The following is a 55,304-nucleotide window of genomic DNA, read 5'->3' on the forward strand; positions in this document are numbered from 1 at the left end:
AGGATCCGGTCGCTGGCGGTCGACATTTCGTTTGACGTTTCGTTTGCAGTGCTCTCTTGGGCATCTGACATGGCAGGTCCTTTCAAATCGAGCTCTTCACTGGACAACGTAACCTTCCCCTGCTAAAAGGCCAACTCCTGCAAATTCCCTTGCAACTCGTTTCTAGAAAGGTGGTGACAACCACATGCAGGTCAGTGTTCGCGACAACAATGTCGACCAGGCGCTCCGCGCGCTCAAGAAGAAACTCCAGCGCGAAGGCGTGTTCCGCGAAATGAAGCTCAAGCAGCATTTCGAGAAACCGTCGGAAAAACGCGCCCGGGAAAAAGCCGAAGCGATCCGCCGTGCACGCAAGCTCGCGCGCAAGAAGGCACAACGCGAAGGTCTTCTCTGAGACCCCGAGCCGCGCATGCGCCGCACCGTGGCGCCTGGCAGGCTTGGCGATCCGTCGACAGTTGAACGACGATATCTGAAAACGACAGGAAACTCCCGCAGCACCGCTCGGGGGTTTTCGCTTTTTTGGGGGCTGCGCTTTCCGTCCTGGGCGGTGTTTCAGTCGCGCGCGGGCCGGAGGGTCGCCAGCGCCTCGGCCACGCCCATCCCGATCAGAGGATAGATCGCCCAGAACCCGCCGCTCCACGTGAACAGGTTGATCGCCACCACGCCTGCGGAGATCGCCGCATAACGCATCCGCCGCGCCCAGGTCGGATCGGGCGCATAGACCCCGGCCCCGGTGATGCCCAGCGTCATCAGCGCCGCGACAATCACCCAGTGCACGAACAGGCCGCCGCCCGTCACCACGTCCATCAACGCGAGTGCGACAAGGCCGATCCCGGTCAGCTGGGCACACCGGATGAACTTTGCCCGCCCCTCCGGCCCCGGCCCGAACGTGCGGCCGCCCTCCGGATCAGGCCGCAGCGCTTCGGGGCCTGCCACACCGACCGTCGGCCGCGCATCGGGGCGCGGCGCGTCTGCGGCCCCGGTCGCGATGCGGAACACCTCCACATCCTCGACAAAGTTCTTGGGCCGGTGACCGCCCAAAGACTCGAACGACACCGACAGTTTCGACCGCACCTGGTCGTACACCTGGCGCGAGATCAGGATCCCGCCCGGCTCGGCCATCTCCTGCAATCGCGCGGCAAGGTTGACGCCGTCGCCCAGCAGATCGTCGCCGTCGACCATCACGTCGCCCAGGTGAACGCCGATCCGGAAATCCAGCCGCTCGCCCGCGGACGGGGCCATTTCCCCCAGCTCGCGCTGCACATCCATGGCGCAGGACACAGACTCGACCACCGACGGGAACTCCGCGATCAGACCGTCGCCCGCCGTGTTGGCAATCCGCCCGCCGTGATGGTTGATCATCCTCTGGAACACCCCCCGCGCCTTGTGCAGCGCCGCGTAGGTGCCCGTCTCGTCTCGTCGCATGTGTGCCGAATACTGCGCGGCATCGGCGGCAAGGATCGTGGTCAGCTTGCGGCGGATAGGATCGGACGGTTCGGTCTGGGACATGGGTCGACTCCGAAGGGACGTGCAAGGGGAACACCCCGGTTCCGACCGTTTAACAGACCTTCGCCGGCCTCGCGACGGCCATCAATGCACCACGCCAATTGCCGCAACACGACCACGATCTTACCGGGATTTTAAGCGATGGCTGCGAACACTCCCCCGTCTGCAACGGAAGGAGCCATCGCGATGCGGAACCCGTCCTCCCCCTCCGGCGAACGCAACGAGGCGCATTTCCGGATCGAGGAGCTGTTTTTTTCCCGCACGGACGACCGCGGTGTCATCCGGTCCGGCAACAGCGTGTTCCAGCGAGTGTCGCATTATTCCTGGGACGACCTGATCGGCGCGCCCCACAAGCTGATCCGCCATCCCGACATGCCCAAAGCGGTGTTCTACCTGCTGTGGGAGACGATCAAGTCCGGCCGCCCCATCGGTGCCTACGTGAAGAACCGCGCCAAAACCGGGCAGTATTACTGGGTCTTCGCCATCGTCACGCCGATCGACGGCGGCTTCCTGTCGGTGCGCCTGAAACCGTCCTCCACGCTCTTTCCCGCGGTCGAAGGCGAATACCGCAAGCTGCGGCAGGCGGAACTGGCCGACGATCTGGCCGCCGACATCTCGGGCCCCGCCCTTCTGGCGCGGCTGGGGGACCTCGGCTGGCGCAACTACGCGGCCTTCCAGGCCCGCGCGGCAGTGGCCGAGACCTGCGCGCGTGACAAGGCGCTCCACGGCTCGGTCGGTGACGCCGGCTGCGCGATGGGCCGGATCCTGGAAATGTCGGCGGCAAACCTCGATGAGGCGAAATCGGTCCTGCGGCTCTGCGAAAAGCTGAAATACACAGCCATCAACCTGTCGATCCATTCCTCGAAGGACGCGGCGCACCGGCAGCTTTTCAACGTGATCTCGTCGAACTTCGCGCGGGTCTGCGACATGCTGAAAGCCCAGGTGGTCGATTTCATCGCCAGCGCCGAAGACGTGTCCGACCGGATCCACGAAGGTCTGTTCCTGCTGATCGTCGCCCGTATCCAGACGGAAATCGTCTCGCTCTTCCGCGACGAACATGTCGAGGACGGAACCGAACTCGACCAGACCCGCGAGGCCGAGTTGCTCACGGCCCAGAGCCACGACTATTCCGACCGCGCGCGCGACAGCCTGCACGACATGCAGGCCCGCGTCCGCGCCTTCCAGTGGCGCTGCGACGAGATGAAGGAACATGTCGGCGCCCTAGGCGTGACGGGCGATGTGGGCCTGATCGAAACCGCCCGGCTCGACCGCAGCGGGTCGGTCTCCTTCCAGCTGCTGGAAGAAACCGCCCGCGTGCAGGAGGCGATGGATGTCGCCCTGAAAGGCATCGTCGAACGCAACACCGCACTGGAACGTGCCATCGACGTGGCCAGCACCTACGACCGCCCCCGCCCTGTGCGCGCCGCGCCGCCGGGTCCGATCAAGCTGAAGAAAGCCGGCTAGGCGCCCGCCCCTGCCATCTCAGGCACGTCACGCCCAAACAATCGAAAAGGAAAAAGCGCGCGTCCCCTGTTCTTCTTTTTCCAAATACTCCGGGGGAGTCCGCGCCGCAGGCCCGGACGGGGACAGCGCCCCCTACCCCGTCGAAACCACGACAAACGCCGGGAGTCTGCCCAGTTGTCACCGGACCGGGAGCGGGATCAGTAGATCTTCGGCACGTACAGTTCGTCCGGCAGAACCTGGCGTTCGTAATTGGGCGAAAATTCGCGCTCGGGCAGGACCACTTTCTGGTGCGGCACTTCCTCGTAGGGGATCTTCGTCAGCAGGTGCTCGATGCAGTTCAGCCGCTCGCGCTTCTTGTCGTTTCCCTCGACGATGAACCACGGCGCCTCGGGGATGTTGGTGCGTTCGAACATCGCCTCCTTGGCCTTGGTGTACTGCTCCCACCTTATGCGGGATTGCAGGTCCATCGGCGACAGCTTCCACTGCTTCATCGGATCGTGGATTCGCATCAGGAAGCGCAGCTGCTGTTCCTCGTCGGTGATCGAGAACCAGTATTTCAGCAGGATGATTCCCGACCGCACCAGCATCCGTTCGAATTCCGGAACGTCCTGGAAGAACTGTTCGACCTGCTCGGGCGTGGCAAAGCCCATCACGCGTTCAACGCCGGCCCGGTTGTACCAGGACCGGTCGAAGAACACGATCTCGCCGCCTGCCGGCAGGTGCGGGACATAACGCTGGAAGTACCACTGGCTCTGCTCGCGCGGGGTGGGGGCCGACAGGGCCACCACACGCGCGACACGCGGGTTCAGGCGCTGGGTGATCCGCTTGATCACGCCGCCCTTGCCCGCCGAATCGCGGCCCTCGAACAGGATGCAGACCTTGGCACCCGAGTGCTGGACCCAGTCCTGCACCTTGATCAGTTCCGATTGCAGCCGCAGCAGGTTGCGGAAATAGGTCCGGCGATCCAGCTGCTCGGGATGCTGCTCGTTGTAGATCTTGCGGATCTCCTGGGAGAGCATCGGTTCCGCGAACTCGATCTCCAGGTCCTCGTCGAACGTGTCCTGCAGTTCGGCCTCAAGCCAGTCCATCGGCCCGTCGTCATCTGCATCCGACATCGTCACATCCTTTCAGAAACCAGTGGGCTTGCGGTAGCGAGCGCTTGTAACACTATGGTGTCAGACCACTTATACTGTCTCAACCTGCGTCAGCCAGTATCATGTCTGCCGCCTTTTCCGCCATCATGATCGTCGGCGCATTGGTGTTGCCGCTGGTGATCCTGGGCATGGCGCTGGCATCGACGACACGCAGACCGTCCACACCGCGCAACCGCATCTGCGGATCCAGCGGCGCGTCCGCGCCTCCCATCGCGACGGTTGCGACGGGGTGGAAGATCGTCGTCCCGATATCGCCCGCCGCGCGCGCCAGATCCTCGGGCCCGTCGCTGTCGATCCCCGGCTTCATTTCCTGCGGGGCATAGCGCGCCATCGGCCCCTGCCCCATGATCGCGCGCGCCTGCCGGATCGCCGCGATCGCGACCTGTCGGTCGCCTTCGGTGTCCAGGTAATTGGGCGCGATCACCGGCGCGTCATGGGGATCGGCCGACCCGATCCGCACCGTCCCGCGGCTTTCGGGCCTCAGGTTGCAGACGCTGGCCGTGATCGCCGGATAGGCGTGCAATGGTTGGCCGAACGCCTCCAGCGACAGGGGCTGGACGTGATATTCAAGATCCGGCGTCTCCAGATCCGGGCGCGAGCGCGAGAACGCCCCCAGCTGGCTGGGCGCCATCGACATCGGGCCCGTCCGGAACAGTGCGTACTCCATCCCGATCCGTGCCTTGCCCATCAGCGAACCGGCCAGCGTGTTCAGCGTTTTCGCTCCGGTCAGCCGCCACGCGCAGCGCAGTTGCAGATGGTCCTGCAGGTTGGCGCCGATCCCCGGCACCTCGTGCCGGACATCGATGCCCCGCCCTGCCAGCACATCCCCCGGCCCGATCCCCGAAAGCTGCAGGATCTGCGGCGAGCCTATAGCCCCGGCCGAAAGGATCACCTCGGCCTTCGCCCGCGCCTCGCGACGCTCTCCGCCGCGGCCGCCCTTATCGTAAGCCACGCCCACGACACGGCCGCCATCGAAGATCAGCCCGGTGGTATGCGCCTCCGTCTCGACCTTCAGTCGCGCGGCCCTGGACGTCCGCAGGAAGGCCTTGGCCGTGTTGACCCGCCAGCCGCTGCGCTGGTTCACGCGGAAATAGCCCACGCCTTCATTGTTGCCGCGGTTGAAATCCTCGACCCTCGGCAGGCCCCAGGCTTCGGCCGCGGCGGCCCAGTCGTCCAGCACATCCCAGTGGAGCCGCTGCTTTTCCACCCGCCATTCCCCGCCCTGCGCGTGATGGTCCGACGGGCCTTCGGCGTAATCCTCGGACTTCAGGAAATAGGGCAGCACGTCATCCCAACCCCAGCCCGGCAGACCCATCTGCCGCCAGCCATCGTAGTCTGCCGCCTGTCCCCGCAGGTAGAGCATCCCGTTGATCGACGAACACCCACCCAGCCCCTTGCCGCGCGGATAGATGAGCGACCGTCCGTTCAGGCCCGGTTCCTCCGCCGTGCGGAACATCCAGTCGGTGCGCGGATTGCCGATGCAATAGAGATACCCCATCGGGATATGCACCCAGTGGTAGGTGTCGCGCCCGCCCGCTTCCAGCAGCAGCACGGCATGGTCCGCCTCGGCCAGCCGCTTGGCCAGCACGCAGCCGGCGCTGCCGGCGCCCACGATGATATAGTCCCAGTCCCCTGTCATGGCCCGATCATAGGGGCAGCGCGGTTGTTTCCAAGACCGTCTTCAGCGCGAAGCTCGACTGCATCTGCGCCACCCCCGGGAGGCGGGCCAGACGTTCGCGGTGGATGCGGGCGAAATCCTCGGTATCGGCGGCCACGACCTTCAGGATGTAATCCGCCGTGCCCGCCATCAGGTGGCATTCCAGCACGTCCGGGATCAGCACCACCGCCTTTTCGAACGCCTCCATCACTGCCTCGGCCTGAGCCTGCAGCGTGATCTCGACATAGACCGTGGTTGTCAGCCCCAGCCGCCGCGGCTCCAGCCGGGCGACGTAGTTGCGGATGACGCCAGCCGCCTCCAGCCGCTGCACCCGCCGGTGACAAGCCGAGGCCGACAGGTGCACTCGTTCGGCCAGGTCCGCGTTCGACACACGACCGTCCCGCTGAAGATGGTCCAGGATACGCATGTCCGTTGCATCACAGTCCATTGATCGAAGATTCTCCCGAAATTGACCCACCTCGCGCAAGACTATCCCGAAATACCGGATCGGGGCGAGCCCGATTTGATCGGAAATTGCACGGCAAATGCGCTAGGTTCCCGGAAAATCAAAGGAGGATCCCGCCATGAAGATCGGTTGCCCGAAGGAAATCAAACCGCAGGAATTCCGAGTCGGCCTGACACCCAACGCCGCGCGCGAGGCCATCGCCCACGGGCACGAGGTGCTGGTCGAAACCGGCGCCGGCGCGGGCTCGGGCTTTGACGACGCGGCCTATGTCGATGCCGGGGTCACTATCCTTGCCACGGCGGACGAAGTTTTCGCCCAGGCCGACCTGATCGTGAAGGTCAAGGAACCGCAGGCGGCCGAGCGCAAGAAACTGCGCGACGGCCAGGTGCTGTTCACCTATCTCCACCTCGCCCCCGATCCGGACCAGACAAAGGACCTGATGGACAGCGGCTGCACCGCCATCGCCTATGAAACCGTGACCGACGCGACCGGCGGCCTGCCCTTGCTGGCCCCGATGTCCGAGGTCGCGGGCCGTCTGGCCCCGCAAGTGGGCGCCTGGACACTGCAGAAGGCCAATGGCGGCCGCGGCGTGCTGATGGGCGGCGTGCCCGGTGTTGGCCCGGCGCGGGTCGTCGTGATCGGCGGCGGTGTCGTGGGCACCCATGCGGCGCGCATCGCGGCCGGAATGGGCGCGGACGTGACGGTGCTGGACCGCTCCCTGTCCCGGCTGAAATACCTCGACGATGTCTTCGGGCGCACGTTCAAGAACCAGTTCTCCACCCCCGGCGCCACGGCCGAGTTGGTGGAGCAGGCCGACCTCGTCATCGGCGCGGTCCTGATCCCGGGCGCCGCAGCGCCCAAGCTGATCTCGCGCGCGCAGCTCTCCAAGATGAAGCCCGGCGCGGCGCTTGTCGACGTGGCCATCGACCAGGGCGGCTGTTTCGAGACGTCCCACGCCACCACCCATGCCGATCCGATCTACGAGGTCGACGGCATCATGCACTATTGCGTCGCCAACATGCCGGGCGCTGTCGCGCGCACCTCGACCATCGCGCTGACGAACGCGACGCTGCCCTTCCTGCTGTCGCTCGCCGACAAGGGCTGGCGCGAGGCGCTGACGGAAGATCCGCACCTGCTGAACGGTCTCAACGTGCATGCCGGCCGGCTGACGAACTACGCCGTCGGCAAGGCGCTGGGGATCGACGTGTTGTCTCCCACGCTGGCCCTGAAGGCCTGACGCCACCGGAAGAGGCCCCCCACTTCTTTGGTCTTCAAATACCTCGGGGGGACGGGGGCAGAGCCCCCAAACGCTCCGCTCCAAACGCAAACCGCCGGCGATGCAAGGCATCACCGGCGGCCGCGAAGGAGTACGAAGGTTCGTTCCCTTGTCCAGGGTGTGCCGGACCAGGTGTGACCCCTACACCGGTCCGGCACGTCTTCGGAGGATCGTTCAGGAGAAAGAACCCTCCCAAGTCTGGACACCCTCATCATGCCAAACAATTGGTTACGAAGAGGTTAACCAAACCGGGAAAATTGTCCCGATCAGCCCTGGGCGTCGATGACCGCGCATATATGACGGACGGCGGCAACGTAGCCTTGCGTGCCGAAGCCCATCACGATCCCGTCCGCGCGGCTCGACACATAGGAATGATGCCGGAACGGTTCGCGCTTGTGGACCTGCGAGATATGGACCTCGATCACCGGGCCGTCGAAGGCCATCAGCGCATCGAGTATCGCGACCGAGGTATGCGAATAGGCGGCCGGGTTGATCACGATCCCAGCCGCTTTCTCGCGCGCCTCGTGGATCAGATCCACCAATGCTCCCTCGTGGTTCGATTGCTCGAACCGCACCTCGAAACCCTCGCCGCAGGCCGCCTCGCAAAGCGTGCGGACATCGTCCAGCGTCTCGGCGCCGTAGATCAGCGGCTGGCGCTGGCCCAGCAGGTTCAGGTTCGGGCCGTTCAGAACGTAGATCGTCTTGGTCATGGCCCTACCCTCTCAACGTCCCGCCCGACGCCTTCGTCACCTTGTCGACGATCTTCTGCGACACGGCGTCGATCTCGGCCTCGGTCAACGTCTTCTCGGTCGGCTGCATCCGCACGGCGAGCGCGAGCGACTTCCGCCCCTCGCCCAGCGAGCCACCAACGAACTCATCGAAGACCCGCACCGTTTCGATCAGCGCCTTGTCGGCACCCTGGGCTGCATTGACCAGCACCTGCGCCTCGACATCCGTATCGACGACGAAGGCGAAATCGCGCTCCACCGCCTGCAGGTCATGCAGGTGCAGCGCCGTCCGGGTCGCGCCCGATTTCCGCGGCATCGGCACTTCGTCGGGCCAGATGGTGAAGGCCATCGCCGGGCCCTTCACGTCCATCGCGTCCAGCACCTTGGGATGGAGTTCGCCGAAGACGCCCAGCATCTTCTTCGGGCCAAGGCAGATCCGACCGTGCCGTCCGGGATGCCACCAGCTTTGCGCACCGCGCAGGATCTGCACCTTCTCAGGCGCGCCGAGCGCCGCGAGGACCGCCTCGACATCCGCTTTCACGTCGAACACGTCGACAGGCCGTGATCCTCCATGGACGTCGCGCGGGCTGCTCCGACCGACCAGAAGGCCCGAGATCAGCATGTGTTCCTCGGTCGGTTCCCCGCCATGGAAGGCGGGCCCCAGTTCGAACAGCGCCAGATCCATGAAGCCACGCGCCTGGTTGCGCGCGGCGGCCTGCAAGAGGCCCGGCAGCAGCGCGGGGCGCATGTGCGACATCTCGGACGAGATCGGGTTTTCCAGCATCGTCGCGTCATCGCCGCCGCCGAACAGCTGAGCCGACGCCTTGTCGATGAAGGAATAGGTGACGCATTCATTGTACCCCAGCGCCGCCGTCATCCGCCGCGCCGCGCCATAGCGCTTCTGCGCCGGGGTCAGCACCGGGGCCGGCACGCCGGGCACGCGCTCCAGCGGTTTGCCTTCCAGCTTGGTCAGCGATGCGACGCGCGCCACTTCCTCGACCAGGTCGGCCTCGCCCTGCACGTCGGGGCGCCAGCTGGGCACATGGGCCATGTCGCCTTCCAGCCGGAAGCCAAGGGCCTCCAGCGTGGCGCGTTGCTGGGCCTCGGGGATCTCCATGCCCACAAGGCTCTGCACCCGCGCCGGGTCCAGCTTGTATGCCCGGGCTTGATCGGGCACGTCGCCGGCCACGACCATCTCCGATGGCTCACCGCCGCACAGGTCCAGGATCATCTTCGTCGCCGCGTCGACACCCGGTATGCACGAGGCCGGATCGACCCCGCGTTCGAACCGGTAGCGCGCATCGGAATGGATCTTCAGCGCCCGGCCAGTGAGCGCGATCTGTACCGGATCCCACCAGGCGCTTTCGACGAAGACGGTGGTGGTCTCTTCGCTCACGCCCGACGGCTCGCCGCCCATGATCCCGCCGATGCTCTCGACCGTGTTGTCGTCGGAAATGACCATCTGGCCGGGCTGGAACGTGTAGGTCCGCTCGTCCAGCGCTTCCAGCGTCTCGCCGCCCTTGGCGCGGTGAACGCGCAGATCTCCCGACATCTTGTCCACGTCGAAGACGTGCAGCGGGCGGTTCAGGTCGTAGGTGAAGAAGTTCGTGATATCGACCAGCGCCGAGATCGGACGCAGGCCAATCGCCTTCAGCCGCGCCTGCAGCCAGGCCGGGCTGGGCGCGTTCTTCACGCCGCGGATCACGCGACCGGCGAAGATCGGACAGCCGTCGCGGGTGTCCTCGTCGATGGAGACGTCGACGGGCGACGGGAATGTGCCGTCAACAGGCGCAATCAGCGGCGTCTTCAGCGTCCCCAGCCCGCGCGACGCCAGATCGCGCGCGATCCCGGCCACGCCGAGCGCATCGGGCCGGTTGGGCGTGATCGCGATCTCGATCACCGGATCCACCTTGGCCGGATCGTTCTGCGCCAGCCAGTCGGTGAAGCTCTGCCCCACCTCGCCCGACGGCAGCTCGATGATGCCGTCATGTTCCTCCGAAAGCTCCATCTCGCGTTCGGAACACATCATGCCGTAACTCTCGACGCCGCGGATCTTGCCCACGCTGATGGTGATATCGAGCCCCGGGATGTAAGTCCCCGGCTTGGCGACGACGACGGTGATGCCTTCCCGCGCATTGGGCGCGCCGCAGATGATCTGCAGGTCGCCCTCGTCCGTGGCCACCTGGCAGACACGCAGGCGGTCGGCATCCGGGTGCGTTTCGGCCTTCACGACCTTGCCGATGGTAAAGGCCGACAGACGGTCGGCCGGGTTCGAGATCTCCTCGACCTCCAGCCCCAGATCGGTCAGCACCTCGGCGATCTCGTCCACCGACGCGTCGGTGTCGAGATGTTCCTTCAGCCAGGACAGGGTGAATTTCATCGCATCGCGCCCTTCTTTGCCTCGCGCAGACGGGCGCGAGCGTTTGGGCCGTGCAATGGCAAAGAACGCCCATGGATGCAAGCGCAGGCGGTGCGCGGCGTGGCAGGCGGCGACAATGGGGGCGCTGCCCCCGCCCTCCCGTGCCGGGAGGACTCCCCCGGAGTATTTCCGGAAAGAAGAGAAGAAGGAGAGGCTTTTTTTCTCTTTTCCCAAGTACTCCCGCCAGAGGCGGCTCTAGCCCCGCGGCGCGTGACGCGGTCCACTACTTCTCGCTCACCGTATTGGGCACGCCTTCGACACCGGCAAAGACGGCCAGGATCCGGACAGGCACGGCGCCCGTGTTGGTGCCGTTGTGACGGGTCTTGAAGGCCTCGACGATACTGTCACCGGTTTTGTAGACGCGCGGGCCATCCGGGCCATAGTCGACGGTGATCTCGCCCTGCAGGATATGTGCGAACAGAGGCGCGTCGTGGACATGCCAGCCGGTGCTCTCCCCCGGGGCCATGGTCACGATGGCGGCCGTGATCTGAGCCGTGCCGGACGGGTATTCGAAGGGCTGTCCGATCACTGTCTTGTCGGTCTGGAGCAGCATCTCCAGCGGCGGGTACTCGCTGTCCGCGACCGCCGCGTCAGCCGCGGCAAGGCACAGGGCCACGATGGCGGCGCGTTTCAAATGGACCATCCGATTCCTCCTCCACGGCGCGGCATCGCGCAGTATCGACAATTGCCGCCCCTGATTGCCCTTACGGCACCCTCTTGGCAACGAAGTTTCGCGACAAGGTTCCAGAACAGTCGGCGCGATACACGGGGGCCACCGACCCGGCGCCCGGCTTCTTTGGTCCACAAATACCTTGGGGGAGACCGGCCCGGCAGGGCCGGTCGGGGGGAAAGCCCCCCGTCAAACCTACCGCGACAGACCGGCGCGCAAGGTCGGCACATCCAGCGCCGAGAAGCCGTAGTGCCGCAGCCAGCGCAGGTCGCTGTCGAAGAACGCGCGCAGGTCGGGGATGCCGTATTTCAGCATCGCGATCCGGTCGATCCCCATGCCGAAGGCAAAGCCCTGGTACTTCTCGGGATCCACGCCGCCCGCCTTCAGCACCTTGGGGTGCACCATGCCCGAGCCCAGCACTTCCATCCAGTCGTCGCCCTCGCCGATGCGCAGCTGACCGTCGACCCACGAACACTGGATGTCGACCTCGGCCGAGGGTTCGGTGAACGGGAAATGCGAGGCGCGGAAGCGGGTCTTGATGCCGTCGATCTCGAAGAAGGCTGAAAAGAACTCCTCCAGCACCCATTTCAGGTTCGCCATCGAGATATCCGTGTCGATGGCCAGCCCTTCGATCTGGTGGAACATCGGCGTGTGGGTCTGGTCGTAATCCGCACGATAGACGCCGCCCGGGCAAATGATGCGCAGCGGCGCGCCCTTGGCCTCCATCGTCCGGATCTGCACGGGCGAGGTATGGGTTCGCAGCACGTGGGGCGGGCGATTGTCGCCTTCGGCGCGGTGCATGTAGAACGTGTCCATCTCGGCCCGGGCCGGATGGTGTGCCGGGATGTTCAGCGCGTCGAAATTGTACCAGTCGGTGTCGATGCGCGGCCCTTCGGCCACGGCAAAGCCCATCTCGGCAAAGATCGCGGTCACTTCTTCCGTGACCTGAGCGATCGGATGCAGCGTGCCCTGCCGCCCCGGCCGCGACGGCAGCGAGACATCGAGCCATTCGGTGCGCAGACGCTCTTCCAGCGCGGCATCGCCCAGCGCGGCCTTGCGCGCGGCCAGCGCCGAGTTGATTTCGTCCTTCAGAGCGTTCAGCTTCGGGCCGGCGGTCTGGCGTTCCTCGGGCGTCATCTTGCCCAGTTCGCGCATCTTAAGGGACACTTCGCCCTTCTTGCCCACCGCGGCCAGGCGGATCGCTTCCAGCGCGCTTTCGTCCGCGGCCTCGGCGATCTCGGCCAGGTACTTGTTTTTCAGATCGTCCATGATGCGTCGTCCATTCCCGGCCAGAGCGGCTTTCTTCGCGCCTCGGTTAGCCGCCCCGCCCCGCGATTGCAAGGCAGGCGGGCGGCCAAGCGACGCGGCGAACCGGTGGACAGCGCGGAAATCCCGCGCCTAGGTTCGCCGGGAGGGAGAGACCACGATGACGACCATACCAGCTTGCATGCAAGCCCCGGCCGCCCGATGACGGCCGCCCCCCTGCACGACGCCGGGATAGAGCCACCCGCGCCCGCGCTTGGCCGCCAGTGGCTGATCCTGGCGGGGCTCACGTTCGGGCTGTGCGTGACCAACGGGTTCGCGCGGTTTGCCTACGGTCTGCTGCTGCCCGCGATGAAGGCAGAGTTCGGCTGGACCTATGCCCAAGCGGGCTGGCTGAACACCGCGAACGCGTTGGGCTACGTGACCGGCGCCATAGCCTCCTACATCCTGATCCGACGCGTCAGCCCGGCATTGTTGTTCAATATCGGCGTCCTTACGACCATGATCACGCTGATGGCCACGGGCTTTGCCGAATCGCTGGTCGGACAATCCGTCTGGCGCTACCTGACCGGCCTTTTCGGCGCGCTGTCCTTTTCCACCGGCGGCGCGCTGGCCGCGGCGCTGTTTCCCGGAGACGCCCGCCGCAATGCGCTCGCCATCGCGATCTATTTCGGCGTGGGCGGGGGGCTTGGCATCTGGCTGGCCGGTGCAACCCTCCCTTGGGTGCTGGAGATCTACGGCACCGCCGGCTGGCCCTACGGATGGATCGCCATCGGGATCATGAGCGTCCTGCTCACGCCCCTCAGCCTCTGGTCCGGTACCGCGCTGCGCCCGCCGGCCAACGCCCCCCGCCCCACCGCCGCCCGCCTGCCGGTCCGTGCGATGCTGGGCCAGATCGGCGGCTATGCCGGCTTCGGGCTGGGCTATATCGTCTACCTGACCTTCATTGCCGCGTGGATGACCGAACGGGATGCGGGCGCCGCGCAGATCTCGCTTGCCTGGGTGCTGATGGGCACCGGGATCGTGCTGTCACCCTTCCTGTGGCGCGGTCTGTTCGCCCGCTTTGCCGGCGGGCTGCCGCTGGCCCTGATCCTCGCGTCCGTCGCCATCGGAACGCTGCTGCCGCTTGCGATGCCGACGACGGCCGGGCTTCTCCTCTCCGCCGCTGTCGTCGGGCTGGCCGTCTTCCAGTCGCCCGCCGCGGTCACCAATTTCTCGCGCCAGAACCTGCCGCCGGCGGTCTGGGGACAGGCGATCAGTCTCTTTACGCTTGTCTTCGCCGTGGCGCAGACGATCGGCCCCATCGGTGCCGGGCTTGTGGGTGACCTGACGGGCGATATCGGCAATGCGCTGATCGCCGCCGCTTGCATCTTGCTCGCCGGCGCGCTCTCGGCCATTCTCCAACGTCCACTGAAGACCGGCTGACCGCAGGAGCCCGCGCCATGACCGGAGATCCCAATTCCAATGGCCTCTGGGCCGTGTCCGCGGCCGAAACCTTCTCGGCCCCTGCCCTGACGGACGACATTTCGGTCGATCTGGCCATCATCGGTGGCGGCTTCACCGGCACCGCCGCGGCACTGGCGGCCGCGAAAGCCGGCGCCAGGGTCTGCCTGCTGGAAGCCAACCGAATCGGCCATGGCGGATCGGGACGCAATGTCGGACTGGTGAACGCCGGCCTCTGGCTGCCGCCGGACACTATAACAGCCCAGTTGGGCCCCGAGACCGGGGAGCGCCTGTCCACCCTCCTTGCCACCGCGCCGGACCTGGTCTTCGACCTGATCGCCGAACACGCAATCGCGTGCGAGCCCGTCCGCAGCGGCACGCTTCATTGTGCCCACGCGCCCTCCGGCCTGCGCGATCTGCAGAACCGCCACGCCCAGCTTACCGCCCGCGGCGCGCCGGTTTCGCTGCTGGGCGACACCGAAACCGCCAGCCGGACAGGCACCGATGCATTCGGCGGCGCACTCTTCGATCCTCGCGCGGGCACCATCCAGCCGTTGGCCTACAACCGTGGCCTTGCCCGCGCAGCGCAGACCGCCGGCGCCCTGATCCACGAAGCCACCCCGGTGCAGCGAATCGCACCCGATGGCGAGGGCTGGACGCTTTCCGCACCGGGCTGGACGATCCGGGCGGGCGCGATGATCATGGCCACAAACGCCTATCACCAGCCCTTCCGCGGCGCCGAAACACCGCCACATCTGCTTGTGCACTTCTTTCAGGCCGCGACGGCCCCGGGCCTTGCGGAACAGGTCGTTCCCGGTGGCGAGGGCCTGTGGGACACCGCGCCTGTCATGACGTCGCTGCGCACCGACGCTGCGGGGCGCGTGATCCTTGGCGCGATGGGCGCGCTCGACCATCCGGGCGGCGGCCTTCATCGCGGCTGGGCCGAACGCAAGCTGGCACGCCTGTTCCCGCATCTGAAAGGCACACCGTTCCAGCAGGTCTGGTTCGGACGAATCGCCATGACACCGGCCCACCTGCCGGAGATCCAGCGCCTCGGCCCGAATGGCCTGGCCGTGCACGGCTATTCCGGCCGCGGTATCGGCCCTGGGACCCTCTTCGGCACGCGGTTGGCCGAGGTATCTCTGGGCGCCGATCCGTCCCGTCTGCCGGTCGCCCCGATCGCACCCTACAGGCTGAAAGCGCCCGGTTTGCGCAGCACGATCTTCGAAACCGGGGCCACGGCGCTGCATGCGGTATCGGCCCGGTTCTAGGGTCTTTCGCAATTCCTTCGAATTACAATGGCCTCAATCCGGAACACGGAACGGTCTATTAAGTTTTTGCGCATAACGTCTGCCGGACATCGCGACATCGGGCGAACGGGCGCAAATACATGACAGCAGACATGCCACAGGCAAATGATTCGGACGACACCCCAACGTCGGACGACTCCCTTCCCGCGGCTGGGAAAGCGAAAGGCGCATCGGACGCCGCTGCCGCCGGGACAACCGGCGATCACGGCTGCATCCGACTGCCGGAACTGGTCGACTTCACCGTGTGCGAGGATCTCGCCGCACGGATCGGGGCCGCACGTCATTCAGCGCTCGAAGTCGACGCTGAAAAGGTGACGTTCCTCGGAACGCTCGGCCTGCAATTGCTGCTGTCGGCCCACGCCCAGTGGCAGCGTGACAAGGCAGAATTCACCGTAAGCAACCCATCGTCCGGTTTTCTGGACGGCCTGAAGGAACTCGGCGTTTCCGATTCCGTATTCGACAGCTGACTGACGAGGACTGACAGAAAATGGCGAAGAGAATTCTCGCGGTCGACGATTCCCGCACGATGCGGGCCATGCTGTCCCAGGCGCTTGTCGAGGCCGGGTACGAGGTCGACCTGGCCGAAGACGGCGCGCAGGGGCTGGAACGCATCACCGAACAGGTGCCCAACCTCCTGATCACCGACATCAACATGCCGAAGCTCGACGGCTTCGGCCTGATAGAGGCGGTGCGCGGGCAGAAGAACCTGCGCGCCCTGCCGATCCTGGTGCTGACCACGGAAAGCGCCGCCGAACTGAAGATGAAAGCCCGCAAGGCCGGTGCCTCGGGCTGGATCGTCAAGCCGTTCGAAGAAGAAAAACTACTGAACGCCATCCGGATGGTCGTGGCGTGACCCGCTCCCGCGTTCCGGTTCCCGGAGGAGACTGCTCATGACAGATCTACGCACAGCCTTCTTCGAAGAATGCGAAGAACTTCTCGAAACGCTTTCCGACGGGCTTGCAAGCTTGGAAGAAGGCGCCGACGACAGTGAAACGGTCAACTCGATTTTCCGCGCGGTGCACTCCATCAAGGGCAGCGCCGGAGCCTTCCATCTCAATGCCCTGGCCGAGTTCTCGCATATCTTCGAAAACGTCCTCGACCTGCTTCGCGAAGGCAAGCTGTCGGCCGATGAAGACCTCATGCCGTTGCTCTACGCCGCGGGCGATCACCTAAGCTACCTGGTCGAGGCGGCGAATGGCGGTGTCGAGGTCGAACCCGACCGGGCCGCAGCCCTGGTTGCCGATCTGCGCCGTACGGCCAATGTCGAGGGTTCCGCAACCGAGGAGGAAGACCCCGATACCAGCGCCGAAGACGTGGCCGCCATCGGTGCCTTCCAGCCGATCAACCTGGATCTCGGCCTGCCCGACCTCGGCAGCATCGACACCGGTGAAGCGCCGGCACCGACCGGGCCGCCCAGGTACACGATTCGCTTCGCACCGAAGGACGAATTGTTCGAAACCGGTCACGATCCGGTTCTGATCTTCCGCGCCTTGCGGGCGCTCGGCCCGGTCGAAGCAACCGCGGACCTCACCGAGGTCCCCGCCTTTTCCGAGATCGAGTGGGATCGTCCCTACATCTCTTGGACGCTGACACTGCAAACCGAAGCCGGACGCGACGGAATCGAAGGGGTCTTCGATTTCGTATCCGATCTCTGCGATCTCGAGATCGTCCCGGATCTTCCGCCCAGCACGGCCCAGGCGGCCGAACCGCCGGCAGGCGGCGGCGAAACGCCGGATGAAGACGGCCCTGGCAACGTGGATACCGGCGATGCCGGGACCGCCGCCGCCGCACCGACGACCGCTGCTGCCGCACCCAGCGCACCTTCGGCGGCCAAACCCGCGGCGAAGAAGCCCGAAGGGAAGGCCGCCCGCGACACGATCCGCGTCGAACTGGAACGTGTCGACAGGCTGGTCAACATCGTGGGCGAGCTGGTGATCAGCGAAGCCATGTTGCGCCAGGCCATGTCCGACAGTGCAATGTCCGCACATGGGCCTGCCGCCAATGCAATGGGCCAGTTGCGCCAGCTTTCGGGCGAGCTCCAGGAAAGCGTCATGGCTATCCGCGCCCAGCCGGTACGTGGTCTCTTCCAGCGCATGTCGCGGATCGTTCGCGAAGTCACCCGCGAGACGGGAAAGAACGCGCGCATCGTGACTGAAGGTGAAGCCACCGAAGTCGACAAGACCGTCATCGAACGGCTCGTCGATCCGCTGACGCACATGATCCGCAACGCGATCGACCACGGGCTGGAAAAGCCCGAACAACGTGAAGCCGCAGGCAAGAAGGCCCTGGGAACGGTGACCCTGTCCGCCGCGCATCGCTCCGGCCGCGTCATTATCGAACTGCGCGACGACGGCGCCGGAATCAACCGCCCCAAGGTGCGTGAACTTGCCATTTCCAAGGGTCTGATTGCCGCCGGGGACGACCTGTCGGACGCGGAAATCGACAACCTGCTCTTTGCGCCCGGGTTCTCCACCAGCGAAAAGGTTTCGAATCTGTCGGGCCGCGGCGTCGGAATGGACGTGGTGCGCAGCGAAATCCAGGCCCTCGGGGGGCGCGTCTCGATCGCCTCGGAATGGGGCAAGGGAACAGTGTTCTCGATCAGCCTGCCGCTGACGCTGGCGGTACTCGAAGGCATGATCGTGGAGGTTGCGGGCGAAAAGATCGTCGTACCGACCACGACCTTGCGGGAAACCGTCCGCGCCAGCGAGGCGGCCATGCACTGCCTGGGCGATTCCGAGCGTGTCCTGTCGATGCGCGACGGGCTGGTGCCAATCGTGGATCTTGGGGAATCTCTTGGGTTCCGCGGCCGGGTCAGCGATTTTTCGGACCAGTCCTTGCTGCTGATCGAAACCGATACAGGGCAACGCACCGCTCTTGCGGTGGACCGCGTGTATGACCAGCGCGAAGTGGTCATCAAGGGGCTGGAGCAGAACTACCGCCAGGTCCCCGGCATCGCCGCCGCCACTATTCTGGGGGACGGTCGAATCGCATTGATCGCCGATACCGATCAATTCACCTCGACCGGTCCCGGAACCGCCGCCGCCAGCGTCAGCGCCAGCGGTGATATCTTCGACGACTTTTCGGATTTCGGAGTGTGACCTATGTCCGACGTGATGGAACAAACCTCGACCGGCCTGCGCGAAATCGTGTCCTTCACGATCAAGGGACAGGGCTTCTGTATAGACATTGGCCATGTGCTGGAAATCCGCGGCTGGACGCCAACGACCAAGCTGCCACATGCGCCGGACTACGTGACCGGGCTCATGAACCTGCGCGGCACCGTTCTGCCCGTCATCGACCTGTCGATGCGGCTGGGGCTCGGCCGGTCGGAACCCAATCCTCGCCACGTGATCATCATCGTGAAACTGGGCGACAGCACCGTGGGCTTCCTGGTGGAAGCGGTGTCCGACATCCTGACCGTGCGTCCGGAAGAAATGAAACCGACCCCCGATGTGGCATCGAATCAGACCAAGGACTTCATCGAGGGCGTCTTCGCACGCGACGAACAGTTGCTGCGCGCGCTCGACCTGAAAAGCATCATGCCGGCCGGACAGGGGGCACTCTGACCATGGGGCCAGCGCAACAGAGCGCGACCGAACCGGATCTGAATCTCTCGGATGCCGACTTCGCAGCGCTTGCCAATCTGCTCTACTTCGAAACCGGCATCTACCTGCCGGACTTCAAGCGCGCGATGGTCGTATCCCGCCTGTCGAAACGTCTGCGGGAACTGCGCTTGCCGGACATGAACACCTACCGCCGTCTGGTGGAAGGCGATCAGGGGCACGACGAACGCGCCCGGATGATTTCGCTGCTGACGACCAACGTGACCCATTTCTTCCGGGAGATTCAACATTTCGACGATCTGCGTGCAGCCGTGCTGCCCGGCCTGATCAAGGCCGCCCGTCGCGGCGAGCGTGTGCGCATCTGGTCTGCAGGGTGCTCGACCGGAGAGGAGGCCTACAGCCTCGCCTTCACGGTGCTCGACATGTGCCCAGAAGCGGCGACGCTCGACTTCCGCATACTGGGCACGGATATCGATCCCGAAGTGATCGCGACGGCGCAGCAGGGCATCTACTTCAACAAGCGGCTGAAGACCGTCCCCGAGCGCTACCTGGAGAACTACTTCGTCGCTGCGCCGGCCACGGCCGAAAAACGCGAGGTGGGCAATGAACCGCGACAGATCATAGCCTTCCGGAAACTCAATCTGCTGCAGGCCTGGCCTTTCAGCGGCTTCTTCGACGTCATCATGTGCCGAAACGTAACCATCTACTTCGAGAAAGAAACCCAGGATTTCCTGCGCCTGCGCTTTGCCGAACGGCTGAAATCCGATGGCCGGCTCTATGTCGGGCATTCAGAGCACAGGCTCGGCACTGAAAGTGCATTTTTCCGGCCGCTGAGTTCAGGGGTCTTCCTGCGCACCGATGCAATCGTGCGTCCGGAGATGATTCCCGCTTCCGCGCCCTATAGCCCCGAGGTCATCCGATGAGCATCAAGGATAGTTTGCGGATTCTGGTTGTCGACGACATGGCAATCAGCCGAAGCCTGATCACACAAGCACTGGACGAAATTGGCATTCGTCACTATCGCACCGAAAATGACGGCGCGCGCGCCTTCCAGTCATTGGCGACCCAGCCGGTTCACCTGGTGATTTCCGATCTGAACATGCCAGGCATGGACGGGTTGCAACTGCTTGAAGCAATCCGGACCCACAAGGAAACGGCGCGCACCGGGTTCGTGCTGGTCACCGGCAGGGCCGATGCGAAAACCCTGGGGCGCGGGCAGAAACTGGCGATGAACAACTATCTGCAAAAGCCGTTTGATACGCCGAAAATGAAGAAGTGCATCGAGACGGTTGTCGGCCGACTGTGAGGAACATGGCACTGGAAACAACAGGCCAGCCGCCCGAAACGGACGGCGAGCATCCGACCGGCGCGGATCCGCGCGCCGGCGCCGGGGACGGCGCGCCAAAGCAAGGATCGCACATGATGAGCGGACTTCATGACCACCCGCACCAGCCGATGGCACACGTGCTGGAACGCGTGGCCGAGGAGATGCAGGTGTCCATCGATCATCTGCTGGGCATCGAGCATGTGCTGGAAAAGATCCTGTCCGCCCCGGACATGCGGGCGCATGTCGGCTATGTACAGAACATCGACCTGGTCTGCCAGACGCTGGAGGACGTCGCCCGGATCTTGCGGTTCATTTCCGCCCTGGCACCGAGCGACGCGGAACTTGACCCTCAGGAAATCGGAGAGAAGATCAAGCTTGCCGATGTCCGGCACAGGCTGCTCGGCATCGCGCATTCCATGGCTGAACCCGAACATGCCAGCGGACATGTGGATCTGTTCTGAGGGCGGGAACCGGCGCGACGCGACGGGTCAGAACGGGAAAAGTCGCGCGCCCAACACGAAATCGTGGCGCGCGCCATTACCCGGCTTTGCCGTCACGCCATGCGGCGCTGCGGCACGGGTATCACACCGCCATTCAAACTGGTGAACGGATCGCATCCATATTGGCGCCCGGCACGCTCCGCGCTAACATGCCGTCATGCTGACGCGTTTTTTCCAGGCTTTTCGCCCTTCCCAGCCGGCACCGCTGCCCGATCCGGATGCCGAGCTTGCGCTTGGTGCCCTTCTGGTACGCGTGGCCAAGTCTGACCGCGACTACCAGGTCGAGGAAATCCGCCTGATCGACAGGATCCTGTCACGCCTTTACGCGCACAACGCGATCGAAGCTGCGAAAGTGCGGGCGACGTGCGAAAAACTGCACGCCGCCGCCCCCGACAGCGACACCTTCGCAAAGCTGATCCGCGAGACGACGGGGATCGACCAGCGGCTCGCCGCGCTCGACGCGCTTTGGGAAGTGGTGCTGGCCGACGGTGTCGAATCGCATGGCGAGCTGAGAATCGTCGAGGAAGCCCGCATCGCGATGGGTCTTTCGCTGGCCGACAGCGAAGCCGCGCGCAACCGCGCCGACGAAAGATACAGCGCGGGCGGGTAACGCACGGCCGGGCTTGGCCTTCCGGGCGCGCGGCTCTATCCTGCCGGTCATGTTCGATACATTGCTTCGCCGGCTGGCCCGGCCTGACCCCGATCCGTTGCCCGCCGAAGACGCCCGCCTGGCGCTCGCCGCGCTATTGGTGCGCATTGCGCGTTCCGACAATGATTATGCCGCCAGCGAGGTGGCCCGCATCGACCGGGTGCTTGCCACCCGCTTCGAGCTGACGACGTTCGAGGCCGCGGGCCTGCGTGCCAAGGCCGAGGCGCTGGAGGCACAGGCCCCCGACACGGTCCGCTTCACCCGCGCGATCAAGGAAGCGGTGCCCTACGAGGACCGCCGCGCCGTGGTGCAATCGGCCTGGTCGGTAGCGCTGGCCGATGGCGAACGTTCGAACGAGGAAGACGCGCTGATGCGCATGATCGCCAGCCTTCTGGGCGTGAGCGATGTCGACAGCGCGATGGCCCGCCAGCACGTGTCAAAGGGCAGCGCATCATGATCGCGATGCTGGGCATGTACGATCACCCGGCGATCCAGGGCGCGAATGACCGCTACTGGGCCCTGATCCGCGATCACCTGGGCCGCGGCCCCGAAACCCTGACCCGCGACCGCGATTTCTGGGACATGTGGCTGTCGCCCGACCTGCTGCTGGGCCAGACCTGCGGCCTGCCCTACCGGTCGCGCCTGCATGACAAGGTCACCAAGATCTGCACGCCGGATTACGGCCTGCCCGATTGCCCGGCGGGCCATTACAAGTCGTGTTTCGTGGTGCGCAAGGATTCGGATGTCCGGACGCTCAAGGATCTGGACGGGCTGCGGATGGTTTACAACGAAGATGTCTCCCAATCCGGCTGGGCCGGGCCGATGGCGCATCTCAGGGCCAACGGGGTCACGCCCGCCTCGGCCGAAGCCACGGGCGCGCATGTGAATTCGATGAAGGCAGTGGCCGAGGGGCGGGCCGATTTCTCGGGCATCGACGGGATCACCTGGAATACCCTGTTGGCCCATGAACCCGCCGCAGACACACTCAGGATCATCGACTGGACACCGCCAACGCCCGGCCTGCCCTACATCACCAGCCTGTCAAACGATCCGGAACCGCTGGAAAAGGCCATTCAGGCGGCAATCGACGGGCTTGCCCCGGCGGACCGCGAGACGTTGCAACTGCGCGGGATTGTCAACATCCCGACAGAGGAATATCTGTCGGTCGAAACCCCGCCGCATCCTGCGGCGGCTGCCTGACATGTGCGGCGGGCCAATTTCGGCCCCCCACCGGCAGTAGACCGGAGCATAAGATGGACCTCGCCGATCTGGGCGCCTTTGCCACCCTGCGGGTGGCGGCGGCGGACCTGAACGGGCAGATGCGCGGCAAGCGCGTGCCCGGATCCTATGGTGCGAAGCTGGAAGGCGGCGCCGTGCGCATGCCCTATTCCGCACTGAACGTGGACCTGTGGGGCGCCGATATCGCCGACAGCCCGCTGGTGTTCGATTCGGGCGATGCCGATGGCGTCCTGCGCCCGACGGATCGTGGCCCGGTGCCGATGCCGTGGATCCCTGCTCCCACCGCACTCGTGCCGATGACGATGCATCACGAGGATGGCCGCCCCTTCGCCGGCGACCCGCGCCATGCGCTGGCCCGCATCCTCGACCGTTATGCCAAACGCGGCTGGCAGGTGATGGCCGCGACCGAGATGGAATTCACGCTGCTGGACGACAGCGGCAACGCCCCCCTGCCGCCGCGCAACCCGATGACGGGCCGCGCGCTGGCGGGCGAGGCGGTGCTGTCGCTGGCGGAAATGGACGCGTTCGATGGCTTTTTCACCGCGCTCTACGATGGCTGCGCGGCGATGGGCATCCCGGCGCAATCGGCGATTTCGGAATCCGGCGTGGGCCAGTTCGAACTGGCGCTGGAACACCAGCCGGCCCTGCGCGCGGCCGACGATGCGTGGCTGTTCAAGGCGCTGGTGCGGGGCCTTGCACGCGCGCACGGATTTTCGGCCACCTTCATGGCCAAGCCCTATGGTGACGATGCCGGCAACGGGATGCATGTGCATTTCTCGGTCCTGGACGCCGATGGCAACAACGTGTTCGACGATGGCACGCCCAAGGGCAACGACGTCCTGCGCCATGCCGTCGCCGGCTGCCTGGCCGCGATGCCCGACAGTACGGCGATCTTCGCGCCGCACATGAACTCCTACGAGCGGTTCGTCGACGGGGCCCATGCGCCCACAGGCGCTGCGTGGGGCTATGACAACCGGACCGTGTCGATCCGCATTCCTGCCGGCCCGCCGGTGGCCCGTCGGATCGAACATCGCGTCGCGGGCGGGGACCTGAACCCCTACCTTGGCATCGCCGCCATGCTGGGCGCCGCGCTGAACGGGATCGAGGACGAAGCCGAACCGCCCGCCCCGGTCGAAGGCAACGCCTACGAGATCGAGGGCCTGCCGACGCTGGCGCCGACAATGGCCGCGGCGCTCGACCGGTTCGAAGCCAGCCCGCTGATGGCACGGATCTTCCCGGCGCAGCTGATCGACTGCCTCGTGCGGATGAAACGACAGGAAATCGAGCGGTTCGAGGCCCTTTCCCCCAAGGAACACTGGCTCTCCTACCTCGAAACCGTCTGATGGCTTGCTCCGGGGGCGCCTCCTCGGGTAGGAAGATTTGATCAAACTCTCCGGTGCTCTATGAAAATCGGCATATTGCAGACGGGCCACGCGCCCGATCTGGTCCTTGAAAAGAACGGCGACTACGACGCCATGTTCCGCCGCCTGCTGGACGGGCACGGGTTCGAGTTCGTGACCTACAACGTGGTCGACAACGAATTCCCGGACGGTGCGGAGGCCGCCGATGGCTGGCTTGTCACCGGCTCGCGCCATGGCGCGTATGAAGATCACGACTGGATTCCGCCGCTGGAAGAGCTGATCCGCGAGATCAAGGCGAAGGACCGGCCCATGGTCGGCGTCTGCTTCGGCCACCAGATCATCGCGCAGGCGCTTGGTGGCAAGGTGGAAAAATTCGCCGGCGGCTGGGCCGTGGGGCGCAAGGAATACCGCATCGGCGACCAGATCATGGCGCTGAACGCATGGCACCAGGACCAGGTGGTCGAATTGCCCGAAGGCGCCACGGTCGAAGGCCACAGCGATTTCACGGCCAACGCCATCGTCTCCTACGGCCCTAACGTCTGGACGGTGCAGCCCCACCCGGAATTTCAAAGTGACGTGATCGAAGCGCTGATCCATGGTCGCGGCAAGGGCGTGGTGCCCGACGATCTGCTGGCGGAGGCCGAAGAGACGCTGGTGCAACCCAACGACAATGCCTCGATCGCGCTGAAGATGGCCAAGGTCCTGAAAGGAGAACGGTCATGAAGATCGATCCGGTCGAAAGCTGGCCCGACATCCTGCCCGAAGCGGCCCGCGAATACCTTGAAGGCCGGAGGCTGGACGAGGTCGAATGCATCATCTCGGACTTGCCGGGCATTGCCCGCGGCAAGGCCGTGCCGGCGCAGAAATTCCGGCGGATGAACCAGTTCCACCTGCCCGACAGCATCTTCTTCCAGACCATCACCGGTGACTGGAGCGAGGCCGCCGGCCAGGACGGCTTCCTTGAGCGGGACATGGTGCTGAAGCCCGACTACTCCACCGCCACCGCCGCACCGTGGACGGCCGACTGGACGCTGCAGGTGATCCACGACGCCTTTGACCGCGCGGGCGAGCCGATCCCGTTCTCCCCCCGCAACGTGCTGAAGCGGGTCGTGAAACTGTACGAGGACAAGGGCTGGAAACCGGTCGTGGCGCCCGAGATGGAATTCTACCTCGTCGCCCGCAACACAGACCCGGCCCGCCAGATCGAACCGATGATGGGCCGGTCGGGCCGCCCCGCCGCCGCGCGGCAGGCCTATTCGATGACCGCGGTCGATGAATTCGGCCCGGTGATCGACTCGATCTACGATTACGCCGAAGCGCAAGGGTTCGAGATCGACGGCATCACCCAGGAAGGTGGTGCCGGGCAGCTGGAGATCAACCTGCGCCACGGTGACCCGGTGCTGCTGGCCGACGAGGTCTTCTATTTCAAGCGCCTGATCCGGGAAGCGGCGCTGAAGCAGGGCTGTTTCGCCACCTTCATGGCGAAGCCCATCATGGACGAACCGGGCAGCGCAATGCACATCCACCATTCGGTGGTCGATGCGAAGACCGGCAAGAACATCTTCACCAATCCCGACGGGTCGGAGACGGACGAGTTCTTCCACTACATCGCCGGTCTGCAGAACCACCTGCCCGCGGCGCTGGCGCTGATGGCGCCCTACGTGAATTCCTACCGCCGCTACGTTCCCGACAATGCGGCCCCCATCAACCTGAAATGGGGCTACGACAACCGGACGACGGGCATCCGCGTCCCCATCTCGGACCCGGACGCGCGGCGGATCGAAAACCGGATCGCAGGGATGGATTGCAACCCTTACCTGGGAATCGCGGCGTCGCTCGCCTGTGGCTACCTGGGAATGACCGACAAGATCATGCCCGAGGACAAGACCGAGATCGACGCCTATTCCATCGAAGGCGATTTCCCCCGTCTGCTTGGCAGCGCGCTGGACCTGTTCGAGGATTCGAGCCCGCTCCACGAGGTGATTCACCCCGAATTCGCCCGCGTCTACGGCATCGTGAAACGAACGGAGTACGAGGAATTCCTGCAGGTGATCTCTCCGTGGGAGCGGGAGCATCTGCTGCTGAACGTCTGACCGGGCGCGCGGCCCGCGCCACAACCGAAAGGGATGGCCCCCGCGGCCATCCAACCTTGCATGAACCTTCTCGACGCGAACGACCCGACGGGCGCCTACCCCGACAGCTGGTACGCGGCCACGGCCAACGACCCGACCCGTTATCCGGCGCTGGAGGGCGACACGAAGGTCGATGTCTGCGTGATCGGCGGCGGTTTCACCGGGCTGTCCGCGGCGCTGCACCTTGCCCAGGCCGGCCGCCGCGTGATGCTGCTGGAAGCGCACCAGGTGGGCTTCGGTGCATCCGGGCGGAACGGCGGGCAGGTCGGCAGCGGTCAGCGGGTGGGCACCGAAACGCTCGACCGGATGGTGGGGCGCGAAAACTCCGACAGGCTCTGGGCGCTCAGTCAGGCGTCGAAGGATCTGGTCAAGAGCCTGTCCCACGAGCACGGGATCGACTGCGATCTGCGCCCCGGCATCGCCCACGCCTCCCGCACCAAGGCGGGGATGGAGGACGAACACCGCGAAGCCGACATGCTGGCAGACCGCTACAGCTACAACGCGATCACCAAGCTGGACCGCGACGCGTTCCATGCGCTCTGCCCGTCGGACTTCTACTATGGCGGCACGCTCGACATGGATGCCTGCCACATCCACCCGCTGAATTTCGCGCTGGGGCTGGCGCGTGCGGCGGCCGCGGCCGGGGCCGTGATCCACGAAAGGACGCGGGTCACGGGGTTGGATCAGGGCACCCCGGTGGTGGTTCATACCGCGCAGGGCAAGGTGACTGCGGACCACGTGATCCTGGCCTGCAACGGCTATCTTGGGGATCTTTCGCCAAAGGTCGCCGCGCGGGTGATGCCGATCAACAATTTCATCCTCGCGACCGAGCCCCTGGGCGACGATGCCGCCCGTGTCCTGACGCAGGACGTGGCGGTGGCCGATGACATGTTCGTGGTGAACTACTACCGCCTGTCCCGCGACAAGCGGCTGCTGTTCGGTGGCGGCGAAAGCTATGGCTACCGCTTTCCTGCGGATATCGAGGCCAAGGTGCGCAAGCAGATGGTGCAGGTCTATCCCCACCTGAAGGATGTGCGCGCCTCGCACGCCTGGGGCGGGACGCTGGCCATCACCGTGCGGCGGATGCCCTACCTCGCGCGGCTGACGCCCACGATCCTGACCGCCTCGGGCTATTCCGGCCATGGCGTGGCATTGGCGACGCTGTCGGGCAAGCTGATGGCGCAGGCGGTCGAAGGACAAAGCGACGGGTTTGACACCATGGCCGCCGTGCCCGCCCTGCCCTTTCCGGGCGGCAGCGCACTACGCAGCCCCATCCTTGTGCTTGCGATGAGCTGGTTCGCCATGCGCGACCGGCTGGGCTTCTGACGCGTCCCCCCATCACAAATTGCGACAATTGCATGAATTTTCCCGGTTCCGCGGGGATTGCGCTTGGCCTGCGCGCGCGGCTGTATTAAGATAAGCCAAAGTACGATTTAAGGAAATCGAAATATGCAGCCGACCTCCACCGCAGGGCCCGTCGCCGTTCCCGACGTCCACCAGGCCGAGCCGATCCCCGCCGCCGCACGCGAGGCGATCGACGCGCTGATGCAGACGGCAGACCTGTTCCGCTACAACTCGGACGAAGCGCCGGTGACGCTGCTGGAAGCCGAATTCGCCGAGATGATGGGCACGCGCTATGCGCTGGCCGTTTCGTCCTGTTCTGCCGCGCTGTTCCTATCGCTGAAGGCGCTTGGCCTGCCCCGCGACGCGCGGGTGCTGATCCCGGGCTTTACCTTCGCCGCCGTGCCCTCGTCGGTCATCCATGCCGACTGCAAGCCGGTGCTGTGCGAAGTTGGCACCAACTACCGGATCAATCTTGCCGATTTCGAGGCGAAGCTGGATCAGGACATTGCTGCCGTCATCATCTCGCACATGCGCGGACATACATCTGACATGGACGCGATCATGAGCCTGTGCGAGGCGCGCAGCATCCCGGTGATCGAAGACGCGGCGCATTCGCTGGGCACGACTTGGGGCGGCGAAAAGATCGGGACGATCGGCCAGGTCGGCTGCTTCTCGTTTCAAAGCTACAAGATGATCAACGCGGGCGAAGGTGGCATCCTGGTGACCGACGATGCCGATCTTGTCGCGCGGGCGGTGATCATGTCGGGCGCCTACGAACATAACTGGAAAAAGCACAAGCGCCGGGGGGAGAACTCCTCGGACCTCGAAGAGGCGTTCGAACGCTGGCAGAACCAGCTGCCGCTTTATAACCTGCGGATGAACAACCTGTCGGCGGCGGTGATCCGGCCGCAGATCCCGGAACTGGCGCGGCGCGTGCGCGACGGGCTGGTGAACCACGATTACGTGGCGGGCCGGTTGAACCAGTCGCCATGGTTCGACGTACCGCCCTGCCTTGCGCCGGAAGTCCGCGCGCCGGATTCGATCCAGTTCAACCTCGTGAACCTCTCCGACGATCAGGTGCTGGCCTTCGCCGCGCTGTCGGCGCAACGCGGGGTGAAGGTTCAGGTTTTCGGGATGAGCACGGACAACGCCCGCGCCTTCTGGAACTGGCAATTCATCGAGGACCTGCCCGAGCTGCCCCAGACCCGCGCGATGCTGATGCGCGCCTGTGACGTGCGCCTGCCGGTGCGGCTGACGCAACCGGAATGCGATGCGATCACGGATGTTCTGCTGGGCGCCATGGACGACATCCTGGGCGAGGCCCGCGCCTACGGCACCTGAAGCGTCGGCGTTTCCTGAAAAGGACAGCGGCGCGCCAGCGCCGCATCGCGCCCAAGCGTGGCCCGGAGGATCCCGAAGGGATCCGACGGGGGCGGGCGGGTGGGCCGCGCGCAGGGCGCGATCCCGCCGCCAGCCCTACATCTTAGACAGTTTCGACTGCAGGTCGGCCAGCTGCTTCTTGATCTCGTCCAGCTCTTCGCTTTCGCTACCGGCCGGCCGTGATCCGTCCCCTTCCCGGCCAGGGCCCGACATGCCCCCCGGGAAGCCGCCCGTCATCGCCTTCAGCCATGCCTCCTGCTGCGCCTTCATCGCCTCGAAGCCCGGCAGCGTCGTCATCGGATTGATGACCTGCATGTTCTCCATCATCTTCGACTGGCTGTCGCGCAGCATCTCGAACGAGCTTTGCAGGAACTGCGGCATCATCCCGCCGCCCGGCACCATGTAGCTGCGCACCAGATCCATCAGCACGTTCACCGGCAGGATGTTTTCCCCACGGCTTTCGTGTTCGGCGATGATCTGGAGCAGGTATTGCCGGGTCAGATCGTCCCCGGACTTCAGATCGACAATCTGGACTTCACGACCCGCGCGGATGAATCCCGCGATGTCCTCCAGGGTCACGTAGTCGCTTGTTTCGGTATTGTAGAGCCGGCGGCTCGCATATCGTTTTATCAGAAGCGGCTTGTCGCCTTCCGCCATTTCGTTCCCTCCCCGGGGCTGAGCGCTGGACAGAGGTTAATCGCTGCAAAGCAGAATGCAAAGGGAAAGCCTTCCTGATCCGGTGCGCGCAGCACATTGCCGGCACGGAAATTCTCCAATTGGCAAAACACTTTCCCGGAATCAGGAAGGGCAGGCCTTTCGGCCTGCCCTTGTCCGAGATTGCACCGGATGGGAGGAGAGGAGGTGCAGATCGTCGAACCTCGAACCTTCAGCGGGCCGACAGGCTTACTGAGTGGTCGCTTTCTTGGCAGCGTCGGTCATGTCCGACGTCGCTTTCTTCATCGCGGTGGAGGCATCTTCGGCAACGTCCTTGCCGGCAGCCATCATCACTTCGACGGTGTCCATCTGGACCTTTTTCGCGATCTCGGCGAAGGCGGCCATGTTTTCGGCGGCCACTTCGGCAGAAGCCGATGCGAAATCGGTCATGGCCTTGGCGTAATCGGCCGGCTCTTCCTTGGCTTTCGCCATGTCGGAGAGCTTCGCCAGCGTGTCCTGGGTCCACTTCGACGTCAGCTGGGCCGACTTGCCGGCGGCGTCCAGAGCGATCGAGGACAGTTTTTCGTTCAGGTCGGCCTGAGTCTTGAACGCTTCTTCCATCGACGAGGTGTCGATCGGGAATGCGCCCATCATGTCTTTCATCATGGCCGAGAAGTCTTGCGTATTGGTCATTGGTCAAATTCCTTTCAGCTTAACGGGCCCGCCCCGTTCATCAGCTGAGCCCTATATGCATGCTGCGGCGCAGCATTTCAAGAAAAATTTGCTGCGCCGCAGAAAGAGCGTTGATTTGACTATATATTTTTAGCGCGCTTTTATCGCGACATAAGTTCCCGGGGCCGGCGCAAGCACAGGGTGAGTCGAATCTCCCGGCTCACGCGCTGGCACATCCCGGCCCGACTGGGGCCGCAGCCAAGCATCCCATGTCGGCCACCACGACCCTTCGTGGAACGTGCCGGTGTCCTTCCAGGTGTCCGGGTCCAGTGTCATGTCGGGGTTGATGTAGTGGCCGTACTTCTTCTTCGACGGCGGATTGACGATCCCGGCGATATGGCCCGACTGGGTCATGATGAAGGTCCGGTCGTTCGAGCCCATCATCTGCACGCCGCGATAGCTGTCCTTCCACGGCGCGATGTGATCCGTTTCGCACGCGATGGCGCACAGGGGGACGTCCATGTCCTTGATGTGCAGCCGCTGGCCCATCAGGTCTAACCCGTCGCCCGAGAACGCGTTGCCCTGGCACAGCTGGCGCAGGTACTGGACGGCCATCTTGCCCGGCAGGTTGGTGCCGTCGCCGTTCCAGTAGAGCAGATCGAAGGCGGGTGGCGTTTCCCCCAGCATGTAATTGCGGATCGCGGGCTGGTAGACAAGATCGTTGGCCCGCAGGAAGCTGAAGGTCCGCGACATCAGATAGGACGGCAGGTAGCCGTCCTTTTCGATCTCGCCCTGGATGCCGTCGACGAAATCGTTCTGCAGGAAGGGCGTGAATTCGCCTTGGTCGGAAAAGTCGGTCAGCGCCGTGAAGAAGGTCGCCGAATTGACGCTGTCATCGCCGCGCTTCTTCATCAACGACAGGGTCAGCGCCAGCGTCGTGCCGGCGATGCAGTAGCCCACGACGTTCAGCTTCTTCGTGCCGCAGATTTTCCTGACCTCCCCCATCGCGGTCAGGAAGCCTTCCTCCACGTACTCCTCCATGCCCACATCGGCATAGTTTTCATCGGGGTTGACCCAGGACACGACGAAGACGGTGTAGCCCTGTTCGGTCAGCCACTTGATCAGGCTGTTCTGCGCCTTCAGGTCGAGGATGTAGAACTTGTTGATCCAGGGCGGCACGATCAGAAGCGGGATTTCCTTCACCGTTTCGGTCGCGGGCTTGTACTGGATCAGTTCCAGCATCCGGTTGCGGAACACCACGGAACCGGGCGTCGTGGCGATGTTGTTGCCCATCTCGAAAGCGGTATCGTCGGCCAGCCGCACGACCAGTTCGCCGTCATGGGCCTCCAGATCCGCGATCAGGTTTTCCAGCCCCTTGACCAGCGACATGCCTTCGGTGGCCACGGCGCGTTCCAGCGCATCCGGGTTGGTGGCCAGGAAGTTGGTGGGCGACATCATCTCGACGATCTGACCCGCGAAGTAGTTCAGGCGCTTCTTCTCGACAGGATCCAGATCCGCAACATCCTCCACCGCCTGCCGGATGCCTTGCGCGTTGATCAGGTACTGCTGCTTGAGGAAGTTGAAATAGGGGTGCGTGTCCCACAGCGGGTTCTTGAACCGCGGGTCCCTGGGGCCCGGATCTTCGGGCGCCTTGAACTTGCCCGATGCCAGCGCCTGCTGCGCTTCCATGAAATGCTTCACGGAACTGCTCCAGAAGGAAAGCTGATGTTCGAAGATCTTGGCCGGATTATGGACCATCTCGGTCCAGTAGGCCGATGCCGCCTTCGCGAACAGCTCCTGGCTGGGCGCGTCGATAGACGGGCTGTGCGGCTTGCGGCGCGACATGACCTCGACCAGCCGTTTGGTCAGCGTCTCGACCGTTGCAAGATTTTCCGTCAGCCGGTCCAGGCTCTCGCCGGTCGGGTGATCTGCGCCATCGCCCGGCGGTGTTCCGCTGTCGTCACCCGTTGTCATTTTAACCATTCCCCCCTACTTTCCTCCTCAAGGCCACGTTACCGTCGTATGGTCGGGAGGCAAAGCGACGATTGGTCCGTTCCGGCCGCCATGGGGGAAACCGCATGTGCGGCCTAACAGGATTTGGAGACCCGACATGCGTTTCATGTACACGTACGACATGATGGAATCTGTGCGAAACACCCAGCAATGGATGGGCGCAACCGCGCAGGCCATCACCGCCTACCCGGCCTTTGCGGCCCTGCCGAACCCCGCGCTCACGCTGATGGGCGCCTGGGGCGAAGTGACCGAACGCGCGTTCTCGCGCATGGTCGTCAAGCCGGACTGGGGGATCGATTCGATCACCTGCGCCGATGGCCGCGACCGTGTGGTCGAGGTCGAGACAATTGTCGAAAAGCCGTTCGGCGACCTGATCCACTTCAGCGTCAACGGGCGCGAGCCTTCGAAGCGCCGCGTGCTGCTGGTGGCGCCGATGTCGGGCCATTATGCCACGCTGCTGCGGTCGACCGTGAAATCGCTTCTGGGCGATTGCGAGGTCTATATCACCGACTGGCACAATGCCCGCGACATTCCGGTGTCGGCCGGCAAGTTCGACATCGAAGACTACACCCTGCACGTCGTGGAATTCATGAAGGCGCTTGGCCCCGATATCCACGTGATCGCCGTCTGCCAGCCCGCGCCTCTGGTGCTGGCCGCAACCGCGTACCTGGCCGAACAGGACCCGGACGCTCAGCCCGCGACGATGACCCTGATCGGCGGGCCGGTGGACCCGGACGCAACCCCCACGGACGTGACCGATTTCGGCCGCCGCGTGACCATGGGCCAGCTGGAAGAAACGATGATCCAGCGGGTGGGTTTCAAGTACAAGGGCGTGGGTCGGCTGGTCTATCCCGGCCTTCTGCAGCTGACGTCCTTCGTTTCGATGAACGCGGATCGCCACAGCCAGGCGTTTTCCGACCAGATCCAGCGCGTCGCGCGCGGCGATGCGTCGGACCATGACCCGCACAACAAGTTCTACGACGAATATCTTGCCGTCATGGACATGACCGCGGAATTCTACCTGTCTACGGTCGAACGGATCTTCAAGAACCGCGAGATCGCGAAGAACGAATTCGTCGTCGACGGGCACAAGGTGGATATCGGCAAGATCACCAATGTCGCCGTGAAGACGGTGGAAGGCGCCAATGACGATATCTCGGCCCCCGGCCAGTGTGTCGCGGCGCTGGAGCTGTGCACCGGCCTGCCCGACAGCATGAAGGCCAGCCACCTTGAACCCGGCGCGGGCCATTATGGCATCTTCGCCGGCAAGTCCTGGCGGAACAACATCCGGCCACTGGTGCTGGAGTTCATCGACGCCAACTCCCGGGGGCCTGCCAACGGCACCTCGAACGGTATGGCGGCGGAGTAGAGCACATGGCCGACCTCGAACCGATCCGCTTCTCCTGTGATTGCGGGTCGGTCCGGGGTCACATTGCCCGCAGCAGCAAACCGGGCGGCACCCATGTCGTCTGCCACTGCAAGCACTGCCGCGCCGCCGCCTTGTGGAGCGGCGCGCCCGATCCCGATCCGGATGGCGTGGGCGTCTTCCAGACCTCGGCCGACAGGGTCCGGTTCACCGAAGGTCAGGACAAGGTCACGGCCATCCGGCTGACGCCCAAGGGTCCGTTCCGCTGGATCGCATCCTGCTGTTCGGCGCCGCTGTTCAACACCGCCTCCGATCCCGGCGTGCCCTTCGCCGGGCTGATTGCCGCCCGCGCCGACGATCCCGCGATGCTAGGCAAGGTGCGTATGCACATCTTCCGCCCCCAGCCCGACGGCAGTTCAAAATGGGGCGGCAGCCCCGCGGTCATCGTCTCGATGCTCACGGGCCTTGCGGCCGTGCGCCTGTCCGGCCGGTGGAAGGATACGCCATTATTCGATGCCGCAACGCGCAAGCCGCTGGCCACGCCGCGCCTTCTGACAAAGGACGAACGCGCGACGCTCTATCCCCCGCGCGCCTACTAGGCGACGGGCATCGGCGCCTTCAGCCATGCAAAGATCAGGTCAAGGCATTCGCCCGGCGCCTCCAGCGTCGGCAGGTGGCCTGCATTGTCGATCTGGTGGAAGGTTGCGCCCGGGATCAGGCCCGCCATGAAGGCCTGCCGCTTGACCGGCACCAGCGAGTCATGCGCCCCGCCCACGACCATCGACGGGACCTTGATCTTGCGCAGCGTCCCCTGCTGGTCGCGCCTCCGTTGCAGCGCGCGGGACTGGCGGACGAAGATGTCCGGCCCCAGATCCTGCGCCATCCGGACCACGAGGTTCTGCAGATCCAGCCGCTTCGGCCCCGGCGCCAGCGTGTCCGGCGGCAGCGCGGCGCGCGCGACATCGGCCAGCCGGCCGGACCGGGCGCCGACGATCTCGGGTTCGCGCGCGGCGGCATCGACGGGGGTTTCGGCCAGGGGATGGGCGCTCATCAGGCACAGGCGACCGATCCGGTCGGGCGCGCGGCGTATCAGTTCCATCGCCACGATGGCCCCCAGCCCCAGCCCGATCACGGCCGACCGACGCGGGATCTGGTCAAGGAGGGCCGAGGCCATCTCCTCCACCCGTTCACCGCCGGTCACCGGGGCCAGCATCACGGACCGGGAGGCCGACAGAACCTGAAGCTGAGGTCCGAAAACACGGACGTCACACATCATGCCCGGAAGCAAGACCACCGGTTCCGTCATCGCTTGCCTGCCCTGCAAATTCCCATTCCCGGCACTCTGCGAAAAACCGTTCGCGCCAGCAAGGGGCGCGCCGGCTCAGGGCCGGGGGATCCCGCGGAAGGGCGGGAAATCGGCGTAACGTGCGCGTCTTTCGGCCGAATTCTCGCCGGGCTCCGCCCCCGCCGCCAGCAGCTTTCCCCGCGGTGCGATGTAGCTGGAGATCGTGCGCAGGGGTTCGGGCCGCCAGTCGATGTTGAAGGCGCAGAGCTTGGGGAAGAACCACAGGCCCGAATAGGGCAGATGGTCGTGTATCCACCACGCAAGGTCGCGCCAGTCGCGACCCTGTTCGTACTGGTCCGCGAACCACGGGATCACGATGGACGCACCCGCGATCCTGTCCGCCCCCCTGCCCCGGTCCCAGATATGGCATTCGATCGGGTGGTCGTTCCGCGCGCAGTTCAGCGCGTGTTCGTTGCCGAAGCGGTTGAGCGCGGGCGACCGATAGCCCGACCGCACACCGATCCGCCCGAAGGTCTCCTCCAGCGGGTCCAGCAGATCCTCGCACAGCCTGCGGCCTGTCTCGATGGCAAGGTCGGGGTCGTCGGGGATGTTCTGAAGCGCGTGGAAATTCGCGATCTCGGAATACAGGAAATCGCGCATGTAGAAATGTTTCGACAGGCGCACGCGGCCAAGGGTCTCAAGGCTCCACATGCTGGCGGGTTTGCGCATGGGCTAGAGGTCCAGTGTCTGTTTCAGCCAGTCCGTGACCTGCGCCACCGTGGGGGCGTTCTGCGACGGGCTGACAAGGTCCCCGGCAATGACATGGGCCGACGGATCGTCTATTTCGGACCCCGGGATCACCTGCAGCGTCACCGGCCCGCCCCAGCGTTCGGCGAAGGCGCGGGTGGCTTCGGGCACGACGACCTGATCGTCGTCCGAGAAGCGAAACAGCGCCGGGATCGTGGCGGTCTCCGCCGGCAGCCGGTTCACCTTCTTCACCAATGCCGCCATCACGGCCACGACCGAGATCGGGTAATCATTGCTCCAGTATTTTTCATGCAGTTCGGTGCGGCCTTCGAGATGACGAATCCTGCCGCCGGTCAGCGCCAGCAGATGCCGCGCCCATGGCCATGTCATCATGTAGGCCTTGGGGTTGTTCACGCCGAGGTTGGGAGAGATCAGCACCAGCGCTGCCACGTCCTTCGAAAGCTCCGGATCAAGTGCGGCGGCCAGCGCCAGAGTGCCCCCGGTCGAGGTCGCCATGACCACCACCCGGTCGCCCACCGCGCGGGCGGCGGCCAGCCCTTCGGCCATGTCCTGCATCCAGTCGTTGGCCGTGACGTCGCCCATCGCAGCACCAGGCCGCCCGTGACCTGCAAGCCGGGTATAGACGAGGTTGGCGCCAAGGGCCTTGGCGATCTCGTCAGGCACGGGCCGGATCTCCTCCGACGTGGCCGAAAACCCGTGCACGTACAGGATCGACACCGGCGTCCGCGTTTCCCGCTGCCCCGCCCAGATCACGCGCTTTTCGACGCCTTGGGTAATGTCCGGGTGGTAGGATTCGACCGTCTCGAAATAGACGCCCACACCTTCGCCAAAGCGGCGCGGCTCGAAACTGGCGTTCAGGTCGACCTTCTCCCGCGGGCCGAACTGGAACAGCGCCCAGACGGCCACCGCCAGCAGGCCCAGAACAACGATCACCACCATGGGCCAGCCCCGCATCGCCTCATCCCATCACGTCGAGGATCGCAGCTTCGATCATGGCCAGATTATCGGGTTCGGAAAAGCGGTGATCGGCGCCCTTGACCAGCGTCAGCCGCATGTCCGGGCTGTCGGCGTGGTCGAGCAGCTGCACCGCCGTTTCTGTACGCACCGCCTCGTCCGCCGTGCCCTGCATGCAGCGGACCGGGAACGGCAGTGGCAGCGGCGACCGCAGCACAAGGTGGTCGCGGCCGTTTTCGATCATGCGCTTGGTGACGACGTACGGGTCCATGTAATCCGACGGCAGTTCGACCTGCCCGTCGCGGTCCAGCGCCGCCTTCTGATCGTCGGTGAAATTGGCCCAATAGCCGTCTTCGGTGAAGTCCGGCGCGGCGGCGATGGTGACCAGCCCCTGCAACCGGTCGGGCAGCGCACGCGCCAGAAGCAACGCCTGCCAGCCGCCCATGGAAGATCCCACGATCACCAGCGGCCCGTCGGTCATCGCTTCGACAATCGCCAGCGTATCCTCGTGCCAGTCGCCGATGGCACCTTCTTCGAACGTGCCGGAGCTTTGGCCGTGCCCGGAATAATCGAACCGCAGCATGGCCTGCCCGCGCGCTTTGGCCCAGGCTTCGAGGTGGACGGCCTTCGTGCCCTCCATGTCGGATTTCAGCCCGGCGAGGAACACGATGGTCGGCCCCGTCCCGTCTGTCTTCACATAGGCAAGGCGCCGGCCCTGCGGGGTTTCGAAATACTCTGTGCCGGGCATCTGCATCCTCCGTCTTTGCGGCGGATCATAGGCCAGTTGCCGGGCACTGCAATCAGCCCGCTTCCGCTTCTTCCAGCCAGATCGCAGCGACCGCTGCCAGCGCCGACATCGCGGCGAAGCCCAGCAGCACGGCCTGCGTGCCAAGGAAGGACAGCGCACCGCCGAATGCGCCGGCGATCAGCAGCAGCGAACCGATGGCTGCGTTGGCCACGGCCGTCCATGCGGCGCGGGCATCTTCGGGCGCGATGTCGACAAGATAGGTCGACCGTCCCTGCCGCACGCCGTGATAGGCCAGCATCAGCACGAAGAGCGTTGCCGGCATCGCCCAGAGCGTTCCCGCCAAACCGGCCCACGCCAACGCGACCGCTGCCAGCATCGCCACCGCGCCCAGCACACCGGCGGCCATCATCACCTTGCGCGACGAACGGTCTGCCGTGCGCCCCCAGATCCACGAACTGATCAGCGACGCCACGGCCGAGGCCAGCACCAGAACGCCCAGCCGCCCGAGCTGCCCGTCATCCCCGCCGCCGAGGATGACAAAATAGGGCGGCGCCAGCGCGGTGGACACCAGGAGGCCCCGCACAAGAATGAACTGCCGCAGAACCGGATTGTCCTTCAGGATCGACAGGTGCAGGCCGCCCCCGTCCGTGTCGGGGTCGCTGGGCTCTTCCTCGAGCGTCAGGAACACCAGCCCCCCGACGATCCAAAGGACAGCGGCCAGCGCCACGGCGGCGATCAGGGCAAGCTCTCCCTTTATCACGCCCGAGATCAGCAGAACGGCGAACAGGATCACCGCTGCCGACGCCGCCGACCCGGCAAAGCCCGTGACGGCACCCCGCCTGCGGACCTGGATGGTCTTGCCCAGTACATCCTTGTAGGACACCGAAGACAGCGCCCGCGCCACTGCCAGCACCGCCAGCGCCGCGCACACGGCGATCCCGGCGGCGGCACCCGTCAGCAGCAAGGCCGCCAAGGCGATCAGCGCGGCCGCCACGCCCTGCCCCAGCGCGCCCCCGGCCCAGGCGCGCTTGCGGTACCGCATCCGCCCGACCCAGCCGGCAAAGACGATCTGCGGCAGCAGTGCCCCCGCCTCGCGGATGGGCACAAGGAGCCCGGCATAGAACGGCGCGCCCAAGCCCGTCAGCAGCCAGCTGAGCACCAGCTTCGGGTCGATCAGCCCGTCGGCGATCTTGGTCAGCGACAGCGACGCGGCATGGCGCAGGCCGTTGCGGGCCTCGGCCCCCTCATCGGCCGATGCGTCTCCGGTCAGGGACTGGAAGAGTGAGGTGGCTTTCATTGGCTTCCTCTTGCTTGACATGCCCCTGCCATGGGGCCACTTAGCGCGCACGATCATACCCGCAACCGGGCGTTCCGTGGGCGCCAAACTGACGAGGAGGCCACAGATGGCCCAAATCTCTCTCACCTTCCCCGATGGCAATGCACGTTCCTATGACTCCGGGATCACCCCGGGCGAGGTCGCGGCCGACATCTCGAAATCCCTGTCGAAGAAGGCAATCAGCGCCCAGGTCGATGGCAAGCACTGGGATCTGGCCTGGCCGATCGAGGCCGACGCGCAGATCGCCATCAACACCCTGTCCGATGCCGAACCCGCGAACGAGCTGATCCGTCACGACCTGGCCCATATCATGGCCCGCGCGGTGCAGGAGATCTGGCCCGACACGAAGGTCACCATCGGCCCCGTGATCGAAAGCGGCTGGTATTACGATTTCGACCGGGAAGAGCCTTTCACGCCCGAAGACCTAGGCCTGATCGAGAAGAAGATGCGGGAAATCATCAATCTTCGCGATCCGGTGCGGACGGAAGTCTGGGACCGTCAGCGCGCCATCGACTTCTATACCGACCGGGGCGAGCCCTACAAAGTTGAACTGATCGAGGCCATTCCGGGCGACGAGCCACTACGGATGTACTGGCATGGCGACTGGCAGGATCTGTGCCGCGGGCCCCATCTTCAGCACACCGGCCAGGTGCCGGCGGATGCGTTCAAGCTGATGTCGATTGCCGGCGCCTACTGGCGCGGCGACAGCAAGCGGCAGATGCTGCAGCGGATCTACGGCGTGGCCTTCATCGGCAAGGAAAAGCTGAAGGCGCACCTGACGATGCTGGAGGAAGCCGCCAAGCGCGACCATCGCAAGCTGGGCCGCGAGATGGACCTGTTCCACATGCAGGAGGAAGCGCCGGGCCAGGTCTTCTGGCACCCGAACGGCTGGACCATCTACACCGAACTGCAGGATTATATGCGCCGCAAGCAGCGCGCCGGCGGCTACCGCGAGGTGAACACGCCGCAGGTCGTGGACCGCAAGCTGTGGGAAGCCTCGGGCCACTGGGACAAGTACCAGCATCACATGTTCATCGTCGAAGTGGATGAAAGCCGCGATGGCGAAAACGACGATGCGTCGTCGAAGAACAAGGACCAGACGCGGATCAACGCGCTGAAGCCGATGAACTGCCCCTGCCACGTGCAGGTGTTCAACCAGGGGCTCAAATCCTATCGCGATCTTCCCTTGCGGATGGCCGAATTCGGCTCGTGCTCGCGGTTCGAACCGTCGGGCGCGCTGCATGGCATCATGCGGGTGCGTGGCTTCACCCAGGACGATGCGCATATCTTCTGCACCGAAGAACAGATCCAGGAGGAATGCGCGCGGTTCATCGACTTCCTTGCCAATGTCTACAAGGAACTGGGCTTCGACGATTTCGAAATCCGCTTTGCCACCCGCCCCGAAAAGCGCGTCGGCACCGAGGAAAGCTGGGACTACGTCGAAAACGCGCTGGAAAACGCGATCAAGGCCGTGGGCCGCGATTACACGCTGGAACCGGGCGACGGGGCGTTCTACGGGCCGAAGCTCGATTTCTACCTGACCGATGCGATCGGCCGGGTCTGGCAATGCGGCACCTTCCAGGTGGATCCGAACCTGCCTGAACGGCTGGGCGCCAGTTACATCGCGCCCGATGGCGACAAGCACCGGCCCTTCATGCTGCACCGCGCCTGCCTTGGATCCTTCGAACGCTTCATCGGCATCCTGATCGAGAACTGGGAAGGCAAGCTGCCCTTCTGGCTGGCCCCGCGTCAGGTCGTCGTGGCCTCGATCACGTCCGACGCGGATGAGTACGTCGCCGAGGTCGTCGATACGCTGAAGGCCGCCGGTGTCCGCGCCGAGGCCGATACGCGGAACGAGAAGATCAACTACAAGGTCCGCGAACATTCCGTCGGCAAGGTCCCCGTGATCCTGGCCGTGGGCCATCGCGAGGTCGAGGATCGCACCGTTTCCGTGCGCCGTCTGGGGCAGAAACAGACCTCGGTCGAAACGTTACAGGCAATGACGGAAGAACTGGGCAACGCCGCCAAGGCCCCCGATCTTCTGTAACAAAAGGCACGCCCCGCGCCGGGAAATGTTTCCGGCGCGGGAAAACCCTTTGCCTTCCCGGCCATGTTTTTCGGGGTTCCGGCCATCGCTGTGGCTGACAGGTCCATGACGGGGCCTGACACGCATGTGATGAACGATCTCGTGTGTTCTATCGGCACACTTTCGCCGCTACCGTCTTCGTGTCACAACATGACAACCGACGCATTACGGAGGACCTTGAAGATGTCGAACACGATGAAAACCATGACCGTGGCTGCCTCGGTCGCCGCAGCCCTAGGCGCGATGGCCGCAGCCCCCGCCCATGCGCAGGCGAAAGAGAAATGCTATGGCGTCTCGCTTGCGGGCGAAAACGATTGCGCCGCGGGCCCCGGCACCACCTGCGCCGGCACCTCGACCGTGAACTACCAGGGCAACGCCTGGACGCTGGTCGACAAGGGCACCTGCACCGACATGAAACTGCCCGCCATGGCAGACGGCACGCCGCGCCACGGCTCGCTGGACGCGCTCGACCGCGACCTGCCGAAGGACGCGTAAGCCCAAGCTCCCCCGTGCGCCCCCGCCTGAAACCGGGGCGCGCGGGTTGCCACGTCTGCCGGGCGGGGGTTATCCCCCGGTCATCCCTTCCCAATTCGGGACCGTTCAGATGCATCCCACGCTTCCCAACGCCCCCGGCATCGGTTTCAAACCGCAGCATTTCGCCGAGCTGACGGCCGATCCCGGCCCCGTGGCCTGGATCGAGGTTCATGCCGAAAACTACATGGGCGACGGTGGCCGCCCGCAGGCACAACTTGCCCACCTGGCCGACAGGATGCCCGTATCCGTGCACGGCGTGGGACTGTCCATCGGCGGGGAAGATCCGCTGGACCGCGACCACCTTGACCGTCTGGCCCGCGTGGTCGACCGCGCCGGGGCCGCGTCGGTGTCGGAGCATCTCGCATGGTCCAGCCATGGCGGCGCCTATTTCAACGATCTTCTGCCGCTGCCCTATACCGACGCCACGCTGGCCCGTGTGGCTGCGCATATTGATCAAGTGCAGGACCGCCTTGCCCGGCCGATCCTTCTGGAAAACCCCTCCAGCTATCTCAGCTTCACCGAAAGCACGTGGTCGGAGACCGATTTCCTGGCGGAACTCACCCGCCGCACCGGGTGCGGTCTGTTGCTCGACGTGAACAACGTCTTCATCTCGGCCACCAATCTGGGGCTTGGCGCCACCGATTACATCGATACGTTCCCGCTGGACCGCGTCGGCGAAATCCATGTCGGCGGCCATGACAGAGAGACGGACGAAACCGGCGCACCGCTTCTGATCGACAGCCATGGAAAGCCCGTGGCCGATCCGGTCTGGACGCTGCTCGACTACACGCTGGCCCGCTCCGGCCCCCGCCCCGTGCTGGTGGAATGGGACAACGACGTCCCCGACTGGCTGGTTCTGAGGGACGAGGCCACGCGCGCCGCCGATGCGCTCGACCGCCTGCCCGAACGGATGGAGACGCGGCGATGGGCGTAAGCCAGGCCAGCTTCTCCGCCGCGCTTTTCGATCCCGCGATGGCCGCGCCTTCGGGCCTTGTCAGCGGTCCCGAAGGGCGGCGCTTCAACGTCTACCGAAACAATGTCGTCGTGTCCCTGACCGAGGCGTTGAAGACCGGCTTCCCCGTCATCGCCCGCCTGTTGGGCGACGAGAATATCGACGGCCTCGCCCGGCTGTACCTGCGCACCCATCCGCCCACGACACCGGTCATGCAGCGGTTCGGAGACACGTTCCCCGATTTCCTCGCCTCCCTCGACCAGCTTGACCACCTTGGCTACCTGCCCGACGTCGCGCGTCTGGAACTGGCCCTCCGCCGCGCCTACCATGCGGCCGATGCGGCCGCGGTGGATCCGGCGCAGCTGGCCGAGATTCCGCCGGAAAAGCTTGCCAATGTCACCGTCACGCTGGCCCCGGCGGTGCAGATCCTGCGCTCCGACTGGCCGATCCACGCCATCTGGGCCTACAACACCCAGCCGGACGCGCCGACGCCGCAACCCGGCGCGCAGGACGTTCTGGTCACTCGCCCCGGTTTCGATCCCGTGCCGGACCTGCTGCCTGCAGGCGGGGCCGCCTTCTTCGCCGCCCTCCAAGGCGGCGCCCCCATCGGCACGGCGCTGGAGGCAATCGGGACCCCTGATTTCGATCTCACCCGGGCGCTGACCCTTGCACTGCAAGGCGGTGCCTTCACCGCGATTTCACTGACGGAGTAGTTCCATGCATCGCCTCGTTTCGGCTCATAACTGGGTCTTCGACCACATCGCGCGCCTCGACAATTGGATCATCCCCACACTCTGCCGCTTCACCTTCGCGGCGGTGCTGCTGATGTATTTCTGGGCCTCGGCATGGACGAAACTGGGCAGCGGTCTGCTGGGCTTTATCTTCCCGGGATCGGGCGCCTACGTGCAGATGTTCCCCAAGGCGATGGAGGCGGTATCCTATGACAGTTCCCAGCTGGGGTTCCAGTACTACCTCGTGGCGCTGGTGGGGACCTGGGCCGAATTCATCCTGCCCTTCCTGATCGTCGTGGGCCTGTTCACCCGGCTGGCGTCCATCGGGATGATCGTCTTCGTGCTGGTGCAGACATGGGTCGATATCAACGGCCACAATGCCCAGGCCGCCACCATCGGCGCGTGGTTCGACAAGGATTCAGGCAGCCTGATCATGGATCAGCGGCTTTTGTGGATCACCGTGCTGATCGTGCTGATCGTCAAGGGCGCCGGCCCCCTCTCTGCCGACCGGGTCCTGAAACTGTCCTAGGCCACCCCACGTCCGGAGCGCGCATAGCGCTCTATCGCGCCCGAAGGCGGTCCGGAGGATCCCGGAGCGGGATCCGACGGGGGCGGGCGGGTGGGCCGCGCGACGGGCGTGATCCCGCCCGGTCAGAAATGTGCGCGGGCCTCGTCAGGTTTGCCCGCGGCCAGCGCCAGCACGGACGCCACGGCGGCAAAGACGATGGGGAACATGGTGAACACGTTGAAGCCAAGGCCCCAGTACATGCCGACGGCCGACACGGCCATCAGCACGCCGCCGGCCAGGGCGTTGGTCCGCGCCATGGCGCCCCCGGCAATCGCCAGCACGGGCGCCAGCACCGTGACGGCCCGGAAGACATGCACGTCGCCCACCTGCTCCATCACGCCGTGAACCTCTCCCATCTGCTCCACCACCGCGGTGTAGCCATAGGCGAAGAAGCCCACGATCATTCCAACGATCCCGGCAATCACGCCAAGGGTCAGGGCAGCGTTGCGCATGCGGTCCTCCAAGTCTGGGTCCTGTCAGGGTCCGTAACAGATAGGAATGCTAGTCGGCCACGCCAAGAGCGGTCCGGACGTCCGGGCCCCAGCCCAGGTACAGCGCACCGTCGCTCTCGATCAGCGGCCGCTTCATCAGCGTGGGATGCTCGGCCAGCAATTCGGCCGGCTCCCGCGCCCGGTCCTCCGTCCCAAGCTCCCGCCACGTGGCCGAGCTGCGGTTGACCAGTTTCGGCCCGAATTCTTCCAGCGCACGGCCCATAACATCGGCCGGAACGCCGTCTTTTCTCACATCGACATATTCAACTTCTGGCAGCTTTTTCAGCGCCTTCCGACAGCTGTCGCACGTTTTCAGCCCATAAAGTATCATTCCTGCCCTCCGTTCCGGCGCCCAGGCCCGTTCACCCGCCTCTCTTGCCCGTTTTTCTTTCTTTTTGCCACAACCCATGCGATCTTTCAGGCGGAGCATCCGTCCTTCAGACCGCCGCCTGCTTCTGCCTTGGCTTGTCGTCTGTACGGTCAGATGGCCCGCAACCACCGCCGGGAGACCGGAGGCGACTTTAAGGTAGAAGGAGACACGGGACATGCCGACAGGCACCGTGAAATGGTTCAATACCACCAAAGGCTACGGCTTCATCGCCCCTGATGAAGGCGGGAAAGATGTTTTTGTGCACATTTCGGCGGTCGAGCGGTCCGGTCTGACCGGCCTCGCCGACAATCAGAAGGTCAGTTACGAACTGCGCGACGGACGCGATGGCCGGGTCATGGCCACCGACCTCCAACCGCTCTGACAGGTCTGCGCCCCGGCGAATCGGGGCCTTGCGCATGGGCGTTCCGGCCGGGTGACCGTTCGGTGCGCACGTATGCATTTTCAGGCTCGCAAGTCCGGTCTGCGCCGGGCTCACGCGTCCTTTTCCCCTATTGAACCCGTCCCGAAAGCACTTTCCAAGCGGCGGCTATCGCCGCGCCGGGAATGCATCCTGGATCACCCGTCGGCCGGCGCCTGAAGCAGCGCTTCGAACTCGCGCCATTCGCGGGCGGACAGGCCCGAATTCCCCTGTTCGACCGTCTCGCCTGCCAGCATCCGCCGGATACAGGCCAGGCCCGCCGCGCTGATCTGCGCACCGCCCAGCCGGTAGTCCTCGAACGCCTTCCACGCCAGCGGCACCCAATCGGCGGTCAGGCGGCCGATTTCTTCGGCATAGACACGGATCTCGTACTGGGCATGGGGATCGGCGCGCAGGCGCAGGAAGTGGAACAGGTTGTGCAGGTCCACTTTCCAGTACCACTGCGTGTAGATGTTCGCCGGCAGGTTCATCCGCGCCAGTTCGCGGGCCAGCCCCTTGCCTTCGATCATCTCCTCGTAATGATCGTAGGACCGCGCGGCATCCGCCTTCAGGACCTCCAGCACCTCGGCCGCATCGTCGTCCGCCAGCACCTCGCCCCGGCCCTGGTTGTTTTGGGTCGATTGCGCGGCGACATGTTCCGGTGCGGGGATGTAGAACTCCCGGTCTAGGATCGAATACCGCGCCGAGTATTCGTTCACGTTCGCCGTCCGGTGACGGATCCATTGCCGCGCCACGAAAACCGGCAGCTTCACGTGCAGCTTCACTTCGCACATCTCGAACGGCGTCGAATGCCAGTGGCGCATCAGGTAGCGGATCAACCCTTCGTCGTTCTGGACCGATTTCGTGCCCCGCCCATAGCTGACCCGCGCCGCCTGGCAGATCGCGGCATCGTCGCCCATGTAGTCGATCACCCGCACGAAACCATGATCCAGCACCGGATGCGCGGAATAAAGATGCGCTTCCATCCCCGGCGCCACGGCACGCAGCGTCTCGCGTGGTTCGGCCCGCTGGGCTTCGATTTCGGCACGCTGTTCGGGGGAAACCGCCATGATCGATCCTTCTCTGCGATGACTCGCGACCACTATATATGGTCAGACATCCAATCTGAACCCCTATATGAGCCAAACCTTATCCACAGCTTTTCCACAGCCCGGCGTCGGCACCGCTGCGTCAGGCCCTGCCCCGAAGGCACGATCAACATGGTTGAGAGAGCGTCAACCACGCAGAGCCGTCAGCCCTGATCGTCCCCGTCGCCATGACGCCAGCCGCTTGGGGTCACGCCGAACCGGGCACGAAAACTACGGCTGAGATGCGCGGAACTGGCAAACCCGTTGGCAAAGCCGATCTGCGTGACCGACGCCCGCGCCAGCCCCGGCCGGCGCAGATCCCGCGCGACGGCATCCAGCCGCAGCCGCAGAAGGCGCGCGCCCACGGTCTCTCCCCGCTCCTGGAACAGGGCGTGCAGGTAGCGCCGCGATATGCCGGCACGCCGGGCAATTTCCACCGGGCCGAAATCCGGGTCGGTCAGGCCCGCGGCAACAATCGCGTCGATCCGGGCCAGCAGCGCCGACCGCGGTGGCACGACCTGTGCGCCCGCAGACGACGCCTGCACCACGTCCATCGCCAGCGACTGGAACAGCTGGGACAGCTGGCCCGCGTCGAACTCCGGCAGCATCCCGTCCAGCGCCATGACCCGGCTGCGAAACAGCGCCCCGAACCCGCGCGAGGTATCCACAAGCCCGGTCGGCAAACCGGGCATGCCCGTCATCCGGTGCAGCCAGTCCTTGGTGAAGAACAGTGTCGTCTTGTCCAGCGGCTCGACCACCTCGAAGCTGCACCCCTGCGCGGCATCCCAGATCACTGCCGCTCCGGGTCCGATCTCCAGATCGATGTCCTGCTGCGCCAGCCGTTCACGCCCGCGACGGATCACCAGCACGCCATAAAGCCCGTCATCGGCCGACGCGATCTGCGGCGCCCGGCGCACCCCGGCACAGGGATCGCAGCGGCAATTCACGATGGACAGCCCGTCGACCTGCGCCGAACTGATCGCGGCATCGAAATCAGGCGATGCGGCCCGGGCCAGCGCCCAGGGCAGATGCGATTGGTTCAGCATATCGGCCCAGGCATCAAAGCGATGCCGTGGCGCGACCTCCCCGGTCGACCAGTCGAGCATGTTCCTCCCTCCTCCGGGGCGCGGGGCCCCGAAGATGCGCGCAGCATCAAACCTTGGTGCGTCCTGTGTCAAGCGCGACTGGCGAGGCCATGGCAGGCTTTGCCCACGCAAGAACGGGAGGACATCATGCGTAAGGATGTGACATTCAAGACCGAGGACGGCACCGAACTGGCGGGCTGGTTCTACGCCGCCGGCACCACGCCCGCGCCCTGCATCGTCATGGCGCACGGGTTTTCCGCCACCAAGGAAATGCACCTTTCGGGCTTTGCCGAAACGTTCCGGGATGCCGGGATGAACGTGCTGGTCTACGACAACCGCAACCTTGGCAACAGCGGCGGCACGCCCCGGGGCGAGATCATCCCCGAACAGCAGATCGCCGATTACCGCGACGCGATCACCTGGGTGCAGGGGCTGGACGAGGTCGACGCCGACAGGATCGGCATCTGGGGGTCCAGCTATTCCGGCGGCCATGTGCTCGTCGTCGCGGCCAAGGACAAGCGTGTGAAATGCGTAATCAGCCAGGTGCCGCTGGTCCACGGGCTGGCCAACGCGCAGCGGCTGGTACGGTCGGATCACTGGGCGGGCCTGCGCGCGGGCTTCGCAGCGGACCGGGCCGGACGTCTGGCGGGCGAGGCACCGATGACGCTGCCCGTGGTCGGAAACGGCCCGGAAGATCCCTGCGCCCTGCCCACCGACGACAGCCGCGACTTCTTCATGGGCCTGTCCGAGGAACACCGCGGCGCCTGGGAGAACGAGATCACCCTGCGGTCGATGGAAGCCTTCACCGAATACGAGCCCGGCGACTGGATCCCCAAGATCGGCCCGACACCCCTGATGATGGTCGTGGCACGGCAGGATCACCTGACACCCGCGGACATGACGCTGAAGGCCTATGAAACCGCAATCGAACCGAAACGGTTCCTGATCCTCGATTGCGCGCATTTCGAAGCGTACACCGACGAGCCTTTCAAGGTCTCGGCGCCCCAGCAATGCGCCTGGTTCACCGAGCACCTGATGTAACCTGAAGGTGTAGAGCTGCATGAATGACTGGACGCCGGGCGGCTAATGGCCCCGGCGTCCAGCGTTCGCGATCCGGCCGGCGGCGGGCCTTTGCCCGAGCTGCTCGACAATCGCGTCTGGCGGGCTAATGTGCGGCAAAACCGAAAGGGAGATACCCATGCCGCTTCAATATCTGCACACCATGGTCCGCGTGAAGGACCTCGAGAAATCCATGGCCTTCTACGCGCTTCTGGGCCTGAAAGAGACCCGACGCATGGACAGCGAACAGGGCCGATTCTCGCTGATCTTCATGGCGCCCGAAGGCCAGGAAGAGGCCCCGATCGAACTGACCTACAACTGGGACGGCGATGACGAACTGCCGTCGGACAGCCGCCATTTCGGCCACCTGGCCTACGGTGTCGATGACATCTACGCGATGTGCCAGCACCTGCAGGACAACGGCGTGACCATCAACCGGCCCCCGCGCGACGGGCGCATGGCCTTCGTCCGCTCGCCCGACAACATCTCGATCGAGCTTCTGCAGAACGGCGACGCCAAGGAACAGGCCGAGCCCTGGGCCAGCATGGAAAATACCGGCCACTGGTAAGGCGCTACTTGTGCAACCTGTAGGTCAATGCGCTGCGCACCAGAAGGCGCAGCGCATCCAGCGGCGGCGCTGTGCCTTCCGGGAACCGGACGGCGCGGTTGCCCTCGTAATCGAACCCGTCCGGGAACACGTCGCGGAAATCCGACAGGATCGTCGTCTGGCAATGGACATAGACGGCAAAGCCGCCCTGCTTCGGCACCCCCAGCCGGATCGTCGAACCCGCCTTCGTCGCCTTTGTCAGGTAGGCCGGCTGCCCCCATTTCAACGTCTCTTCCAGCGGCCCCACGCCTTCGGTCTCTGCCGCTACTTCGAAGATCAGGCCGCGAAGCGCCAGCAGGCCTGCGCGCGCCGCCTCCGGCATGCTGGCAAAGGCGTCTGCCACGGCCGATGAGTGAAACGGCGGCTGGCCACGCGGCGGGGCCAGAAGGGATGTCTGCAGGCTCATGTCGTCACCCTAGCCGCTGCGTCGCCCCCGATCCACACGGCACCCTTCTTCTCTTCCAAAATACTCCGGGGGAGTCGCCCGGAACGGGCAGCGGGGGCAGAGCCCCCTGCCCAGCCCATCAGCGCCGCGCCATCGCCACGCTGCGCACGATATCGGCAATCCCGCCCAGCTGATCCGACAGCGGGTTCGTCCGGCGCCAGACCATGCCTATGGTCCGCTTGGGCGGCTCGGGTCCCAGATGCGCGATCGACACCGATGCAGAGCGTGTTTCGACCGCCACCGCCATCTCCGGAATCAGCGTCACCCCGATGCCTGCGCCCACCATCTGGACCAGCGTCGCCAGAGAGCTGCCCTCCATCAGCTCCCCCTGCAGCGACGGCGCCATGTTGCAGAAGGAAAGCGCCTGATCGCGGAAGCAGTGGCCCTCTTCCAAAAGCAGCAGCCGCATGGTGCGCAGCATGTCGGCGCTCGGGACCGGCTTCGCCGCATCCTCCTTCGGGCGGACGAGCACGAATTCCTCGTCGAAGAGCGCAACCTCGTGCAGGAATGGCTCCGATATCGGCAGCGCCACGATGGCCACATCCAGCCGGGCCTCGGAAAGATCTTCGATCAGCCGCTGGGTCACCGTCTCGCGCGGGCGCAGGTCCAGTTCCGGATGCGCCTGCGCCAGCGCCTTGATCAGGTCGGGCAGCAGGTAGGGTGCGACGGTAGGGATCACACCGATCCGCAAACGCCCGGCCAGCGGCCCGCTCCCGGCGCGGCCCAGCTCCTCCAGCTCGTCGACCGAGCGCAGGATTTCGCCCGCGCGTTCGGCGAAGACCTCTCCCAGCCCGGTCAGATGCACCCGCCGCGCGCTGCGTTCGACCAGGGGCGCGCCGATCAGCGCCTCAAGCTCCTTGATCTGCACCGACAGCGCGGGCTGCGAGATCGCGCAGTCCTCCGCCGCGCGTCCGAAATGGCGCCGCTGCGCCAGCGCCTCGAAATACCGCAAGTGTTTCATCGACAGCCTGTTCATAACCCTGCCCTATCACAGAAGTTAGGAAATGCAATTTTGCATTATCGTCCGACTCATGTACTCCATGGCCCATGGGAGGAGACACAGGCGGTGCCGGCGCATCGCGACGGGGTAACCCGACGCGCGCCGAGCTGCCTTTTCCCAAGCTACGCAATACGCAGCTTTTCGGAGGACACTATGGACGGAAACGATATCGCGGCCGGCAAATGCCCGGTCATGCATGGCAGCATCACCAACACCGGCTACACGGTGATGGACTGGTGGCCAACCGCGCTGAACCTGGACATCCTGCATCAGCACGACACGAAAACCGATCCGATGGGCGCGGAGTTCGACTATGCGGACGAAGTGAAGACACTGGATTTCGACGGCCTGAAGGCCGACATGCGCAAGCTGATGACCGACAGCCAGGAATGGTGGCCGGCAGACTGGGGCCATTACGGCGGCCTGATGATCCGGCTGGCCTGGCACTCGGCCGGGTCCTACCGGCTGGCCGATGGTCGCGGCGGCGGCGGCGCGGGCAACATCCGCTTCGCACCCCTGAATTCCTGGCCCGACAACGCCAGCCTCGACAAGGCGCGGCGGCTGCTGTGGCCCTTGAAGAAGAAGTACGGCAACAAGGTCAGCTGGGCCGACCTGATCATCCTGTCGGGCACGATTGCCTATGAAACCATGGGGCTGAAGACCTTCGGCTTCGGCTTCGGCCGGGCCGACATCTGGCACCCCGAGAAGGACACGTACTGGGGCGCGGAACGCGAATGGCTCGCGCCGTCGGACAAACGGTACGACGATGTGTCGAAGCCCGACACGATGGAAAACCCGCTGGCCGCCGTGCAGATGGGTTTGATCTACGTGAACCCCGAAGGCGTGAACGGCGTCCCCAACCCGCAGGAGACAGCCAAGCAGGTGCGCGAGACATTCGCCCGAATGGCCATGGACGACGAGGAAACCGTCGCTTTGACCGCCGGTGGTCACACCGTCGGCAAGACCCACGGCAACGGCGACGGTGCGCTTGTCGGAGCCGAACCGGAAGCGGGCGGCATTGAAGACCAGGGCTTCGGCTGGTTCAACCCGAACATGAATGGCAAGGCGGGCAACGCGGTCACCAGCGGGCTGGAAGGCGCCTGGACGACCGAGCCTCTGAAGTTCGACATGGGCTATTTCGACATGCTCTTCGGCCATGAATGGGAGCTGACCAAATCCCCGGGCGGGGGCAACCAGTGGAAGCCCGTAGAGATCAAGGAAGAGGACATGCCGGTCGACGTCGACGACCCGTCGATCCGCCGGATGCCGATGATGACCGACGCCGACATGGCGATGAAGGTGGATCCGGCCTACAACGCAATCTGCCAGAAGTTCATGGCCGATCCGGATGCGTTCAAGGATGCCTTCGCACGCGCATGGTTCAAGCTGACCCACCGCGACATGGGCCCCAAGGTCCGCTATGTCGGGCCCGACGTGCCGGCCGAAGACCTGATCTGGCAGGATCCGGTCCCGGAAGGCAACACCGGCTACGACGTGGCCGCGGTGAAGGCGAAGATCGCGGACAGCGGCCTCAGCCAGACCGACATGATCGCCACCGCCTGGGACAGCGCCCGGACCTATCGCGGATCGGACATGCGGGGCGGTGCCAATGGCGCGCGCATCCGCCTGGCCCCGCAGAAGGACTGGGCGGGCAACGAGCCCGAGCGTCTGGCACGCGTCCTGTCGGTGCTTGAACCTATCGCGGCCGAAACCGGCGCCAGCATCGCCGACGTGATCGTTCTGGCCGGCAATGTCGGTGTCGAACAGGCCCTGAAGGCGGGCGGTTTCGACATCGAGGTTCCGTTCTCCCCCGGCCGCGGCGACGCGACCGACGAATTGACGGATGCCGACAGCTTCGACGTGCTCGAACCGCTGGCCGACGGCTTCCGCAACTGGCTGAAGCAGGACTATGTCGTGACGCCGGAAGAGATGCTTCTGGACCGGGCGCAGCTCATGGGCCTGACCGCGGCCGAGATGACCTGCCTGATCGGCGGCATGCGGGCGATGGGGGCCAACTATGGTGGCTCCAAGCACGGCGTCTTCACTGACCGGATCGGCGCGCTGACCACGGATTTCTTCGTGAACCTCACCGACATGGCCTACAAGTGGGTCCCGGTCGATGGCGGTACCTACGAGATCCGCGACCGCAAGACCGACGCGGTGAAGTGGACCGCGACGCGGGTCGATCTTGTCTTCGGCTCGAACTCGGTCCTGCGCGCCTATGCCGAGGTCTACGCCCAGGACGACAACGCCGGCAAGTTCGCGCGTGATTTCGTGGCGGCCTGGACCAAGGTCATGAACGCGGACCGCTTCGACCTGGCCTGATCCGCGGCCAGACGATCAAGGAAATGCCCGGCCAAAGCGCCGGGCATTTTGCGTTGAAGACAATGTTTCCAACCGCCTCGCGCGGCCCCGCCGGGCGCTTTGCCGTTGCACCTGAGGCCAGCGCCGCCTCACCGATCGCAAGCCCGCGCCCAAGGGCACAACGCCACCAAGGCGGACGCAGCCCGGCTGCCGGCGTTCCAGGTATCCCCGTAGCGGGACAAATCTCATTGGGGGAAGTGGTACCGCCTCCCTGGCTTGAACAGGGGACCTCTGGATCCACAATCCAGCGCTCTAACCAACTGAGCTAAGGCGGCGTAGTGGGCGATTTAGCCAAGCAGGCGCGGGGATGCAAGGGGGAAGACCGGGGAATTACAGTCGGGTCCGCCAGCTTTGTTCGACAAGATCCACACCGAAGGACCGCACGGGCCTGCTCTCCAGCAATTCCCACCCGGTGGACGCATAAAGCGCGCAGGCCGCGCGGTGGCTTTCATGGGTCGAAAGGACCATCTCGCCGTAGCCCGCCTCGCGTGCAAACCCCATGCAGGTCAGCAGCATATGCCTGCCCAGCCCCTTCCCCCGCGCGCCCGGATCGAGCTGGAACAGCCGCAGCTTGGCCGCCTGTGGCCTGTCCGGGCCGGCCGCCACGCAGAAGATCGAGCCCAGCCGCCGCTCGCCCTCCACCGCGACCCAGCCCCGCTCCCGCACGGGATCATGACGGGCCACGAACTCCGCAAGGATCTCGTCCACCAGCGCCCCGAACGTGTCGTCGAATCCCTCGGCCTCGCCATAGAGCGTCTGGTGCCGGTCCACGAGCCAGTCCTTGTCGCGGGCCTCAAAGGGGCGAAGCGTGATCATGCGGTCACCTTTCCGCCCTCCGGCTTGCTTTTCAAGCCCGGCCGGGCTAGCGGAGAGCTTTGACGCGCCGAAGGACCTGTAAGGGCAGTCTCATGAGCATCAACACCGAACGCGATATCGAAGCGAACCTGCAGATCGGCCCCACGGAACTGGGCATGGTGCGGCTGTTCATCGAAGCCCCCGGCATCGAGATCCCGATGGATTTCGAACCCGAAGAGGCCGAGGAGATCGCCGAAGAAATCCTCGCCGCCGTCAGGGCCGCCCGATCGGTCAAGCGCTGACCCCGGACGCGCCCCGGCGTGCGCCGCCCGATCAACGCCCTCGCCCGGCCTTTTTGTCGGATGCCTCCGGCGGGAGTATTTTCAGAAAGAAGAATACTGGAGGCGTTGCTCATTCTTCTTTCTGGAAATACTCCGGGGGAGTCCGAGCCGCAGGCTCGGGCGGGGGCAGAGCCCCCATGTGCCGCTGATCCGAAAGACCGCTTGGGAAGCGCGGCACCCTACCCCATCAGGAACCCGGGATCGCGCAGGGCATGCAGCCGTCGTGCAGCGTGGGTGGCGAACTTGCGGGTCAGGACCGTGCGCCTTGGTCCGGCCAGCTTGCTTTCGGGCGCCATGCGGATGATCTCGGCATCGTAGGCATCGCCGATCATGAGGCCCGTCCCTTCGGGCAGCAGGTCGGTGGGAAAGTCGATCTCCACTGCCCAGAAATACCTGTCGCACCAGTCGAGATAGCCCTGCCACTTGCTGTCGGTGACGAAATCGACGCGGCTCGACTTGCATTCCACCACCCAGAGCTCGCCCTTGGGGCCCAGCCCCATCACGTCGACGCGCAGGCCGCGAGCGGGCACGAATTCCTCGACCGTGGCGAAGCCCAGGGCCGCAAGATGGCGCGCCACGCCACGCGCGAGTTTCTGTCCGGGTTGAAGATCCAGCATCACGGGGACAAGCGTGAACAATAGGTGAACAAAAATCAAGACAGATTTCGGGGCATGCGCCGGAAACTCTTTTGAGCCCTGCTGCGCGCCACGTCTTGAAGGTGCCCTGTGCGAGGGCTATCTCTGCCTTGTGGCGGGTTCTGCCCTTCTTGTTAAAGGTTGCATTCCGGTGGCCTTAAGCAAATCCGAGGGAGCTGGCTCTGTTCAGGCCCTGGTCTGATTACCTGGCGCCCACCTGTATATACAGGTCCTCGGGAATCATAACCAAACGGTTGCGGTGGTCCCGTCACGCAAAACGCCGACCCGATGGGCCGGCGTTTTCAACTTACCGATCAGGATGGTCTCAGAAACGGCGCGGTGCAGGCTCGCGCTTTTTCGCGACGGCCTTGATACGTACCGGCTTGGTCAGATCCATCACCGGCGTGCCGCGGCGCGGGCCCTCGGGGCGTTCGGCCATCGACATGATCTTGTAAGCGAACTGGACGCCGGCAAAGACGATGCCGTTCATGAACCACAGCATGAAAAGCGCAAGGGCCCCGCCGGACGAGCCCAGCACAAGCTCCTGCAGACCCATGGTGTTGGTCCACAGCAGAAGGGCTACGAAGCCCGCGGCAATGCCAAACCCGATGGCCACGCTGCGAATGTAAAGCTTGATGAGTTCCGGCATGAAAGTACCCTCCGTTCCCATAGAAGATGGGGTGCCTCTCGCTCGAATTCCAGCATTCTTTTGCCAGCCATCACAAATCGGCGGCAGGATGCCGCAACGTACGGCCCGAAATGCCTAGAAATCGTCGGGCCGGGCCTCGCGCGCCATGTGGTCCAACACCGCGTTCACGAATTGCGGCTCGCGGCCTTCGGGGAAGAAGGCGCCGGCAACATCGACAAATTCGGTGATGACGACCCGGGGCGGCGCCTCGCCTTCCACCAGCTCGGCGCCCGCCGCGCGGAAGAGGCCGCGGAGCGTGGGATCGATCCGGGCGATAGGCCATTTGGCGACCAGCGCGCGGTCGGTCATCTGATCGATCTTCGCCTGGTTGTTGACGGCATCCTGCACGATCTTGCGGAAGAGCTCGGCATCGCCGTCCTGGAACTCGCCCTCGTCATAGGTC

59 protein-coding genes and 1 tRNA gene (2 of these 60 cut by a window edge) are annotated in these 55,304 nt (G+C 65.0%); 32 read left to right on the forward strand and 28 right to left on the reverse strand.

Features of this window, described 5'->3' with window-relative positions; translation table 11 throughout:
• A protein-coding gene (locus D4754_RS12230; RefSeq protein ID WP_121064109.1) for a COQ9 family protein crosses the window boundary here: on the reverse strand, positions 1-26 show its 5' end (the start). Its footprint begins 652 nt before the window's first position; the window shows 26 of its 678 coding nt (coding positions 1-26); it begins with the start codon at positions 24-26; its stop codon lies off the left edge, out of view.
• A 158-nt stretch (positions 27-184) separates the two neighbouring features.
• Between D4754_RS12230 and rpsU the strand changes: the two genes are divergently transcribed.
• Positions 185-391 carry a 30S ribosomal protein S21 gene (gene rpsU / locus D4754_RS12235; protein ID WP_111732124.1) on the forward strand — a complete coding sequence of 69 codons (207 nt, stop codon included), beginning with the start codon at positions 185-187 and terminating at the stop codon, positions 389-391.
• A gap of 158 nt (positions 392-549) precedes the next feature.
• On the opposite strand, the gene D4754_RS12240 is transcribed toward rpsU, so the two are convergent.
• Positions 550-1,506 (reverse strand): adenylate/guanylate cyclase domain-containing protein, encoded by a 957-nt coding sequence (locus D4754_RS12240; RefSeq protein WP_121063899.1) that lies wholly within the window; start codon positions 1,504-1,506, stop codon positions 550-552.
• A gap of 138 nt (positions 1,507-1,644) precedes the next feature.
• On the opposite strand from D4754_RS12240, the gene D4754_RS12245 reads away from it, so the two are divergent.
• The gene (locus D4754_RS12245) at positions 1,645-2,967 is read left to right on the forward strand and encodes a PAS domain-containing protein (RefSeq protein WP_240453864.1); all 1,323 of its coding nucleotides are present in this window, start codon (positions 1,645-1,647) and stop codon (positions 2,965-2,967) included.
• Between the two features lie 197 nt (positions 2,968-3,164).
• Here D4754_RS12245 and ppk2 read toward each other — a convergent pair whose 3' ends face one another.
• The 3 genes from ppk2 to D4754_RS12260 form a co-directional block, all read right to left on the reverse strand.
• A complete protein-coding gene (gene ppk2, locus D4754_RS12250) occupies positions 3,165-4,082 on the reverse strand; it encodes a polyphosphate kinase 2 (RefSeq protein WP_121063903.1) in 918 nt (305 codons plus the stop codon).
• A 79-nt stretch (positions 4,083-4,161) separates the two neighbouring features.
• A complete protein-coding gene (locus D4754_RS12255) occupies positions 4,162-5,760 on the reverse strand; it encodes a GMC family oxidoreductase (RefSeq protein ID WP_121063904.1) in 1,599 nt (532 codons plus the stop codon).
• Between the two features lie 7 nt (positions 5,761-5,767).
• Positions 5,768-6,226: an Lrp/AsnC family transcriptional regulator gene (locus D4754_RS12260; RefSeq protein WP_121063906.1), complete on the reverse strand. Its 459-nt coding sequence runs from the start codon at positions 6,224-6,226 to the stop codon at positions 5,768-5,770.
• Between the two features lie 136 nt (positions 6,227-6,362).
• Between D4754_RS12260 and ald the strand changes: the two genes are divergently transcribed.
• Positions 6,363-7,481: an alanine dehydrogenase gene (gene ald, locus D4754_RS12265; protein ID WP_121063908.1), complete on the forward strand. Its 1,119-nt coding sequence runs from the start codon at positions 6,363-6,365 to the stop codon at positions 7,479-7,481.
• A 305-nt stretch (positions 7,482-7,786) separates the two neighbouring features.
• Here ald and aroQ read toward each other — a convergent pair whose 3' ends face one another.
• The 4 genes from aroQ to pheS all read right to left on the reverse strand — a co-directional run bounded on the left by aroQ (position 7,787) and on the right by pheS (position 12,606).
• A complete protein-coding gene (gene aroQ, locus D4754_RS12270; RefSeq protein ID WP_121063910.1) occupies positions 7,787-8,230 on the reverse strand; it encodes a type II 3-dehydroquinate dehydratase in 444 nt (147 codons plus the stop codon).
• Positions 8,231-8,234: 4 nt separating this feature from the next.
• Positions 8,235-10,628, reverse strand: a complete 2,394-nt coding sequence (gene pheT / locus D4754_RS12275; protein ID WP_121063912.1) for a phenylalanine--tRNA ligase subunit beta — start codon at positions 10,626-10,628, stop codon at positions 8,235-8,237.
• Positions 10,629-10,890: 262 nt separating this feature from the next.
• A complete protein-coding gene (locus D4754_RS12280) occupies positions 10,891-11,310 on the reverse strand; it encodes a cupin domain-containing protein (protein WP_121063914.1) in 420 nt (139 codons plus the stop codon).
• 222 nt (positions 11,311-11,532) lie between these two features.
• Positions 11,533-12,606 carry a phenylalanine--tRNA ligase subunit alpha gene (gene pheS, locus D4754_RS12285; protein WP_121063916.1) on the reverse strand — a complete coding sequence of 358 codons (1,074 nt, stop codon included), beginning with the start codon at positions 12,604-12,606 and terminating at the stop codon, positions 11,533-11,535.
• A gap of 198 nt (positions 12,607-12,804) precedes the next feature.
• Between pheS and D4754_RS12290 the strand changes: the two genes are divergently transcribed.
• The 17 genes from D4754_RS12290 (at position 12,805) to D4754_RS12370 (ending at position 28,809) form a co-directional block, all read left to right on the forward strand.
• Positions 12,805-14,025: a YbfB/YjiJ family MFS transporter gene (locus D4754_RS12290; RefSeq protein WP_121063918.1), complete on the forward strand. Its 1,221-nt coding sequence runs from the start codon at positions 12,805-12,807 to the stop codon at positions 14,023-14,025.
• A 17-nt stretch (positions 14,026-14,042) separates the two neighbouring features.
• The gene (locus D4754_RS12295; RefSeq protein WP_121063920.1) at positions 14,043-15,314 is read left to right on the forward strand and encodes an NAD(P)/FAD-dependent oxidoreductase; all 1,272 of its coding nucleotides are present in this window, start codon (positions 14,043-14,045) and stop codon (positions 15,312-15,314) included.
• A 119-nt stretch (positions 15,315-15,433) separates the two neighbouring features.
• A complete protein-coding gene (locus D4754_RS12300) occupies positions 15,434-15,820 on the forward strand; it encodes an STAS domain-containing protein (protein WP_121063922.1) in 387 nt (128 codons plus the stop codon).
• A gap of 20 nt (positions 15,821-15,840) precedes the next feature.
• A complete protein-coding gene (locus tag D4754_RS12305; protein ID WP_121063924.1) occupies positions 15,841-16,206 on the forward strand; it encodes a response regulator in 366 nt (121 codons plus the stop codon).
• 37 nt (positions 16,207-16,243) lie between these two features.
• Positions 16,244-18,451 carry a chemotaxis protein CheA gene (locus tag D4754_RS12310; protein WP_121063926.1) on the forward strand — a complete coding sequence of 736 codons (2,208 nt, stop codon included), beginning with the start codon at positions 16,244-16,246 and terminating at the stop codon, positions 18,449-18,451.
• A gap of 3 nt (positions 18,452-18,454) precedes the next feature.
• Positions 18,455-18,919 carry a chemotaxis protein CheW gene (locus tag D4754_RS12315; RefSeq protein WP_240453865.1) on the forward strand — a complete coding sequence of 155 codons (465 nt, stop codon included), beginning with the start codon at positions 18,455-18,457 and terminating at the stop codon, positions 18,917-18,919.
• Positions 18,920-18,921: 2 nt separating this feature from the next.
• On the forward strand, positions 18,922-19,839 hold the full coding sequence (locus tag D4754_RS12320) for a CheR family methyltransferase (protein WP_121063928.1): 918 nt from the start codon (positions 18,922-18,924) through the stop codon (positions 19,837-19,839).
• Complete coding sequence (locus D4754_RS12325; protein WP_121063930.1) at positions 19,836-20,222, forward strand: response regulator; 387 nt, start codon at positions 19,836-19,838, stop codon at positions 20,220-20,222. Before D4754_RS12320 ends, D4754_RS12325 begins: the two co-directional genes overlap by 4 nt.
• A gap of 5 nt (positions 20,223-20,227) precedes the next feature.
• Positions 20,228-20,704, forward strand: a complete 477-nt coding sequence (locus D4754_RS12330; protein WP_121063932.1) for a hypothetical protein — start codon at positions 20,228-20,230, stop codon at positions 20,702-20,704.
• Positions 20,705-20,900: 196 nt separating this feature from the next.
• Entirely contained in the window at positions 20,901-21,353 is a 453-nt protein-coding gene (locus D4754_RS12335; protein ID WP_121063935.1) for a tellurite resistance TerB family protein, read from the forward strand.
• Positions 21,354-21,402: 49 nt separating this feature from the next.
• The gene (locus tag D4754_RS12340; RefSeq protein ID WP_121064112.1) at positions 21,403-21,849 is read left to right on the forward strand and encodes a tellurite resistance TerB family protein; all 447 of its coding nucleotides are present in this window, start codon (positions 21,403-21,405) and stop codon (positions 21,847-21,849) included.
• On the forward strand, positions 21,846-22,592 hold the full coding sequence (locus D4754_RS12345) for a phosphate/phosphite/phosphonate ABC transporter substrate-binding protein (RefSeq protein ID WP_121063937.1): 747 nt from the start codon (positions 21,846-21,848) through the stop codon (positions 22,590-22,592). Before D4754_RS12340 ends, D4754_RS12345 begins: the two co-directional genes overlap by 4 nt.
• A gap of 53 nt (positions 22,593-22,645) precedes the next feature.
• A complete protein-coding gene (locus D4754_RS12350; RefSeq protein WP_121063940.1) occupies positions 22,646-23,974 on the forward strand; it encodes a glutamine synthetase family protein in 1,329 nt (442 codons plus the stop codon).
• A 60-nt stretch (positions 23,975-24,034) separates the two neighbouring features.
• Complete coding sequence (locus tag D4754_RS12355) at positions 24,035-24,715, forward strand: type 1 glutamine amidotransferase (protein ID WP_121063942.1); 681 nt, start codon at positions 24,035-24,037, stop codon at positions 24,713-24,715.
• A complete protein-coding gene (locus D4754_RS12360; RefSeq protein WP_121063944.1) occupies positions 24,712-26,085 on the forward strand; it encodes a glutamine synthetase family protein in 1,374 nt (457 codons plus the stop codon). The genes D4754_RS12355 and D4754_RS12360 overlap by 4 nt, the downstream gene beginning before the upstream one ends.
• Positions 26,086-26,145: 60 nt before the next feature.
• The gene (locus D4754_RS12365; protein WP_121063946.1) at positions 26,146-27,450 is read left to right on the forward strand and encodes an NAD(P)/FAD-dependent oxidoreductase; all 1,305 of its coding nucleotides are present in this window, start codon (positions 26,146-26,148) and stop codon (positions 27,448-27,450) included.
• Between the two features lie 123 nt (positions 27,451-27,573).
• Positions 27,574-28,809, forward strand: a complete 1,236-nt coding sequence (locus D4754_RS12370) for a DegT/DnrJ/EryC1/StrS family aminotransferase (protein WP_121063948.1) — start codon at positions 27,574-27,576, stop codon at positions 28,807-28,809.
• Between the two features lie 135 nt (positions 28,810-28,944).
• Here D4754_RS12370 and phaR read toward each other — a convergent pair whose 3' ends face one another.
• From phaR to D4754_RS12385, 3 genes are all read right to left on the reverse strand, one after another.
• Positions 28,945-29,505 (reverse strand): polyhydroxyalkanoate synthesis repressor PhaR, encoded by a 561-nt coding sequence (gene phaR, locus D4754_RS12375; RefSeq protein ID WP_121063950.1) that lies wholly within the window; start codon positions 29,503-29,505, stop codon positions 28,945-28,947.
• Positions 29,506-29,751: 246 nt separating this feature from the next.
• Positions 29,752-30,195: a phasin family protein gene (locus D4754_RS12380; RefSeq protein WP_121063952.1), complete on the reverse strand. Its 444-nt coding sequence runs from the start codon at positions 30,193-30,195 to the stop codon at positions 29,752-29,754.
• 129 nt (positions 30,196-30,324) lie between these two features.
• Entirely contained in the window at positions 30,325-32,148 is a 1,824-nt protein-coding gene (locus D4754_RS12385) for a PHA/PHB synthase family protein (protein ID WP_121063954.1), read from the reverse strand.
• Positions 32,149-32,284: 136 nt separating this feature from the next.
• On the opposite strand from D4754_RS12385, the gene phaZ reads away from it, so the two are divergent.
• Complete coding sequence (gene phaZ / locus D4754_RS12390; RefSeq protein WP_121063956.1) at positions 32,285-33,556, forward strand: polyhydroxyalkanoate depolymerase; 1,272 nt, start codon at positions 32,285-32,287, stop codon at positions 33,554-33,556.
• A gap of 5 nt (positions 33,557-33,561) precedes the next feature.
• A complete protein-coding gene (locus D4754_RS12395) occupies positions 33,562-34,152 on the forward strand; it encodes a DUF6151 family protein (RefSeq protein ID WP_121063958.1) in 591 nt (196 codons plus the stop codon).
• Here the strand turns inward: D4754_RS12395 and D4754_RS12400 are convergent.
• The 5 genes from D4754_RS12400 to D4754_RS12420 all read right to left on the reverse strand — a co-directional run bounded on the left by D4754_RS12400 (position 34,149) and on the right by D4754_RS12420 (position 38,605).
• Positions 34,149-34,859 carry an alpha/beta fold hydrolase gene (locus D4754_RS12400; RefSeq protein WP_121063960.1) on the reverse strand — a complete coding sequence of 237 codons (711 nt, stop codon included), beginning with the start codon at positions 34,857-34,859 and terminating at the stop codon, positions 34,149-34,151. The two genes, D4754_RS12395 and D4754_RS12400, sit on opposite strands and share 4 nt — an antisense overlap.
• A gap of 75 nt (positions 34,860-34,934) precedes the next feature.
• Complete coding sequence (locus D4754_RS12405) at positions 34,935-35,549, reverse strand: hypothetical protein (protein ID WP_121064114.1); 615 nt, start codon at positions 35,547-35,549, stop codon at positions 34,935-34,937.
• Between the two features lie 21 nt (positions 35,550-35,570).
• Positions 35,571-36,560 carry an alpha/beta hydrolase gene (locus tag D4754_RS12410; protein WP_121063962.1) on the reverse strand — a complete coding sequence of 330 codons (990 nt, stop codon included), beginning with the start codon at positions 36,558-36,560 and terminating at the stop codon, positions 35,571-35,573.
• A 4-nt stretch (positions 36,561-36,564) separates the two neighbouring features.
• Entirely contained in the window at positions 36,565-37,308 is a 744-nt protein-coding gene (locus D4754_RS12415) for an alpha/beta fold hydrolase (protein WP_121064116.1), read from the reverse strand.
• A gap of 52 nt (positions 37,309-37,360) precedes the next feature.
• Positions 37,361-38,605 (reverse strand): MFS transporter, encoded by a 1,245-nt coding sequence (locus D4754_RS12420; protein WP_121063964.1) that lies wholly within the window; start codon positions 38,603-38,605, stop codon positions 37,361-37,363.
• A gap of 106 nt (positions 38,606-38,711) precedes the next feature.
• On the opposite strand from D4754_RS12420, the gene thrS reads away from it, so the two are divergent.
• The 5 genes from thrS to D4754_RS12445 all read left to right on the forward strand — a co-directional run bounded on the left by thrS (position 38,712) and on the right by D4754_RS12445 (position 43,476).
• A complete protein-coding gene (gene thrS, locus D4754_RS12425; protein WP_121063966.1) occupies positions 38,712-40,691 on the forward strand; it encodes a threonine--tRNA ligase in 1,980 nt (659 codons plus the stop codon).
• Positions 40,692-40,913: 222 nt separating this feature from the next.
• Positions 40,914-41,225, forward strand: a complete 312-nt coding sequence (locus D4754_RS12430) for a BufA1 family periplasmic bufferin-type metallophore (RefSeq protein ID WP_121063968.1) — start codon at positions 40,914-40,916, stop codon at positions 41,223-41,225.
• Positions 41,226-41,334: 109 nt separating this feature from the next.
• Positions 41,335-42,198: an MNIO family bufferin maturase gene (gene bufB / locus D4754_RS12435; RefSeq protein WP_121063970.1), complete on the forward strand. Its 864-nt coding sequence runs from the start codon at positions 41,335-41,337 to the stop codon at positions 42,196-42,198.
• Positions 42,189-42,929, forward strand: a complete 741-nt coding sequence (locus D4754_RS12440; protein ID WP_121063972.1) for an HvfC/BufC N-terminal domain-containing protein — start codon at positions 42,189-42,191, stop codon at positions 42,927-42,929. Before bufB ends, D4754_RS12440 begins: the two co-directional genes overlap by 10 nt.
• Positions 42,930-42,933: 4 nt before the next feature.
• On the forward strand, positions 42,934-43,476 hold the full coding sequence (locus tag D4754_RS12445) for a DoxX family protein (protein ID WP_121063974.1): 543 nt from the start codon (positions 42,934-42,936) through the stop codon (positions 43,474-43,476).
• Between the two features lie 122 nt (positions 43,477-43,598).
• Here D4754_RS12445 and D4754_RS12450 read toward each other — a convergent pair whose 3' ends face one another.
• Positions 43,599-43,967 (reverse strand): hypothetical protein, encoded by a 369-nt coding sequence (locus tag D4754_RS12450; RefSeq protein ID WP_121064118.1) that lies wholly within the window; start codon positions 43,965-43,967, stop codon positions 43,599-43,601.
• 49 nt (positions 43,968-44,016) lie between these two features.
• Complete coding sequence (locus D4754_RS12455) at positions 44,017-44,337, reverse strand: ArsC/Spx/MgsR family protein (protein ID WP_121063976.1); 321 nt, start codon at positions 44,335-44,337, stop codon at positions 44,017-44,019.
• A gap of 214 nt (positions 44,338-44,551) precedes the next feature.
• On the opposite strand from D4754_RS12455, the gene D4754_RS12460 reads away from it, so the two are divergent.
• Positions 44,552-44,758 carry a cold-shock protein gene (locus D4754_RS12460; RefSeq protein ID WP_121063978.1) on the forward strand — a complete coding sequence of 69 codons (207 nt, stop codon included), beginning with the start codon at positions 44,552-44,554 and terminating at the stop codon, positions 44,756-44,758.
• Positions 44,759-44,952: 194 nt separating this feature from the next.
• Here D4754_RS12460 and thyX read toward each other — a convergent pair whose 3' ends face one another.
• On the reverse strand, positions 44,953-45,864 hold the full coding sequence (gene thyX / locus D4754_RS12465; RefSeq protein WP_121063980.1) for an FAD-dependent thymidylate synthase: 912 nt from the start codon (positions 45,862-45,864) through the stop codon (positions 44,953-44,955).
• Between the two features lie 182 nt (positions 45,865-46,046).
• Complete coding sequence (locus tag D4754_RS12470; protein WP_121063982.1) at positions 46,047-46,988, reverse strand: helix-turn-helix domain-containing protein; 942 nt, start codon at positions 46,986-46,988, stop codon at positions 46,047-46,049.
• 126 nt (positions 46,989-47,114) lie between these two features.
• Here D4754_RS12470 and D4754_RS12475 point away from each other — a divergent pair, with 126 nt between their 5' ends.
• Both D4754_RS12475 and D4754_RS12480 read left to right on the forward strand, forming a co-directional pair.
• The gene (locus D4754_RS12475) at positions 47,115-48,008 is read left to right on the forward strand and encodes an alpha/beta hydrolase (RefSeq protein WP_121063984.1); all 894 of its coding nucleotides are present in this window, start codon (positions 47,115-47,117) and stop codon (positions 48,006-48,008) included.
• A 157-nt stretch (positions 48,009-48,165) separates the two neighbouring features.
• On the forward strand, positions 48,166-48,594 hold the full coding sequence (locus tag D4754_RS12480) for a VOC family protein (protein ID WP_121063986.1): 429 nt from the start codon (positions 48,166-48,168) through the stop codon (positions 48,592-48,594).
• Between the two features lie 4 nt (positions 48,595-48,598).
• Here the strand turns inward: D4754_RS12480 and D4754_RS12485 are convergent, their stop codons facing one another.
• Together D4754_RS12485 and D4754_RS12490 are read right to left on the reverse strand one after the other, a co-directional pair.
• Entirely contained in the window at positions 48,599-49,039 is a 441-nt protein-coding gene (locus D4754_RS12485) for a DUF1801 domain-containing protein (RefSeq protein WP_121063988.1), read from the reverse strand.
• A gap of 118 nt (positions 49,040-49,157) precedes the next feature.
• Entirely contained in the window at positions 49,158-50,054 is an 897-nt protein-coding gene (locus tag D4754_RS12490) for a hydrogen peroxide-inducible genes activator (RefSeq protein WP_121063990.1), read from the reverse strand.
• A 177-nt stretch (positions 50,055-50,231) separates the two neighbouring features.
• Between D4754_RS12490 and katG the strand changes: the two genes are divergently transcribed.
• Entirely contained in the window at positions 50,232-52,403 is a 2,172-nt protein-coding gene (katG, locus tag D4754_RS12495; RefSeq protein ID WP_121063992.1) for a catalase/peroxidase HPI, read from the forward strand.
• Positions 52,404-52,640: 237 nt separating this feature from the next.
• On the opposite strand, the gene D4754_RS12500 is transcribed toward katG, so the two are convergent.
• Positions 52,641-52,717: transfer RNA gene (locus tag D4754_RS12500), tRNA-His, on the reverse strand.
• A 55-nt stretch (positions 52,718-52,772) separates the two neighbouring features.
• Positions 52,773-53,258 carry a GNAT family N-acetyltransferase gene (locus D4754_RS12505; RefSeq protein ID WP_121063994.1) on the reverse strand — a complete coding sequence of 162 codons (486 nt, stop codon included), beginning with the start codon at positions 53,256-53,258 and terminating at the stop codon, positions 52,773-52,775.
• Between the two features lie 92 nt (positions 53,259-53,350).
• Here D4754_RS12505 and D4754_RS12510 point away from each other — a divergent pair, with 92 nt between their 5' ends.
• Entirely contained in the window at positions 53,351-53,539 is a 189-nt protein-coding gene (locus D4754_RS12510) for a DUF6324 family protein (RefSeq protein ID WP_121063996.1), read from the forward strand.
• A gap of 218 nt (positions 53,540-53,757) precedes the next feature.
• On the opposite strand, the gene D4754_RS12515 is transcribed toward D4754_RS12510, so the two are convergent.
• From D4754_RS12515 to nusB, 3 genes are all read right to left on the reverse strand, one after another.
• A complete protein-coding gene (locus D4754_RS12515; RefSeq protein ID WP_121064120.1) occupies positions 53,758-54,195 on the reverse strand; it encodes an MmcB family DNA repair protein in 438 nt (145 codons plus the stop codon).
• 343 nt (positions 54,196-54,538) lie between these two features.
• Positions 54,539-54,862 carry a hypothetical protein gene (locus tag D4754_RS12520; RefSeq protein ID WP_121063998.1) on the reverse strand — a complete coding sequence of 108 codons (324 nt, stop codon included), beginning with the start codon at positions 54,860-54,862 and terminating at the stop codon, positions 54,539-54,541.
• A 114-nt stretch (positions 54,863-54,976) separates the two neighbouring features.
• Positions 54,977-55,304: the 3' portion of a transcription antitermination factor NusB gene (gene nusB, locus D4754_RS12525; RefSeq protein WP_121063999.1), read on the reverse strand. The gene runs 158 nt beyond the window's last position; the window shows 328 of its 486 coding nt (coding positions 159-486); the start codon falls outside the window, past its right edge — the gene reads right to left on this strand; it ends in the stop codon at positions 54,977-54,979.

The sequence above is a fragment of the Chachezhania antarctica genome (assembly GCF_003646465.1).
GTDB classification, from domain to species: Bacteria; Pseudomonadota; Alphaproteobacteria; order Rhodobacterales; family Rhodobacteraceae; genus Chachezhania; species Chachezhania antarctica.

Bases quoted from the DNA above. Each gene is read 5' to 3' on its own strand.
- rpsU (WP_111732124.1), top strand. From the start codon at position 185: ATGCAGGTCAGTGTTCGCGACAACAATGTCGACCAGGCGCTCCGCGCG.
- D4754_RS12240 (WP_121063899.1), bottom strand. From the start codon at position 1,506: ATGTCCCAGACCGAACCGTCCGATCCTATCCGCCGCAAGCTGACCACG.
- D4754_RS12245 (WP_240453864.1), top strand. From the start codon at position 1,645: ATGGCTGCGAACACTCCCCCGTCTGCAACGGAAGGAGCCATCGCGATG.
- ppk2 (WP_121063903.1), bottom strand. From the start codon at position 4,082: ATGTCGGATGCAGATGACGACGGGCCGATGGACTGGCTTGAGGCCGAA.
- D4754_RS12255 (WP_121063904.1), bottom strand. From the start codon at position 5,760: ATGACAGGGGACTGGGACTATATCATCGTGGGCGCCGGCAGCGCCGGC.
- D4754_RS12260 (WP_121063906.1), bottom strand. From the start codon at position 6,226: ATGGACTGTGATGCAACGGACATGCGTATCCTGGACCATCTTCAGCGG.
- ald (WP_121063908.1), top strand. From the start codon at position 6,363: ATGAAGATCGGTTGCCCGAAGGAAATCAAACCGCAGGAATTCCGAGTC.
- aroQ (WP_121063910.1), bottom strand. From the start codon at position 8,230: ATGACCAAGACGATCTACGTTCTGAACGGCCCGAACCTGAACCTGCTG.
- pheT (WP_121063912.1), bottom strand. From the start codon at position 10,628: ATGAAATTCACCCTGTCCTGGCTGAAGGAACATCTCGACACCGACGCG.
- D4754_RS12280 (WP_121063914.1), bottom strand. From the start codon at position 11,310: ATGGTCCATTTGAAACGCGCCGCCATCGTGGCCCTGTGCCTTGCCGCG.
- pheS (WP_121063916.1), bottom strand. From the start codon at position 12,606: ATGGACGATCTGAAAAACAAGTACCTGGCCGAGATCGCCGAGGCCGCG.
- D4754_RS12290 (WP_121063918.1), top strand. From the start codon at position 12,805: ATGACGGCCGCCCCCCTGCACGACGCCGGGATAGAGCCACCCGCGCCC.
- D4754_RS12295 (WP_121063920.1), top strand. From the start codon at position 14,043: ATGACCGGAGATCCCAATTCCAATGGCCTCTGGGCCGTGTCCGCGGCC.
- D4754_RS12300 (WP_121063922.1), top strand. From the start codon at position 15,434: ATGACAGCAGACATGCCACAGGCAAATGATTCGGACGACACCCCAACG.
- D4754_RS12305 (WP_121063924.1), top strand. From the start codon at position 15,841: ATGGCGAAGAGAATTCTCGCGGTCGACGATTCCCGCACGATGCGGGCC.
- D4754_RS12310 (WP_121063926.1), top strand. From the start codon at position 16,244: ATGACAGATCTACGCACAGCCTTCTTCGAAGAATGCGAAGAACTTCTC.
- D4754_RS12315 (WP_240453865.1), top strand. From the start codon at position 18,455: ATGTCCGACGTGATGGAACAAACCTCGACCGGCCTGCGCGAAATCGTG.
- D4754_RS12320 (WP_121063928.1), top strand. From the start codon at position 18,922: ATGGGGCCAGCGCAACAGAGCGCGACCGAACCGGATCTGAATCTCTCG.
- D4754_RS12325 (WP_121063930.1), top strand. From the start codon at position 19,836: ATGAGCATCAAGGATAGTTTGCGGATTCTGGTTGTCGACGACATGGCA.
- D4754_RS12330 (WP_121063932.1), top strand. From the start codon at position 20,228: ATGGCACTGGAAACAACAGGCCAGCCGCCCGAAACGGACGGCGAGCAT.
- D4754_RS12335 (WP_121063935.1), top strand. From the start codon at position 20,901: ATGCTGACGCGTTTTTTCCAGGCTTTTCGCCCTTCCCAGCCGGCACCG.
- D4754_RS12340 (WP_121064112.1), top strand. From the start codon at position 21,403: ATGTTCGATACATTGCTTCGCCGGCTGGCCCGGCCTGACCCCGATCCG.
- D4754_RS12345 (WP_121063937.1), top strand. From the start codon at position 21,846: ATGATCGCGATGCTGGGCATGTACGATCACCCGGCGATCCAGGGCGCG.
- D4754_RS12350 (WP_121063940.1), top strand. From the start codon at position 22,646: ATGGACCTCGCCGATCTGGGCGCCTTTGCCACCCTGCGGGTGGCGGCG.
- D4754_RS12355 (WP_121063942.1), top strand. From the start codon at position 24,035: ATGAAAATCGGCATATTGCAGACGGGCCACGCGCCCGATCTGGTCCTT.
- D4754_RS12360 (WP_121063944.1), top strand. From the start codon at position 24,712: ATGAAGATCGATCCGGTCGAAAGCTGGCCCGACATCCTGCCCGAAGCG.
- D4754_RS12365 (WP_121063946.1), top strand. From the start codon at position 26,146: ATGAACCTTCTCGACGCGAACGACCCGACGGGCGCCTACCCCGACAGC.
- D4754_RS12370 (WP_121063948.1), top strand. From the start codon at position 27,574: ATGCAGCCGACCTCCACCGCAGGGCCCGTCGCCGTTCCCGACGTCCAC.
- phaR (WP_121063950.1), bottom strand. From the start codon at position 29,505: ATGGCGGAAGGCGACAAGCCGCTTCTGATAAAACGATATGCGAGCCGC.
- D4754_RS12380 (WP_121063952.1), bottom strand. From the start codon at position 30,195: ATGACCAATACGCAAGACTTCTCGGCCATGATGAAAGACATGATGGGC.
- D4754_RS12385 (WP_121063954.1), bottom strand. From the start codon at position 32,148: ATGACAACGGGTGACGACAGCGGAACACCGCCGGGCGATGGCGCAGAT.
- phaZ (WP_121063956.1), top strand. From the start codon at position 32,285: ATGCGTTTCATGTACACGTACGACATGATGGAATCTGTGCGAAACACC.
- D4754_RS12395 (WP_121063958.1), top strand. From the start codon at position 33,562: ATGGCCGACCTCGAACCGATCCGCTTCTCCTGTGATTGCGGGTCGGTC.
- D4754_RS12400 (WP_121063960.1), bottom strand. From the start codon at position 34,859: ATGACGGAACCGGTGGTCTTGCTTCCGGGCATGATGTGTGACGTCCGT.
- D4754_RS12405 (WP_121064114.1), bottom strand. From the start codon at position 35,549: ATGTGGAGCCTTGAGACCCTTGGCCGCGTGCGCCTGTCGAAACATTTC.
- D4754_RS12410 (WP_121063962.1), bottom strand. From the start codon at position 36,560: ATGCGGGGCTGGCCCATGGTGGTGATCGTTGTTCTGGGCCTGCTGGCG.
- D4754_RS12415 (WP_121064116.1), bottom strand. From the start codon at position 37,308: ATGCCCGGCACAGAGTATTTCGAAACCCCGCAGGGCCGGCGCCTTGCC.
- D4754_RS12420 (WP_121063964.1), bottom strand. From the start codon at position 38,605: ATGAAAGCCACCTCACTCTTCCAGTCCCTGACCGGAGACGCATCGGCC.
- thrS (WP_121063966.1), top strand. From the start codon at position 38,712: ATGGCCCAAATCTCTCTCACCTTCCCCGATGGCAATGCACGTTCCTAT.
- D4754_RS12430 (WP_121063968.1), top strand. From the start codon at position 40,914: ATGTCGAACACGATGAAAACCATGACCGTGGCTGCCTCGGTCGCCGCA.
- bufB (WP_121063970.1), top strand. From the start codon at position 41,335: ATGCATCCCACGCTTCCCAACGCCCCCGGCATCGGTTTCAAACCGCAG.
- D4754_RS12440 (WP_121063972.1), top strand. From the start codon at position 42,189: ATGGGCGTAAGCCAGGCCAGCTTCTCCGCCGCGCTTTTCGATCCCGCG.
- D4754_RS12445 (WP_121063974.1), top strand. From the start codon at position 42,934: ATGCATCGCCTCGTTTCGGCTCATAACTGGGTCTTCGACCACATCGCG.
- D4754_RS12450 (WP_121064118.1), bottom strand. From the start codon at position 43,967: ATGCGCAACGCTGCCCTGACCCTTGGCGTGATTGCCGGGATCGTTGGA.
- D4754_RS12455 (WP_121063976.1), bottom strand. From the start codon at position 44,337: ATGATACTTTATGGGCTGAAAACGTGCGACAGCTGTCGGAAGGCGCTG.
- D4754_RS12460 (WP_121063978.1), top strand. From the start codon at position 44,552: ATGCCGACAGGCACCGTGAAATGGTTCAATACCACCAAAGGCTACGGC.
- thyX (WP_121063980.1), bottom strand. From the start codon at position 45,864: ATGGCGGTTTCCCCCGAACAGCGTGCCGAAATCGAAGCCCAGCGGGCC.
- D4754_RS12470 (WP_121063982.1), bottom strand. From the start codon at position 46,988: ATGCTCGACTGGTCGACCGGGGAGGTCGCGCCACGGCATCGCTTTGAT.
- D4754_RS12475 (WP_121063984.1), top strand. From the start codon at position 47,115: ATGCGTAAGGATGTGACATTCAAGACCGAGGACGGCACCGAACTGGCG.
- D4754_RS12480 (WP_121063986.1), top strand. From the start codon at position 48,166: ATGCCGCTTCAATATCTGCACACCATGGTCCGCGTGAAGGACCTCGAG.
- D4754_RS12485 (WP_121063988.1), bottom strand. From the start codon at position 49,039: ATGAGCCTGCAGACATCCCTTCTGGCCCCGCCGCGTGGCCAGCCGCCG.
- D4754_RS12490 (WP_121063990.1), bottom strand. From the start codon at position 50,054: ATGAACAGGCTGTCGATGAAACACTTGCGGTATTTCGAGGCGCTGGCG.
- katG (WP_121063992.1), top strand. From the start codon at position 50,232: ATGGACGGAAACGATATCGCGGCCGGCAAATGCCCGGTCATGCATGGC.
- D4754_RS12505 (WP_121063994.1), bottom strand. From the start codon at position 53,258: ATGATCACGCTTCGCCCCTTTGAGGCCCGCGACAAGGACTGGCTCGTG.
- D4754_RS12510 (WP_121063996.1), top strand. From the start codon at position 53,351: ATGAGCATCAACACCGAACGCGATATCGAAGCGAACCTGCAGATCGGC.
- D4754_RS12515 (WP_121064120.1), bottom strand. From the start codon at position 54,195: ATGCTGGATCTTCAACCCGGACAGAAACTCGCGCGTGGCGTGGCGCGC.
- D4754_RS12520 (WP_121063998.1), bottom strand. From the start codon at position 54,862: ATGCCGGAACTCATCAAGCTTTACATTCGCAGCGTGGCCATCGGGTTT.